This is a genomic window from Dialister histaminiformans (assembly GCF_900103425.1).
Taxonomy (GTDB): Bacteria; Bacillota; Negativicutes; order Veillonellales; family Dialisteraceae; genus Allisonella; species Allisonella histaminiformans.
Genome location: NZ_FMXA01000015.1, coordinates 1 through 47682, shown reverse-complemented (window position 1 = coordinate 47682; position 47682 = coordinate 1). Strand labels below are relative to the sequence as shown.

General features: G+C 45.9%; 41 protein-coding genes, 1 pseudogene and 1 riboswitch. Of the genes and pseudogenes, 36 read left to right on the top strand and 6 right to left on the bottom strand.

Features of this window, described 5'->3' with window-relative positions:
• The 3 genes from BLQ79_RS08490 to BLQ79_RS06150 all read left to right on the top strand — a co-directional run.
• Positions 1-165, top strand: a 165-nt coding sequence (locus tag BLQ79_RS08490; protein WP_143270093.1) for a DUF559 domain-containing protein, incomplete at its 5' end; no start/stop codon positions are given.
• 1165 nt (positions 166-1330) lie between these two features.
• A complete protein-coding gene (locus BLQ79_RS06155) occupies positions 1331-2749 on the top strand; it encodes an alanine/glycine:cation symporter family protein (protein ID WP_234944943.1) in 1419 nt (472 codons plus the stop codon).
• A gap of 287 nt (positions 2750-3036) precedes the next feature.
• Entirely contained in the window at positions 3037-3405 is a 369-nt protein-coding gene (locus tag BLQ79_RS06150; protein ID WP_200779845.1) for a four helix bundle protein, read from the top strand.
• Here the strand turns inward: BLQ79_RS06150 and BLQ79_RS08450 are convergent.
• Positions 3402-3530, bottom strand: coding sequence for a hypothetical protein (locus BLQ79_RS08450; RefSeq protein WP_268761824.1), 129 nt, complete (start codon positions 3528-3530; stop codon positions 3402-3404). The genes BLQ79_RS06150 and BLQ79_RS08450 overlap by 4 nt on opposite strands.
• Before the next feature lie 196 nt (positions 3531-3726).
• Here BLQ79_RS08450 and BLQ79_RS06145 point away from each other — a divergent pair, with 196 nt between their 5' ends.
• The 10 genes from BLQ79_RS06145 to BLQ79_RS06100 all read left to right on the top strand — a co-directional run bounded on the left by BLQ79_RS06145 (position 3727) and on the right by BLQ79_RS06100 (position 13922).
• Positions 3727-5115: a peptidoglycan-binding protein gene (locus tag BLQ79_RS06145; RefSeq protein ID WP_091364883.1), complete on the top strand. Its 1389-nt coding sequence runs from the start codon at positions 3727-3729 to the stop codon at positions 5113-5115.
• A 1177-nt stretch (positions 5116-6292) separates the two neighbouring features.
• Positions 6293-7600 carry a GTPase ObgE gene (obgE, locus tag BLQ79_RS06140; protein ID WP_091364880.1) on the top strand — a complete coding sequence of 436 codons (1308 nt, stop codon included), beginning with the start codon at positions 6293-6295 and terminating at the stop codon, positions 7598-7600.
• A gap of 1 nt (position 7601) precedes the next feature.
• On the top strand, positions 7602-7895 hold the full coding sequence (gene yhbY / locus BLQ79_RS06135; RefSeq protein WP_091364878.1) for a ribosome assembly RNA-binding protein YhbY: 294 nt from the start codon (positions 7602-7604) through the stop codon (positions 7893-7895).
• Positions 7879-9024: a glutamate 5-kinase gene (proB, locus tag BLQ79_RS06130; RefSeq protein WP_091364876.1), complete on the top strand. Its 1146-nt coding sequence runs from the start codon at positions 7879-7881 to the stop codon at positions 9022-9024. Before yhbY ends, proB begins: the two co-directional genes overlap by 17 nt.
• 13 nt (positions 9025-9037) lie before the next feature.
• Positions 9038-10294, top strand: a complete 1257-nt coding sequence (locus tag BLQ79_RS06125) for a glutamate-5-semialdehyde dehydrogenase (protein ID WP_091364874.1) — start codon at positions 9038-9040, stop codon at positions 10292-10294.
• Between the two features lie 157 nt (positions 10295-10451).
• Entirely contained in the window at positions 10452-11057 is a 606-nt protein-coding gene (gene nadD / locus BLQ79_RS06120) for a nicotinate-nucleotide adenylyltransferase (RefSeq protein ID WP_091364872.1), read from the top strand.
• A gap of 2 nt (positions 11058-11059) precedes the next feature.
• A complete protein-coding gene (gene yqeK, locus BLQ79_RS06115; protein WP_091364870.1) occupies positions 11060-11638 on the top strand; it encodes a bis(5'-nucleosyl)-tetraphosphatase (symmetrical) YqeK in 579 nt (192 codons plus the stop codon).
• The gene (locus BLQ79_RS06110) at positions 11639-12523 is read left to right on the top strand and encodes an LCP family protein (protein ID WP_091364868.1); all 885 of its coding nucleotides are present in this window, start codon (positions 11639-11641) and stop codon (positions 12521-12523) included.
• A gap of 19 nt (positions 12524-12542) precedes the next feature.
• Positions 12543-12929: a ribosome silencing factor gene (gene rsfS / locus BLQ79_RS06105; protein ID WP_091364866.1), complete on the top strand. Its 387-nt coding sequence runs from the start codon at positions 12543-12545 to the stop codon at positions 12927-12929.
• A gap of 141 nt (positions 12930-13070) precedes the next feature.
• On the top strand, positions 13071-13922 hold the full coding sequence (locus tag BLQ79_RS06100; protein WP_200779846.1) for a CvfB family protein: 852 nt from the start codon (positions 13071-13073) through the stop codon (positions 13920-13922).
• A gap of 1233 nt (positions 13923-15155) precedes the next feature.
• Here BLQ79_RS06100 and BLQ79_RS06090 read toward each other — a convergent pair.
• Together BLQ79_RS06090 and BLQ79_RS06080 are read right to left on the bottom strand one after the other, a co-directional pair.
• A complete protein-coding gene (locus BLQ79_RS06090; protein ID WP_091364862.1) occupies positions 15156-17885 on the bottom strand; it encodes a heavy metal translocating P-type ATPase in 2730 nt (909 codons plus the stop codon).
• 312 nt (positions 17886-18197) lie between these two features.
• On the bottom strand, positions 18198-19919 hold the full coding sequence (locus BLQ79_RS06080; RefSeq protein ID WP_091364858.1) for an Rqc2 family fibronectin-binding protein: 1722 nt from the start codon (positions 19917-19919) through the stop codon (positions 18198-18200).
• A gap of 248 nt (positions 19920-20167) precedes the next feature.
• Here BLQ79_RS06080 and dapF point away from each other — a divergent pair, with 248 nt between their 5' ends.
• From dapF to pdxT, 23 genes are all read left to right on the top strand, one after another.
• Positions 20168-21010, top strand: a complete 843-nt coding sequence (dapF, locus tag BLQ79_RS06075) for a diaminopimelate epimerase (protein ID WP_200779844.1) — start codon at positions 20168-20170, stop codon at positions 21008-21010.
• Positions 21011-21025: 15 nt separating this feature from the next.
• Positions 21026-21916 carry a YicC/YloC family endoribonuclease gene (locus BLQ79_RS06070; RefSeq protein WP_091364856.1) on the top strand — a complete coding sequence of 297 codons (891 nt, stop codon included), beginning with the start codon at positions 21026-21028 and terminating at the stop codon, positions 21914-21916.
• An 11-nt stretch (positions 21917-21927) separates the two neighbouring features.
• Entirely contained in the window at positions 21928-22209 is a 282-nt protein-coding gene (gene remA / locus BLQ79_RS06065) for an extracellular matrix/biofilm regulator RemA (RefSeq protein ID WP_091364854.1), read from the top strand.
• Entirely contained in the window at positions 22209-22856 is a 648-nt protein-coding gene (gene gmk / locus BLQ79_RS06060) for a guanylate kinase (protein ID WP_091364852.1), read from the top strand. The genes remA and gmk overlap by 1 nt, the downstream gene beginning before the upstream one ends.
• Complete coding sequence (gene rpoZ, locus BLQ79_RS06055) at positions 22853-23068, top strand: DNA-directed RNA polymerase subunit omega (RefSeq protein ID WP_091364850.1); 216 nt, start codon at positions 22853-22855, stop codon at positions 23066-23068. Before gmk ends, rpoZ begins: the two co-directional genes overlap by 4 nt.
• A gap of 12 nt (positions 23069-23080) precedes the next feature.
• On the top strand, positions 23081-24280 hold the full coding sequence (coaBC, locus tag BLQ79_RS06050; protein ID WP_091364848.1) for a bifunctional phosphopantothenoylcysteine decarboxylase/phosphopantothenate--cysteine ligase CoaBC: 1200 nt from the start codon (positions 23081-23083) through the stop codon (positions 24278-24280).
• A gap of 260 nt (positions 24281-24540) precedes the next feature.
• A riboswitch (SAM riboswitch) is annotated at positions 24541-24641 on the top strand.
• A gap of 99 nt (positions 24642-24740) precedes the next feature.
• On the top strand, positions 24741-25943 hold the full coding sequence (gene metK, locus BLQ79_RS06045) for a methionine adenosyltransferase (protein ID WP_091364846.1): 1203 nt from the start codon (positions 24741-24743) through the stop codon (positions 25941-25943).
• 192 nt (positions 25944-26135) lie between these two features.
• Positions 26136-28505, top strand: a complete 2370-nt coding sequence (gene priA, locus BLQ79_RS06040; protein WP_091364844.1) for a replication restart helicase PriA — start codon at positions 26136-26138, stop codon at positions 28503-28505.
• Positions 28506-28536: 31 nt separating this feature from the next.
• The gene (gene def, locus BLQ79_RS06035; RefSeq protein ID WP_091364842.1) at positions 28537-28995 is read left to right on the top strand and encodes a peptide deformylase; all 459 of its coding nucleotides are present in this window, start codon (positions 28537-28539) and stop codon (positions 28993-28995) included.
• Positions 28992-29942, top strand: coding sequence for a methionyl-tRNA formyltransferase (gene fmt, locus BLQ79_RS06030; protein ID WP_200779843.1), 951 nt, complete (start codon positions 28992-28994; stop codon positions 29940-29942). The genes def and fmt overlap by 4 nt, the downstream gene beginning before the upstream one ends.
• The gene (gene rsmB / locus BLQ79_RS06025; RefSeq protein ID WP_091364840.1) at positions 29923-31314 is read left to right on the top strand and encodes a 16S rRNA (cytosine(967)-C(5))-methyltransferase RsmB; all 1392 of its coding nucleotides are present in this window, start codon (positions 29923-29925) and stop codon (positions 31312-31314) included. The genes fmt and rsmB overlap by 20 nt, the downstream gene beginning before the upstream one ends.
• Positions 31307-32353, top strand: a complete 1047-nt coding sequence (gene rlmN, locus BLQ79_RS06020) for a 23S rRNA (adenine(2503)-C(2))-methyltransferase RlmN (RefSeq protein WP_091364838.1) — start codon at positions 31307-31309, stop codon at positions 32351-32353. Before rsmB ends, rlmN begins: the two co-directional genes overlap by 8 nt.
• Positions 32354-32416: 63 nt before the next feature.
• Positions 32417-33175, top strand: a complete 759-nt coding sequence (locus BLQ79_RS06015; RefSeq protein WP_091364837.1) for a Stp1/IreP family PP2C-type Ser/Thr phosphatase — start codon at positions 32417-32419, stop codon at positions 33173-33175.
• Positions 33168-35030 (top strand): Stk1 family PASTA domain-containing Ser/Thr kinase, encoded by a 1863-nt coding sequence (gene pknB, locus BLQ79_RS06010; RefSeq protein WP_091364835.1) that lies wholly within the window; start codon positions 33168-33170, stop codon positions 35028-35030. Before BLQ79_RS06015 ends, pknB begins: the two co-directional genes overlap by 8 nt.
• A 1-nt stretch (position 35031) precedes the next feature.
• Positions 35032-35904, top strand: coding sequence for a ribosome small subunit-dependent GTPase A (gene rsgA / locus BLQ79_RS06005; RefSeq protein WP_091364833.1), 873 nt, complete (start codon positions 35032-35034; stop codon positions 35902-35904).
• A gap of 239 nt (positions 35905-36143) precedes the next feature.
• Positions 36144-36785, top strand: a complete 642-nt coding sequence (rpe, locus tag BLQ79_RS06000; protein WP_091364832.1) for a ribulose-phosphate 3-epimerase — start codon at positions 36144-36146, stop codon at positions 36783-36785.
• A 102-nt stretch (positions 36786-36887) separates the two neighbouring features.
• A complete protein-coding gene (locus BLQ79_RS05995; protein WP_091364830.1) occupies positions 36888-37736 on the top strand; it encodes an Hsp33 family molecular chaperone HslO in 849 nt (282 codons plus the stop codon).
• The gene (mtnP, locus tag BLQ79_RS05990) at positions 37733-38527 is read left to right on the top strand and encodes an S-methyl-5'-thioadenosine phosphorylase (protein WP_091364828.1); all 795 of its coding nucleotides are present in this window, start codon (positions 37733-37735) and stop codon (positions 38525-38527) included. Before BLQ79_RS05995 ends, mtnP begins: the two co-directional genes overlap by 4 nt.
• Positions 38524-39585: an S-methyl-5-thioribose-1-phosphate isomerase gene (gene mtnA / locus BLQ79_RS05985; protein ID WP_091364827.1), complete on the top strand. Its 1062-nt coding sequence runs from the start codon at positions 38524-38526 to the stop codon at positions 39583-39585. The genes mtnP and mtnA overlap by 4 nt, the downstream gene beginning before the upstream one ends.
• On the top strand, positions 39578-40825 hold the full coding sequence (locus tag BLQ79_RS05980) for an adenosylhomocysteinase (protein WP_091364825.1): 1248 nt from the start codon (positions 39578-39580) through the stop codon (positions 40823-40825). Before mtnA ends, BLQ79_RS05980 begins: the two co-directional genes overlap by 8 nt.
• Before the next feature lie 19 nt (positions 40826-40844).
• Positions 40845-42131: an amidohydrolase gene (locus BLQ79_RS05975; protein ID WP_091364823.1), complete on the top strand. Its 1287-nt coding sequence runs from the start codon at positions 40845-40847 to the stop codon at positions 42129-42131.
• A 433-nt stretch (positions 42132-42564) separates the two neighbouring features.
• On the top strand, positions 42565-43458 hold the full coding sequence (pdxS, locus tag BLQ79_RS05970; RefSeq protein WP_091364821.1) for a pyridoxal 5'-phosphate synthase lyase subunit PdxS: 894 nt from the start codon (positions 42565-42567) through the stop codon (positions 43456-43458).
• 1 nt (position 43459) lies between these two features.
• Positions 43460-44026, top strand: coding sequence for a pyridoxal 5'-phosphate synthase glutaminase subunit PdxT (gene pdxT, locus BLQ79_RS05965; RefSeq protein ID WP_091364820.1), 567 nt, complete (start codon positions 43460-43462; stop codon positions 44024-44026).
• A gap of 1924 nt (positions 44027-45950) precedes the next feature.
• On the opposite strand, the gene BLQ79_RS05960 is transcribed toward pdxT, so the two are convergent.
• From BLQ79_RS05960 to BLQ79_RS05950, 3 genes and pseudogenes are all read right to left on the bottom strand, one after another.
• Positions 45951-46817, bottom strand: a complete 867-nt coding sequence (locus BLQ79_RS05960; protein ID WP_091364818.1) for a hypothetical protein — start codon at positions 46815-46817, stop codon at positions 45951-45953.
• Positions 46818-46948: 131 nt separating this feature from the next.
• Entirely contained in the window at positions 46949-47239 is a 291-nt protein-coding gene (locus tag BLQ79_RS08170) for a hypothetical protein (protein ID WP_143270089.1), read from the bottom strand.
• 195 nt (positions 47240-47434) lie between these two features.
• Positions 47435-47682 (bottom strand): annotated as a pseudogene (locus BLQ79_RS05950) (IS256 family transposase); the annotation flags it as partial.

The following is a 47682-nucleotide window of genomic DNA, read 5'->3' as shown; positions in this document are numbered from 1 at the left end:
TACCGAAGAACGGTTTTTATGAAACAATTTGGTATTCTTGTATTACGATTTATGAATAAAGAGATATTAACGAACCTGTCAGGGGTATGTGAGTACATTGATTATGTGGTTAAGCAGAGGTTGAAAGAACTTAGGAGCAGACAGAGCCAGGAGCTTTACCTATAATTCCTTACGATGCACATACAGGAATCAACTCTCCGCCATCTACGATGGCCCTCCTCTCTCTCCAGAGAGGAAAACGTGCTGCATGCTTTCCTTTGCTACATAGACAGGTTGGAGGTATGTGGTTGGAGAGTGGATAAGGAACGTTTTTATAAAAAAGGCCATATGTAACATCCTTTTGCTTTCCCTTATCCCAACATAGAGGAATCTACTTTCCACCATCTTCGATGGTCTCCCTCTCTCTCCAGAGAGGAAAACGTTTTGCATGCTTCCATTAATCAGCTTTTGCATTCTTGCCCTTTGCAAGAAGAAAACCTTCCGCTTCACACCGTCCCAAATCCCATAGGAATTTGCCGACAGCAGACAAAGTTTGCGACCTTTACCCTCTCTCTCCAGAGAGGGAAATATCTTAGAAGCTTTCCTTCGGTATAGCTTCTACCTGTTAACGATTAGTCGAGGTATAGCACAAAATAGTAGATATACATTTTTTGACGAAGATATAAGTATCGAGGAAAAAACGCAATCTCAAAGAATGAATTTGAATTGATAGGGGCAGGGGCTCGAAGGTTTCCCGTTCTGGAGAGAAAGGGGGACCGCCAGCCAACGGCTGGTGGTGGAAAGTAGAATGCTGTATGTGAATCAATGGGGATAACGGTAATATGTTGCACTTCTTCCGCTTTATGAAAAAGCAAGAATGCAAAAGCTTCACAAAGGGAAACTTGCGAAACATTGCTCCTTTCTGGAGAGAAAGGGTGGACCATCCGCTGGGCGGATGGGGGATAGTTGATACCACGTTGTTTGGGTACAGGAAAGCATGCAAATGTTCTGAGTTCTTTTAGTCTGAAAGAAAGCCCACCAGGCTTTCGGTCTGAAGTCTGAAGAAAACCTTTCAGGTTTTCGTGTCTGATAGACTGCATTCTGCAGGCGGTCTGCCTTTATACAAAGAGGCAATACGCAGTATCCATCTGCAGATGCGCGAAGCAAATCTGCCAGCCTCTAACCTCTTATCTCTTATCTCAAACCTATCTTTATATTTCTCCCCATTGCTTTTTATACATATATAGTATAAAATTAAGAGAAAAGTTAATATCTTGTCAAAGAAGACTTACTGGCTTGTACTTTTATGGTACCTGTAAGTCTTTTTTTATGACACGGGAGGAAAGAAAGTATGATGGATTTTTTGAACAACATTGTATCTGACGTGAATGGGTTCCTCTGGACCTACGTCATCATTACATTGCTGGTAGTTGCGGGATTCTATTTCACATTCCGTCTCCGCTTTGTACAGATCAGACATTTTAAGGAAATGTTCCGGCTTATTGTCTCTTCTGCTGGTTCCAAGACAAAGGGGAATGAAATTTCTCCATTCCAGGCATTCTGTGTTAGCACCGCATCCCGCGTAGGGGTAGGTAATATTGCGGGTATTGCCATTGCAATTACCACCGGTGGTCCGGGAGCTATTTTCTGGATGTGGTTCATTGCCGTAGTTGGCGCAGCTACCGGATTTGTAGAATCCACCCTTGGCCAGATTTATAAGGTTCCGGTAACCGGCAAGAAGGGGGAAACTTCCTTCCGAGGCGGCCCGGCTTACTATCTGAAGTATGGTTTGGGATACAGTGCCTGGGCAGCTCTGTTTGCTGTACTCATTTCTGTTACTTACGGTATGATTTATAACTCTGTACAGGCTAACACCATCAGTCTGGCGCTCAATTCCGCGTTTGGTTTTGACAGGGCAGTTATGGGGATTATCCTGGCTATTGCCTCTGTAGCTATTATCTGTGGCGGTCTTGGTCGTATTGCACGTGTAACCGAATGGATGGTTCCACTGATGGCAGGCGTGTATATCCTGGTAGCTCTGGGAATCATGATTTATCACATCAACCTGCTTCCGCACGTTTTTGCAGAAATTCTGGAAGATGCATTCAGCTTCCAGGCAGCTGCTGGTGGCGGTATGGGTGCGGCTGTTCTTACAGGTTTCAAGAGAGGTCTGTTCTCCAACGAAGCCGGTGAAGGTTCTGTTCCGAATGCGGCAGCTACCGCTGATGCGGATCATCCGGTAGTACAGGGGCTGATTCAGTCTTTCGGTGTGTATGTAGATACTCTGTTTATTTGTTCTGCCAGTGCATTCATTATTCTCCTGTCTGGCGACTACACAACCACTAATCTGACGGGTATCGAATTGGTACAGTGGAATCTGTCTCAGTACTTTGGCTCTATTGCTCCATCTGCAGTAGCTATTCTGATTTTCCTGTTTGCGTTCAGCTCTATTGTAGGTAACTACTATTATGGTGAAATCAATATTTCCCACCTTACCAAGAAGAAGTGGCCACTTAATCTGTATCGTGGTCTGGTAGGCGTGATGGTATATTTTGGTTCTATTGCCGATCTGCCACTGGTATGGAACCTCGCCGACCTGTTCATGGCATTCCAGGTCCTGACCAACGTTACGGCCATCCTTATTCTCTTCCCGAGAGTTAAGGAAGCGCTGGATGATTACGAAACGCAGCAGGCAAATGGGGTAGCTTCTCCTAAGTTTGTAAAGAACGTTCTCAAGAACACCACCGGTGTGGTTTGGTGGCAGAACTGATAGGAGAGGTTAGAGGTAGGAGATTTGAGGTAGGAGGTCTGGCAGACTTGCTACGCTCATCTGCAGAATGATTCTGCGAATGGCATCTTCTTATATAACGTATCCAAAAGACTTCCAATTCAAATGGAAGTCTTTTTTGATGCCTTGAAGGAAATGAATATTAAAATACAAAATGTTAAAATTATGATATAATGATATTAATATAAGTACAGATTATAGAATTGGGGTTTATGAATTTGTATTTGTTTACTTAGGGTATTTTTTTGAGTAAGGGGGATTTGTGGATTATGGATCATAAGGATTTAATTGTCTGGCAGAAATCAATGGCGTTGGCGAGTTTTATCTATTCGTTAACTCGTGGATTTCCCAGGGAAGAGTTATTTGGGTTAACAAATCAGATAAGACGAGCAGTTATTTCCATTCCATCAAATATCGCAGAAGGGCTAAGCCGAGGTACTGATAAAGAGTTTGTCTTTTTTCTACGGGTTGCAAAAGGGTCAGCTGCCGAAGTGGAAACCCAGCTTCTAATTTCTAAAAATCTGGGTTATATAAACGACATGGAAATGAAACGAGCATTAGCATTGTACGATGAAATCATCCGAATGCTTGGCACTCTGATAATGAAGATAGGTAAAAGAATTGAGGCTGGAGGTTAGAGGTTTGGCAGATTAGCTTCGCGCATCTGCAAGTGGATTTTGCGAATGGTATTTCTTGTATAAGAGCCGAAAGAATCAAATGCAATACTGATTCTTTCGGCTTTTAATTTACCAAAGTTTTCCATATCCCCCTCTAACCTCCAACCTCAAAACTCAAACCTGTTTTTTAGCTATTCGCAGAATCCACGTGCAAATGAACGGAGTAAATTTGCTCCCTCCAGCCTCCTACCTCCAACCTCTTACCTCGCCATTTCCCAGGCGGGAAATGGCACAAAGTGGTAAATCATGATAAAATAAAAATGTTTTTACGGAGGTGGATACATGAAGGGAATAAGAAAAATTCTTCTGGCATCTCTTCTCACTCTGACGATGGCGGGCAGTGTTTCGGCTGCTTCTCTGTCCGGGGGAATGAAGGGACCTGAGGTTTCTCAGTTGCAACAGCAGCTGATAGACTGCGGTTATTTTGCCCGCCAGGTAGATGGGGATTATGGGTCCACTACGGTCAAAGCGGTTGAATTATTTCAGAAAGATCATGGACTTCGCGTAACCGGAATAGCGGATGACGCAACGCAGGCGGCCATTAAACGCGCCAAAGGGGGAACTCGTGCAGGTGGCGGAGTACTGATTGCGGAAGGAAATACCGGAGGTACATTAATTACTTACCAGCAGATTCTTCAGGCTAAAGGCTATCTGAAGGGCGGCGTAGACGGAAGATATGGCCCGGGAACGGTTAAGGCAGTTTCTGATTTTCAGAAAGCTTCAGGACTTCCGGTGTCCGGGGTGATTGATGAGTCCACCGCCAGTGCATTGCAGGCTGCTGACCCCAAATTGGGGCAGAAAGTCAATGCAGAAATGGCAAGACAGGCGCAGGTGCATAAGTCATCTTCGCAGAAGGTAACCTCTGCACCGGCTGTCAACGCGTTGCCACGAACAGCCCCTTCCCGTGTGGCACCATCCACTGGCGGAAGAACTTATCTGTTTGGAAAAGGGGATCAGGGGCCGGATGTAGCCTCTATTCAGACAAAACTGAAAAAGGCGGGTTTCCTTTCTGATAAGGCGGACGGTATATATGGAGATAATACCGTTAAGGCTGTCAGCACTTTCCAGAAAAAACTGGGACTTCCGGTAACCGGAAATGTGGATGCCAGGACCTTATCTGTTCTTAACAAGGTAATAGCCAAAAATAACCGGCAATCCGGCAGTCAGATGGAAGATGAGCTGGAACTGGGAGATTCAGGAGACCGGGTAGTAAAACTGCAAAATCTGCTTCTGCTTCACGGATATAATCCAGGGGGTGTGGATGGACAGTTCGGCAATGGTACGAAGCAGGCAGTAATGAAACTTCAGAAGAAAAATTCCATGCCGCTTACCGGTGTAGTGGATGAAGGAGTATGGAATCGTCTGAGTCGAGCACCATCTCTTACCGGAGATTATAAACAGGTGATGATTATGCAGTCTACCGCCTATGCGCCTAATGCCGGCGGAACCGGTTTTACATACAGTGGGAATTATGCTGGTAAAGGACATGCGGCTGTAGACCCGTCTGTAATTCCGATTGGAAGTGTCCTCTTTGTAGAGGGATACGGATATTGCATAGCCGATGATATAGGCGGAAGCGTTAAAGGAAACATCATCGATGTAGGTGTGGATACCATGGAACAGGCCTACAGCTGGGGAAACAAACAGGTGAAGGTGTACCTGGTGAGGTAAAGACAGGTTTGAGAATGGAGGGAACCGGTTATTAGGGGATGTGGCAGACAATGAAGCACTTCCCATTAGAATTCAGTTTCCTATTTTGACGAAGATATAAGTATCGAGAAAAACACGCAATCTCAAAGAATGAATTTGAATTGACAGGGGCAGGGGCTCGAAGGTTTCCCGTTCTGGAGAGAAAGGGCGGACCGCCAGCTTTAGCTGGTGGGGGAAAGTAGATTTCTGTATGTTAGAACAAAGGGTAGTATGGCTGATAAGTAGAAAATCAAAGATTGCATGAATGGTATGTCCATTTTGAGTAATTATTGGCAACATGTTTATGCTATTCCTACATTCCAACAAAGAGGATTCTACTTTCCACCGACATGCGTCGGTCCCCCTCTCTCTCCAGAGAGGGAAATATGTGATATCCTTCTACTTTCCTTTATTCAAACAAAGTGGAATCAACTATCCACCGACTTCGTCGGTCCCCCTTTCTTTCAAGAAAGGAGCATCGTTTTTCATGCTTTCCTTTAATCAGCTTTTGCATTCTTACCCTTTGCAAGAAGAGGATATTTGGTATCCAGGTCCGTATTAAAGCTTGATAAGGGTAAGAATGCGGATTGCCTGGTTACAATAATCCCAGAACAACAGCATGCTTTCCTACATTCCAACAAAGAGGATTCTACTTTCCACTGACTTAGTTTTATACTCTAACATAAGCCAGAATGTTGATGATTAGATAAAGGCAAGAATTCAAACGTTTCCCATTCTGGAGAACAACTATATCCAATGTTATACGTGAGACGTAATATGTTCGAGCAAGGGAAATTAGATTTCTTCTATGTCAGGAAGCAGGAAAGCCAGTTAGTGTATATAACATTTTGAACTGATGAAAATCCATGTGCAATATCCGCATTGTTATCCTTTATCCCCACAAAATAGAGAATCAAGATGAGTAGAATGCAAAGCCTGCACAAAAGTATCCAACTTTTGCAGTGAGCATGTTGTAAATATTTTCTCAAAATAAAACAAGGTCGTCAGAATGTATCTATATTCCTGACGACCTTTTCCATATCCATGCTCAAACCTCAAATCTCCATGCGGTCTTTATAACTTCCTGCATTTCCATCTGGGCCTGTATCTTGTATAATATAAGGTAAGACTTTATGCGTTTTTGACTGAGAGGTATATTATGTTTATTGATAGAGCGAGAATAATCGTTGAATCCGGAGCCGGTGGCGATGGAGCGGTGGCATTTCGCCGGGAAAAGTATGTTCCCCGCGGAGGCCCGGCTGGTGGTGATGGCGGTGAAGGTGGTTCTGTAATTGCTGTAGCTGATCAGGAAATCAACACACTGCAAGCATTCAGACGCCATCGCAAATGGGCCGCTAAAAAAGGGGAAAACGGGGGTGCCAAGGATTGTTTTGGCAAAGCAGCTGACGATGTACTGGTCCCGGTTCCGCTGGGTACACTGATTTATGATATTGACACAGGCAAATTAATTGCCGATATGACTCATCATGGTCAGCGGGTTGTACTGGCAAAAGGCGGACGGGGAGGCAGAGGCAATTCCCATTTCGCAACGCCTGCCGTAAGAGCACCAACTTATGCAGAAAAAGGGGAACCTGGGGAACGCAGAGAAATGCGTCTGGAACTGAAGGTGCTGGCTGATGTAGGTCTTCTTGGATATCCAAGTGTTGGTAAGTCAAGCCTTATCCGCAAAGTATCCGGTGCTAAGCCGCAGGTAGCTGCTTATCATTTCACTACATTGAATCCGATTCTTGGCATGGTTAACCTGGATGAATCCAGAAGCTTTGTTATGGCGGATATTCCAGGTCTTATTGAAGGGGCCAGTGAAGGGGTAGGTCTGGGGGATGAATTCCTGCGTCATATTGAACGCACCCGCGTACTGATTCATGTACTGGATGCTGCCGGCAGTGAAGGCAGAGATCCGATAGATGATTTCCATGTCATTAACCAGGAGCTGGCTAAGTACAGCGATAAACTGACGAAAAAGAAACAGCTGGTGGCCGCTAACAAGATTGACCTGATTACCGATATGTCAAAACTTGACAAGCTGAGAGAAGAAATCGAAGCGGAAGGGTATGAATTTTTCCCTATCTGCACTCTGGACGGCCGTGGATTGAAGCCGCTTATGGAAAGAGCATGGCAGATCATTGAAGCTACACCGAAGGTAGAATTGGAAACTCCGGATACTTCCATCATTTATGATGTGAAGCCTGATGATTTCAAGGTTAAGGTGGAAGATGGCGTTTATTATCTGACAGGTAAACGCGTACAGAAGCTTGTAAATATGACCAATTTTGATGATTATGTATCTCTTCGCCGTTTTGAAAAGGCATGGAAATACATGGATCTGGAAAAGCTTCTGAAGAAAGAAGGCATTAAAGAAGGCGATACCGTAAATCTGTACGGTGTGGAATTCACTTATACAGCAAGAAAACATGGAGAAGATACTCCACAGGAGGATGAAGAATAGTATGCTTACAGGAAAACAGAAACAGTATCTTAAAGCGCTGGCAAGTCATCTGCCGGCAACCGTTCAGATTGGCAAGGATGGTCTTACTTTTTCCGTTATTGACAGTGCAGAAAAAAATATCACAGCTAACGAACTGATTAAGGTAAAGATTAATCAGAATTCTGCGGAAGATATCCGTCATGTGGCAGAACTTCTGGCCGATAATCTCGGCTGTGAACTGGTACAGGTTATCGGACGCAACTGTGTACTGTTCCGTCAGAAAGATGATAAGTCACATTATGAACTCCCAAGATGAACTGAAAGCCAGACAGGCCATACCTGCTAAAAAGAGGGTGGTGGTTAAGATTGGAACCAGTTCTCTTACCTATCCGAACGGAAAACCAAACCTTCGTTTTTTTGACAGCATGGCCCGCCAGTTGATGGATTTGCAGAACCGCGGGTATGAAATGGTTCTCGTATCTTCTGGTGCCATTGCCATGGGTATGCCGAGTCTTGGCTATACGACCAAACCGAAGAATCTTCCGGAAAAGCAGGCCTGTGCAGCCGTTGGGCAGGGAACGCTCATGCATCTGTATGAAAAGTTCTTTCACGAATATGGCGGGATTGTTTCTCAGATTCTCCTTACAAAAGGGGATGCGCTGAATCCTAAACGATATCTCTATGCCCGTGGCTGTCTGGATGCGCTTCTTGCATTGGACGCTATCCCGATTGTTAATGAAAATGATGCGGTGACTGCCGATGAAATTAAGGTAGGAGATAATGATACCCTGTCGGCTGTAGTCGCAAGTATCTGTGAGGCAGATCTGCTGATTATCCTTTCTGATGTCAACGGGTTATATACAGATAATCCCTCTGCCAATCCTGATGCTCAGTTTATTTCCTATGTCGGCGAATTCTCCAGAAAATATATGGATATGGCTGGCGGAGCGGGAACTGCCCGTGGTACGGGTGGCATGCAGACTAAGATGAAAGCTGCGGAAATCTGTACCCGCTCGGGGATAGATATGGTAATTGCCAACAGCAGTATTCACGATGTTCTCTTTTCTATTATGGATGGTGAAGCCATTGGTACCCTGTTCCAGGCCGATAATGTGCATCCGCAGATGAAGAAGCGGCAGATTATTATTGGCTCTGCTATTAAAGGTAGAATCTATGTGGATAAAGGATGCCGGGATGCCATTGTGAATAATGGCTCCAGTCTCCTGCCGGTCGGTATTTTGCGGGCAGAAGGAAACTTCCATGTGGGAGATCCGGTATCCATCTGTTATGGAGATCAGGAAATAGCCCGTGGCATTACCCATTATGATGCAGAAGATGTGAACAGCATCCGCGGATGCCAGACGGACGACTTAAGCGAACGTCTTGGGTATGAAAAGACATATGACACGGTAGTACATCGGAATTATTTACTTGTAATCCGCTAAGGAGGAACATGATATGAACAGCAGTGAACTTAAAGCAGCGTGTCTGGAAGTTAAAAAAGCTTCCCAGGTGTTAGGCAGTCTTTCGGAATCAAAGAAGAATGAAGTACTCGGTGCTGTTCATGATGCTCTTCTGAAAGAGTCGGATTTCATCCTTGCGGAAAACGCAAAGGATATGGAACGCGCGGAATCAGTATTTCATCTGTCATCATCCATGAAGGAACGACTTAATCTGACTGAGAAGAGGATTGTCTCCATTGCGGAAGGGGTAAGACAGGTTATGACCCTCCCGGATCCATCGGGCAGGACTATCAGTGACCGTACATTGCCTAATGGCCTGGAAATCGTAAAGACATCCGTACATTTTGGTACGATCGCCATGATTTATGAATCCCGTCCGAATGTGACAGTGGATGCGGCAGTGCTTTGTCTCAAGAGTGGTAATGCCTGCATACTCCGTGGTGGCAAAGAGGCTCATTTTACCAATGCGGCACTGACACAGGTTATTCAGAAGGCTCTGGTATCCTGTAATGTACCAAAGCAGGCCGTATTCAGCATTCTGGATCCATCCCATGAGTTGGTAAACGAACTGCTTCATCTTCGTGGCATTATTGACCTGGTTATCCCCAGAGGCGGCCATCGCCTGATTCAGACGGTGGTAAGCAACAGCTCTGTTCCTGTGATTGAAACCGGAAGCGGGGTATGCCACACCTATGTGGATAAAGAAGCGGATTTGGACAAGGCAGTCAGAATCATAGTCAATGCCAAGGTTCAGCGTCCATCCGTATGCAATGCTATGGAAACCCTTCTTATCCATAAGGATGTAGCTGATGCTGCAGTGAAGAAGGTATTTCCTGAACTGGAAGCCTACGGAGTGGAAATCCGGGGTGATGAAAGAATATGTTCTCTGTGGCCTCATGCCATTCCTGCAGTGGAGGCAGACTGGAGTACAGAATATGGTGATCTCATACTTTCCGTCAGGGTAGTGGATTCTCTGGAAGAAGCCATAAATCATATTTCCCGTTATTCTACTCATCATTCGGAATGTATCGTCACTGAAAACAAGAAAAATGCACGCCTTTTTGTAAATGCTATTGATGCAGCCTGTGTCTATGTGAATGCGTCCACTCGTTTTACTGATGGTTTTGAATTTGGCTTTGGTGCTGAAATCGGCATCAGTACACAGAAACTCCATGTACGAGGCCCTATGGGACTGGAAGCACTGGTCACATGCAAATATAAGATATTCGGCGATGGACAGGTACGTGGATGAGCAATAAACAAAAGGATTTTTCCCTGGCGTATAAGCTCAGGTGGATATGGTATTATCTGACTAAGACGACAAAAGGCCGTTTTGAAGTGCGTCATTGTCTGGAAGTACTTGTTTTCATTATTATTTGTGTTTTATTCTTGGATGTAGCAATTTATTTATGTCACATAAAATAGGAATTTTCGGTGGTTCATTTAATCCCATACATATTGGACATCTGGTAATAGCGGAAGCTGCATGGCAGGAGTTTGGCCTGGAGAAGATTATCTTCATTCCCACTGCCGATACCCCGCAGAAGGATATGCATAATATAGATAAGTACCTTCGATATGAAATGGTCAGGCTGGCTATTGCAGGAAATGACCACTTTTCAATTTCTCCCATTGAGATTGAGAGGGAAGGCATTTCCTATACGGTGGATACCATAAGGGAACTGCGGGAACGCTGTGATGTGAACACCGATTTTTATTTTATTGCCGGTACAGATGCAGTAGCTGATCTGCCGGAATGGAAATACAATAAGGAGCTTCTCCATGCCTGCTACTTTATCAGCGCCAGCCGCCCGGAAAAGAAGGAAAAGCTTGCAAAAACCATTGCCTTTTTCGGTGAACTGGGAAAGGAGAAGATTCTTACACTGAAAACGCCTGAATTGGCCATTTCGTCAACCATTCTCAGGGATTGGCTTGCACGGGGAGTTTCCACGCGCTATCTTATGCCGGATTCCGTTATTCAGTTTATTAAAGAACATCATTTATACAGAAGGTAACCATGGATAAGAAGGAAATAAAAAAACGTTTGAAGGAATTGTTAAAAGATAAGAGATATATCCATTCGCTGGGAGTTGCTTCTGTTTCCCGCCACCTGGCTGAAAACTATGGGTATGCCGATCCTGACAAGGCAGAACTTGCCGGCCTCGTGCATGATTGTGCAAAAAATCTCCCTCTGGAGAAAATGCAACAGCTGGCAGATGAAGGCCGTATTCCCATGGATCTGGCACTATATAACAGTAAGGCGCTCCTCCATGGACCGGCCGGATCCGTTCTGGCGAGAAAACTGTTCAATATAACGGATGAGGAAATTCTGTCTGCTGTTTATTATCACACCACAGGACATCCGGATATGCAGCTTCTGGAAAAGATTGTTTTTCTGGCAGATTATATTGAACCATCCAGAGATTTTCCTGGCGTGGACAATCTTCGCCGGCTTTCAGAAATTTCACTGGATAAGGCGGTACTGGCAGCTTATGCATCTACCATTTCACATCTTTTGGATACCAATGCCTTCATTTATCCGCTAACCATGGAAGGGCGGAATGATCTGCTGAAAAAAATGGAAGAGGGGCTGTAAATGCGTAGAAGAAAATATCACATTCGTCTGGGAAAGCTGATGGCATTTATTCTGGTCATTATCGCTTTGTGTGGAGCCCTGGTTTATGCCGCCGCATCCATATACCGCTATGTGTCAATGAAATCTGATACGGGAACAGCAGAGACGGCTTCAGCACCTGATTATTATCTGCTGGTGGGGATAAATAATGACCCGGTGCCGTCTGCAGAGACGGTAATTGTCTGCTCTGTTGACCGCAAGACGAAACATCTGGAGCTGATTTCTGTGCCTGCCAGTACATCATCCGGACTTGGCATTGATGCAAAGAATCAGATTACGGTGGGGGAAGCTTATCGCAAGGGCGGAGTCATTGAAACCAAAAGCTGTATTGAAAATCTGATGCATATCCGTATTAACCATTTCATCATTTTCAATGAAAAAACATTTAATGAGGCTATGAACCATTTCGGAAATATAAATCTGTATGTGGAACAGGAAATGATGCATAATAAGGGAGATGGAACAGCCGATTTCCATCTGTACACGGGTTATCAGACTCTGGATGCTAATGGTGCGATGGCTTATGTACGCTACATGGATCCGGAACAGGATGAAATTGCCAGGATTCAGAGACAGCAGCGTTTTATGAAGACCTGTCTGCTTCAGATGCAGCAGCACTATGCGGTTACCAACTGGGAAATGGTGCGTCATTACTGGGCTCCTTATTATTCCAATGTTACCTATAAGGAAGCCGCATCTCTGGCTTATGATATTACTGGTTTCCCGGCTGAAAATATTCAGTTTGCCATTCTCCCAGGAGAGATGGAAAACAAAGATAAAAATACTAAGGTATGGGTAGTAAACCCGATTGAAATGCAGAAGACCATTGCTTCTACTATGAATTAAATAAAGGAGATTTTAATCAATGAATCAGGAAATTAAAGAAATTTGTCATGCTATTGCGGATAAGAAAGGTGTCCTTATCAAGGTTCTTAATGTGAGAGATCTGACATCTATTGCTGATTATTTCATTCTGGCTTCTACACGAAACAAGAAGCAGAGCCAGGCAGCTGCTGATGCGGTGGAAGACAAGATGGCAGAAAAGAAGGTTCACTGCCTCCGCAAGGAAGGCTATCGTGAAGGGGACTGGATCCTTCTGGATTTTGGTGACGTTATCGTTCATATCTTCACAGATGATGAAAGACGTCATTACGAACTGGACAGCCTCTGGAGTGAAGCACCGGCAGAAGAATATCATGAAGAAGATGATGAAGCCGATGGCTTTGAAGGCATGCTTAAGGTGAAAAGATAATTGATGGAAAAAGATATTACACAGAAAACAGTAAAAAAAGATTTTTCAAAAAGCCGTACCCAGAGATTCCACCCTGTTTACGATGAAGAAAAACAGCGAGAATACTCCGAACGGAACCGCAATTTTGTTCAGAAAAAAGAAATGACACTGAAGGAAAATTCTATTGCCACACTTCCAGTGGTCCGTGTGGCTGACTTTGGTGCATTCCTTTCCGCAGGTACCGGTGATTCCAATGATGATATTCTGCTTCATAATGCACAGCAGACGGAACCGGTAAAAGTTGGGGATCGGGTAAAGGTATTCCTGTATCATGACCCGCATCACCGTCTTACTGCCAGTATGCGATTGCCAAAGGTTAAGGACGGGGAAATTGCCTATACTGATGTCCTGCTTACTACTAAGTTTGGTGCATTTGTGGACGTGGGAACTGAACGAGGAATTTTTCTTCCTATTTCTGAAACCATAGGCCGTGTTCATCCTGGACAGAAAATCTGGATTAAGCTCTATACTGATAAGACAGGCCGTCTGGCTGTTACCATGCGTGGCGTGGCAGAAGATATGATAAAAATTGCAAAACCCGCTCATGGAATCAAGGTGGGTGGCAAGATTGAAGGTACTGTTTACAACATTACCCGATCTGGCGCGTTTATCATTACCCGCGAGAAGTGGATTGCTTTCCTCTATAAGGATGATATGCCGAGAAATCTGGAAGCTGGACAGGAAGTAACCGGTCGCGTCACCTTCGTACGTGAAGATGGCCGTCTGAACATTTCCCTGCGTCCTACTAAGGAAAAGGCAATGGATGCAGATATGGAAAAGCTGCTCGATTTTATGGAAAAACATAATGGTTTTATGCCATTTTCTGATAAGAGCAGTCCCGGCGACATCAAATACGCACTGGATATGAGCAAAGGCTCGTTCAAACGCGCACTGGGTCACCTCTACAAGATGGGCAGAGTCAAACTGGAAGAAGACGGAACAAGACTGGTGTAAAAAGACAGGTTTGAGACAGGAGAAAAGCAGAATCACTTCGCTTATCTGCAAATGATGGTCCACAGTTCCTTTATATAGAAAACCCGTAAGAATTTTCTATGATCGGTGGGCCGGTCGGCTTTAAAGCTTGAGATAAGTAGACAATCATGCAGGCTTTCAGACATGAAAACCAGAAAAGCTTTCTTCAGAAAAAACGGCAGGAATTTTTCCTGTCGTTTTTTGATGTGGTTGGGAATTGCAGTGGGAACAAGACTGATCTTAGAATTGAGTATGCGGGTGACGAGGAGGAAAGGCATATCATATACTCGTCATTCCCCCTCTCTCTCCAGAGAGAAAAATCGTAGAGTAAGAATTTCTTTAGCCAAAAAACGGAACCGCTTACTTTTATGGCAAAAGGATATATGTTCGTGACGGCCTTTATACACAGACATATGCCAGGAGGCTAAAGGTTAGATAACGGAATGTTCTCTTGTAAAAAGGAAAACAAGCAAAAGCCGATAGATGGAAAGCATGCAACACGTTTCCCGTTCTGGAGAGAAAGGGCGGACCGCCAGCCTTTGGCTGGTGGGGGAAAGTAGATTGCTGTATGTTAGAACAAAGGGGAATATTGCTGAAGCTTTGAGTTATAATTTGCTTATGTATAGAGGGGGACATATGGGGAAAAAGGGAATTTATTTGTCAAAGTATATTTATGGAAGGCCCAAGGCGGAAAATCATGCTCGACATCTTCGTAAGACAATGACACGGAAGGAAGTATGGTTGATGAGCTAAAAGCAAAAGACCGTAAGAATGCAGTAGCATCCAAATGGAAAGAACATAGCAAGTTTCCCGTTCTGGAGAGAAAGGGTGGAATGATGACAATAGCTTGTCGTCATTGGCTGTAAGTCCATAGAATTATGAAATCTTTGATTTCAATACTATTGACAGCCCGGTCTTTGTTGGCTGGTGGGGGAAGGTAGATTGCTCTATGTTTGAATAAGGGAAAGTATCTGTATGTTTGATAAGCTTTGTGCATCATCTCATCTTCGTATGTTGTAATACAGGAAACAACACTTTTGTACTGTATTCCTTGCCCTGTATCTCCAATAAAAAACGTCAGGAATAAATTGGTATTCCTGACGTTTTTTATTGGAATTGAATCGCTGTGCAAAGCAAAAAGATCGCACAGCCTTTAGTCTTTCTAAATTCCCGCGACTATCCTTTATATGCCAAAAGCCAGGATATTTCAGAATCTTACTGTTTCTGAGAATCTCTGAGCAGTGTCATGGAGAAGAGGATGCAGAGTAGAGTGACTCCTGTATCGGCGAATACGGCGAGCCACATGTTGGCGTAACCGGCAAATCCGAGCAGCATGACCAAGGCTTTAACTGTCAGTGCAAACAGGGTGTTAAATTGGGCAGTTCTCACGGTTTTCTTTGCCAGTCGGATAGATTCCGGAATGGAAGAAACCTGAGAGGTCATGTACACGGTATCCGCTACGGTGATAGCAGCATCGGAACCGCTGCCCATAGCGGCGCCTACATCGGCTCCGGCCAGCACCGGCGCGTCGTTAATCCCATCCCCGGTAAAGAGAACAGGGCCCCTTTCTATGCGGGTGTTCTGCATTTCCTTCAGCTTGTCTTCCGGAAGAAGACTGGCGTGTACTTCGTCTATATGCAGTTTGTCAGCTATCATCCGTGCGGATTTTTCTGTATCGCCTGTGAGCATGACTACATGCAGTCCCATGTCATGCAACTGGCGTACCGCATCGGCTGCGTCATCTTTTGGTGTATCGGCTATGCAGATTTTTCCGGCCAGATGATTATTGACAGCCACATAGATGGATGTGCCTTCCCAGGTATCCGCGGTATTTACAGGAATTCCTCTGGCAAGCATCCATTTCCTGTTTCCTACACATACATGATCATTTCCGGAGTTTCCTTCCAGCCCATGACCGGATATTTCCTGAACATCAGTAAATGGCTTGGCCTGACAGTCTCTGGCCCGGGCGGCATTGACAATGGAATGGGCTATAGGGTGAGTGGAATAGGTTTCCAGACCCGCTGCCAGGGACAAAAGTTCCATTTCTTCTATACCCGGTTCCCGTTCAATGCGGACAACGGAGAAACGGCCTTTAGTCAGGGTTCCTGTTTTGTCCAGAAGTACATTCCGGATTGTTGCCATCTTTTCTATAACCTGTCCGCTCTTAAACAGGATTCCCTTTTTAGAAGCGGCACCAATGCCTGCAAAGAAGGAAAGGGGCACAGAAATAACCAGGGCGCACGGGCAGGAGATAACCAGGAAGGTCATAGCTGTATAAATCCAGTGCTTCCAGCCACCCATCCACAGGGGTGGAAGGATTGCAGTAATTAAGGCAATGCCTACGACAACCGGTACATAGATACGGGAAAATCGGGTGATGAACCGGTCTAATTCCGGCTTGGTGGCCGCTGCGTTTTCTACCGCATCCAGAATACGGGTTACCATGGATTCCGAAAGTTCCTTGGTTACCTGCATAGTCAGTGTTCCTTCCAGATTGACGCATCCGGAGACAAGGCTGATTCCCGGATGTATCTCTCTGGGATCGGACTCTCCGGTGATAGGAGAGGTGTCCACATGGGAATTGCCGCTGAGGACGATGCCATCCAGAGGGATACGGTCTCCCGGGCGAATCATCAGTGTGTCGCCTACATGGATGGAGGATGCGTCCACAGTAGTTTCTGTGCCATCCTTTAGAAGGATGACCGTATCAGGCCGCATATCCACAGCTTTCGTAATCTCACGGCGGCTCTTTTCGGATGCTCTGTCTTCCAGCACTTCGCCTATACGGAAGAAGAACAGTACACCGGACGCTTCCGGATATTCACCTACTCCCAGAGCACCTGCGGTAGCGATGGTCATGAGCACATTTTCGTCAAACCATTCACCATGCCGGATATTGCGAATCAGATTTTTAAATACCGGCCAGCCGAGAAGAAGGTAGCTTGCCAGAAGCAGAACAATTCCCCAAAGGCGGGGTACCTGGGGCAGATAATACAGGATGAGCCCCAGAATGTAGCAGGCCAGTCCTGCTGGAAGGGTTCTGTCTTTTGATTCAGCGGATGGTTTTTCTTCCTGCGCTTCTGACGCGTCCACTATACGGGTTCCCGGTTCAATGGCATTGCAGGCTTCCCTGAGGGAAGGGAGAAGGGCATCCGGATTCAGTGCTGTCAGTCTCAGCTTTTTGCTCGCATAGGAGATTTCCGCGGAAATGACACCTTCCTGCTGGTTTATAATCTTTTCCAGCTTAAGGGTGCAGTTCGGACAGTCCAGAGTCGGCATATCGTAGGTTTTAGTGACTGCCTTTTCCGGGGATGTAAACGGCATAATCTGAATTTTCGGATCGATTCGAGCGGCTGTCTTTTTCAGGGAGGGAAGGACATGAGACATATCTTCCCTGGAGATGACATACAGCATCTTGGTCCGGAAACTCAGGGATGCAAAAAACACAGCCGGGAGACGGCGGAGGGCACTTTCCAGGCGGGCTGCACAAATGAGGCAGTCCAGATGAGCGAGAGAATAGATACTTTCGTGATATGTCTTACCCAGAAAATTACAGGTGCATTCTGACAGAGAACGTCCACACTGGTCGCAGAACTTTATCAGTTCTTCACACTGTGTGCAGTGACAGTCGGCTCTGTGTCCTTTCAGCGGATGCCGTATTTTCTGTTCATGGTAATGACCGAAAGCGATGCGTTCATCTTCCTTACGCGCATTTTCGTCTTTCATCACATCATCGGTATATTCTTTCAGTGCTTTCAGATCCGAATCTTGGCTGTGATCATGAATAGTTGTTAATTGAGGTTGCGAGGGGCCATCATCATCTGAGGATGGGCTTTCTCCTGAGGAGGAGCTTCCATTCCGGCTCTGATGATTCTGGCCGTGTGTTCCATGACATGCATGGCATGCACAGTTGTGTGCATGAGGTGTTTCGTGCTTATGCATAGTAAAGACTCCTTTATAAAAAATATCTGGTGCATGAATCAGCACCTGGCCTATTTTAACATAGGGGAAAGGGAAAATGCGATAGAAGGATGGGGATACATAGATGAGCGGATAAGCACTTTGCTCGGTCCGCAGGTCTTTGATAAGGAGTTGAATCAAATGACGACAAGATATTGCCCTCATTTCCTCGAAAACTTCGGTGAGAAGATTTCAAGGAAATGAGGGCAAATACGGACCTGTTAAGCCTGCATATTTAACACGAACAGGGACTCTCTGGTTAATAGTTCGAATGTGCGTATTAACACTATATCACTACGGTTCCGGTGTTACTACGAGGGTTTTCTGGTGGGAGTAATTAACCAGTCCTGGAGGTCCCTGTGGGATTTTCTTTACATATTTGATGAGAGTGTAGTCTACGCTGACTTTTCCTGAATCCCGGCCCTGACTGTGTTTAGCGGCGAGTCGGGCGGCGTGGAGGAGTACATTTTCAGGAATTTCTTCCCGCGCGTCTTGTCTGTGAATGACTACATGGGAGCCAGGAATTTTCTGGGCGTGGAACCATACATCCTGCTTGTCGGCCTTATGGAGGGTAAGATACTCGTTCTGAACGTTATTGCGCCCGATATAGATGGTGAATCCATCTACGGTTACTGTGGCTAGTTCCGGATTCCGGCTGTTCTTCTTATGGCCTGGTCTGCGGGTTTCCTGTTTGTGGATACCGGCGGCCTTCAGTTCTTCTTTCAGCGCATCCAGTGCCTTTCTGTCTTTTACATCAGCGGCAAAGAAGGCCAGGTTGTTCAGATATTCCTGCATCTGCTGGCATTCTTTAATCTTCTCCGCGCCAATTTCCTTGCGCTTTTTCAGCTTATTGTACTTTTTGAAGTAGAGCTGGCTGTTGGAGGAAAGGTTCAGTTCCGGATTCAGTGGAATAGTTATATCTACCGGCGGGTCGACAAATAGGTTAGATACGGTTATGGATTTCTCGTGGGGAACTTTCTGCCATGCGTTAATGGAAAGGAGATTACCCCAGAGTTTATATTCTTCCATTTTAGCGGTTTCATTCATTTCTTCCCGGATTTTCCGCTCTTTCCGGAGTTCCTTCTTCCATGCGGAATGAATCTGTTTTTCCAGATTCTTTACCGCAGCGGCAATAACCCCGCCTGAGCTGGATACTTCCTGATAAATCCAGTCATTGACTGACACATGGGTGTATGGAAGGGAATCAGAAAGGGGAATCGCCGACCGGGATACCCGGCCGCTGGCATCGGTATAAAGATAGAGACCGGTGGTATCCGCGATTTCCTGAGCCACGTTGTACAGGGCATGTGCCAGTTTATCTTTTCCTTCGCCAGTTAAAGTGGAATACAGATCATCATATCCGATATTTGCCACGGTACAGATCTTTTCCACTACCTGACGGTTGAGACCATTAAACAGACGGAAAAGGATGGATGGCGCGGTGTCATCATCTTCTGTAGACGGATAGTCCAGTACATTCCGGAGTTCTGCTTCTGAAAATTCCATAAAATTCATGCGCCCGGAATTCTTAGGCAGGGTATATTCCACCTGAGGGAGAACGGTCCGGTCTTCTTTCCGGCTGTGGATACATGCGTCCAGAATGGTTCCATCCTGGGTAAGGATGATATTCGGAGCCGATGGAAGGAGTTCACAGTAAAGATACCGGGAAACAATGGCACTTCCATCTTCAATGCGATTAAACTCAATACGGACAATGCGGTCCATGTTTATCTGGGTCACAGAGGCAATACGGCTTCCTTCCAGATGTTTCCGCATGGACATGCAGAATGTCTGGGAAGGAATAAAATTCGTATTTTTTCTCTTATGGCTCAATACGCAGAGATATGTAGGGGTATACGCGCAAAGAAGAAGATGCATGGGCTTCGCATCCGCACGGAATAATTCTATTTCAAACATACGGTCATCGGTCTGATGGATTTCACGAATCTGTGCGCCAATCAGCTGCTGATTCAATTCGTTTACCAGATGGCATATCATTAGGCTGTCAAGTTGCATAGTATGTCCTTTCTTCCGGTTAACACTATCCTGTTACACTGTATATAGGTTCGTCAGGCAAAAAGCGGAGAGTTTTTACCTGATTAGTGGTTTTAAATAGACAACAGACATTATTTCGTCTGTATGCTCGCCGTTTCTTAGTATATCATTTTACATTTACCCATGGTAATGCTAAAATGTATTAATATATTTTTGATGACTATGTGCCGTTTTCAGATAGGGAAACGACATCAGAAAGGGAGATTTCAATGCATTTTACTAAGTGGAATGGATGCGGCAATGACTTCGTATTTATTAATGCCATGCATATGGATGACCTGAAACCTGTACTCGACAAGTGTGAACGCATTTGTGACAGACATTTCGGCATCGGTGCGGATGGCATTATTTTTGTTTTGCCCTCCCAGAAGGCGGATCTCCGTATGCGTATTTTTAATGCGGATGGTTCTGAAGCTGAAATGTGCGGTAATGGAATCCGATGCTTTGCCAGATGGGCCTATGAACTGGGCCTGGTAAGTACTCGCCGGTTCTCTGTAGAAACAGGGGCTGGAATCCTCTATCCGGAAATCCTGGATGACCACAGAGTGCGCGTGGATATGGGGGCACCTCATCTGGAAGCCGCTGTGGTTCCTACTACCGGATTTTCAGGAAATCCCGTGGTTTCAGAAGAACTGGTCTCTTCCACAGGCAGTCACTATAAGGTCACCTGTGTTTCCATGGGCAATCCGCACTGTGTCATCTTTACGGATAATGTGCCGGATGATGAATTCCTGAAGAAGGAAGGATCCGCTATAGAAAAAGATGTGCATTTCCCAAGGAAGACCAATGTAGAGTTCGTCCATCCTCTGGGAAACAATCGTTTCCGTATGCGTGTATGGGAACGGGGAACAGGAATTACCATGGCCTGCGGCACCGGATGCTGCGCTACGGCAGTTGCGGCCATTCTCAATGGACTGGCCAAAGATGAAGCCTACATTGACGTGGATGGAGGCACACTGCATATTTCCTGGAAAGGCGGAGACAGTCATGTATTTATGACCGGTCCGGCAGCGATGGCCTTTGAAGGGGATTTTACCCCGGAATTAATCTGAAGGGGAGGTAATCTCATGCAGAGTATGACCGGATATGGAAGCGGAAGTGCTTCTCATGCGCTGGGGACGTTGGAAGTCAACATCCGTACCGTAAACAGCCGTTTCCTTGAAATATCCTTACATGATTCCAAAATACCGGCAGCGGTATCTCAGACGGTTTATCAGATGGTAAAGGATTCACTGGAACGGGGCAAGGTAACGGTAAAGATATCTTTCATCCCCGCTCAGGGAGGCAGCGGCCGTCAGGTACATGTGGATAAGGAACTCCTGTCTGCCTATGTGAAGGCGCTTCAGGAACTGAAGCATGTTAAAGGCATCAAAAAGAGCAAGGTGACCGTGCAGGATCTCCTGACCCTCCCAGAACCATGGCTTACTGTGGAAGAACAGCAGATTCCGGAAGAGGAAATGATTGACCTGGCCAGAGAAGCGGCTTCGGAAGCCATTCAGCAGCTCATTGCCATGCGTGTACGGGAAGGTAAAAATCTCACCGAAGATTTGCTTAAGCGCCTGGACTGGATTGAGAATAAGCGTCAGTTCCTTATGGACCATGCCAATGAAGCGGTATATGCCTATGAAAACCGGTTTAAGGCCCGCCTGATTGAACTGCTTGGCGGTCTGCACATCGCGGTAGATGAAGGCCGTATCCTTACGGAAATCGCCGCCTACGCGGAAAAGACCGATTTTACAGAAGAGGTTGTCCGTCTGGGAAGTCATCTGGATCAGTTTCGTAAGATTCTGCGTTCTGATGGCCCGGAAGGTAAGAAACTTAACTTCCTTCTTCAGGAAATCAACCGGGAAGTCAATACCACCGCCTCCAAGGCAGATAATCTTGACATAGTTAATTGTGTTATAATGATTAAAACTGAACTCGAAAAGATGCGAGAACAGGTTCAGAATTTGGAATAGAGGTATGACATATGGCTTTTTCACTGATTAACATCGGCTTTGGCAATATGGCAGCTGCCAATCGTATCATGGCAATTATCAGTCCTGAATCCGCTCCGGTAAAACGTATTGTACAGGAATCCCGTGACCGCGGGCAGCTCATTGATGCCACGTATGGCCGCAAGACGCGTGCAGTACTTATTATGGATACCGGGCAGATTATTCTGTCTGCTGTACAGCCTGAAACTATTTCTCATCGCCTGTTGACTAAGGATATTGTAAGTGCTGAATCTGAGGAGCTTGACGAAGAATAATGAACACAACTAAAAAAGACAAGGGAATACTTCTGGTAGTATCCGGCCCATCTGGGGCTGGTAAGGGAACAATCTGTGCGGCTATCCGCAAGATTTTCCCAAAACTGAATTATTCCATTTCCATGACTACACGAGCTCCACGTAAAGGGGAAGTAGAAGGGACAAGTTATTTCTTCCGCACGAATGAAGAATTCGAGAAACTGATTAAGGAAGATGCGTTCCTTGAATATGCCCGGGTGTATGATCATTATTACGGTACACCTAAGAAGTATGCTCTCGATAAAATTGAAAACGGAGAATCCGTACTTCTGGAAATTGATATCCAGGGAGCTATGCAGGTTAAGCAGAGATATCCACAGGGGGTATTTGTTTATGTAGTACCTCCGTCTCTGGATGTTCTTTCCGCCCGTATTCATGGCCGTGGGACAGACAGCGAGGAAGTAATTCAGAAGCGTCTGGCAAAGATTACCGATGAGCTGGCTATGGCGCATAAGTACGATTACATCATTGTCAATGATGTGCTGGAAGATGCTGTACACAAGGTCTGCTCCATTCTGGAAGCAGAATCCTGTAAGTTGTCCCGCAATGAAGGACAGGTAGAAGTTATATTTAATCAGTATATTAACAAGGAGGTTGGTTCCAAATGATGAGTTATCCGTCTATCGACAGCCTGGTAAAGAAAGTCGATAATAAGTATACTCTGGTTACCCTGGCCGCTATGCGTGCCCGTGAATTGAATGATGGTGCTGCACCACTGGTTGAAGGTGCAGAAGGCAAAAAGACCGTAAGTATTGCTCTGCAGGAAATTGATGATGGCAAGATTACCTATGCGGATGCAAGTCGTATTCGCAACCGTTAAAGCGGAGGCCTTATGAACTTTAAAGGCAAACATATTGTACTGGGAGTAACAGGCAGCATTGCTGCCTATAAGGCATGCGGACTGGTAAGCCACCTTCGTCAGATGGGTGCAGAAATCCGTGTCATTATGACGGAACATGCAACTGAATTGGTAGCATCCCGTCTGTTTGCTGAATTGTCTGGTAATCCGGTAGCTGTGAATATGTTTGGCAAGGTCACAAACTTTGATGTTCGTCACATTGCGCTTGCCGCTTGGGCGGACATTTTTGTTGTGGCTCCGGCTACAGCCAACATTATCGGTAAAGTAGCGTCAGGAATTGGGGATGATATGCTCAGCACATCACTGATTTCTGCTCATTCGCCAATCCTTTTCGTTCCCGCTATGAACACACACATGTTTGATAATCCGATTGTGCAGGATAACATGAGAAAACTTCACAACTTTGGATATCATTTTGTGGATCCGGACAGCGGCCATCTGGCATGCAATGCCAGCGGCAAAGGACGTTTCCCTGAAGAAAGCAAGATTTTTTCAGCCATGGACCAGATTCTGAATGGTCGTGGACTACTGAAAGGTAAAAAAGTCCTTATTACTGCAGGCGGCACACGGGAAGCTATTGATCCGGTGCGCTACATTGGCAATTATTCCAGCGGAAAGATGGGATATGCCATTGCCCGTGCCGCTTTAAGGGAAGGAGCCATGGTTCACCTTATCAGCACAAATCCGCCGCTTCCTCATCCGGAAGGGGCCGATATGGAATACGTATCTTCCGCCGTGGAAATGAAACAGGCGGTGGATAGGCAGTATGACACCAGTGATGTGGTGGTTATGGCGGCAGCCGTTGCGGATTACCGTCCGGCCGCTGTGGCTGATCAGAAGATTAAGAAGGAAACCATGACTTCTCCGGATCTCAAACTTACCCTGAATCCGGATATCCTTCTGGGGCTGGGAGAAAGAAAGCAGAATCAGGTACTGGTTGGCTTTGCCGCAGAAACCAATGATGTAATAGCTCATGGCAGGGAAAAACTGGTCAGAAAGAATCTGGATCTGTTGGTAGCCAATGATGTATCCTCTCCGGAATCCGGTTTCCATGTGGATGAAAATCAGGTTTCTCTTCTCACTCCGGATGGCCATGTTTCCAGCTATCCACGAATGGCTAAAGAGGATATTGGCACACTTATTATTGAAAAGATTGCCAGTATCATGAAATAAGGTAAAAGACTGGAGGGGCAGATGGGATCTGCGTCCAGACGGCAAAATCTGTCACCGGAAGATTTCCGGAAATGGATTTTGCGAACAGCCTTCTTATAAAAGCATAAAGGCGACTTCCATTTTTACGGAGGCCGCCTTTTGTATTCTTTATTATTTTCTGAAAAGGGCACCCGATGAGTTGGCTTTTCCGCCCTGGCGTTTCCTTTTTTATTCTCCTCTTGCATTCTTCAGTAATTTCGTATAGTATATGAAAGACAGTGGTCTCATCAAGAGCAGCTGAGGGATTGGCCCAAGGACGCTGCAGCAACCATCCGTTTTGGACAAGGTGCTAATTCCATCAGCTTTTGCTGGCAGATGAGGGAATGACTTTTCACCCCCTCAATTGATTTTGAGGGGGTTTTTCGTATGAGTAAGCACTGCAATATACATATAATTGCCAGTAAGACCATAGGAGGAATATATGGCAGATAAATTTCTTTTCACATCTGAATCCGTGACAGAAGGTCATCCGGATAAAATTGCAGATCAGATTTCTGATACCATTCTGGATGCCATTCTTGCCCAGGACCCACATGGCCGTGTAGCCTGCGAAACTATCGTAACTACCGGTCAGGTACATGTATTCGGTGAAATCCGTACAACCGCTCATGTAGATTATGGCGCATTAATCCGTAAGACCATTAATGATATCGGATATACCAATGCCGATTATGGGTTCGACGGCGATCACTGCGGGATTCTTATTTCCCTGGGCCGTCAGTCCACTGATATTGCCATGGGGGTAGATAAGTCCAAGGAAGCTAAGAATGGGAACAAGGATAAGCTGGGAACCACCGGCGCTGGCGATCAGGGTATGATGTTTGGCTATGCTTCCAATGAATCCGAACCTTATTTCAAAGACGCATATATGCCGCTGCCGATTACCCTGGCGCATCGTCTGTCCTATCGTCTGGCTCAGGTCAGAAAGAATGGAGAAGTACCTTACCTTCGCCCGGATGGAAAGACCCAGGTTACTGTGGAATATGAAAATGGAAAGCCGGTTCGTGTGGATACCATCGTTATTTCCACACAGCATAACCCGGACGTTTCCCATGAACAGATTGAAAAGGACATGAAGGAAAAGGTGGTTAATCAGGTAATTCCGGCAGAACTGCTGGATGACCAGACTATTTATCACATCAACCCGACAGGCCGCTTTGTCATCGGAGGTCCGCAGGGGGATGCTGGGCTTACCGGACGCAAGATTATCGTCGATACCTACGGTGGTATGGCCCGTCATGGCGGCGGAGCTTTCTCCGGTAAGGATCCGACAAAGGTTGACCGTTCCGCAGCCTATGCAGCCCGTTATGTAGCCAAGAACCTGGTAGCTGCCGGCATTGCTGACCGCTGTGAAATTCAGCTGGCCTATGCTATTGGCGTAGCGGAACCGGTATCTATCTTTGTTGATACTTTTGGCACCGGCCGTATTTCTGATGAAGAAATCACTAAGCTTATACGCAAGCACTTTGACCTTCGTCCGGACGGCATCATCTCCATGCTGAATCTGGCACGTCCAATTTACCGCAAGACGGCTGCCTATGGCCACTTTGGCCGTCAGGATGTGGAATTCCCATGGGAATCCACCGATAAGGCCGCCATTCTCCGTAAAGAAGCCGGTTTATAATCAGAAGGCTTCCGGATATGATAAAATAAAGGGTGTGAAAACACCTTCTGTGCCATACAGGAACTGACTCAGATGTTTCTGTCTGACACGATTATTCAAATCCTTATAGGGGCTTTGATGAAATGAGTTCTCATTTTTTCACAGCTCCTATTTTTATATGGTAAGACAGGAACAGGGAAAGGAGGCATATCCATGGATACCCTGGCAGAAGTCATTATCAACCGGCCATCCAAGCATCTGAACCGGACCTTTTCCTACCGTATTCCGGAAAAGCTCTCTTTTCTCTGCGAAGGATGGCGATGCATAGTTCCTTTCAGTGGACGGACAGAAGAGGCAATCATTCTTTCCACACGGGAGGAAGATATCTCCAGGCTAACCTATTCCGTTAAGGATATACAGGGAGCTGTAGATACATTCCGCTATTTTACTCCGGAAATGCTGAAGACTGCATGGTGGATATCTTCTTACTATCTCTGCACACTGATAGATGCCCTGCGCCTGTTCCTTATTGACAAGAAAGGGATAAAGACAAAGGTCTACTATTCCCTGTGCTGGGATAAGATTCCCAAGGACCATCCCCTCCGGGGACTGATTGATGAATCGGTGGAAATGCTTACAGAGGAAGACTGTCTCCTCCTGTTTACGGGCAGTGAGTTTGCTAAAGCTCTGTCCAATGGGTATATCGCCCGCCGGGAATCAGTAAAGGCCTCCCATAGAGAACCGCTGGAACGATGGATAGCGCCAACGCTTCCCATTCCGGAAGAAGAAACGGCCCGGAAAAAGAAACAGGTTTTCCTGTATGCCTTTCTTACTGAACATGGCTCGGTACCGGTAAAGGAAGGAAAGAAACAGGGGTTTTCCATGGAAGTCATGCGTTCCCTTGTCCAGGGCGGACACGCTCGTTTTTTCTATAAGAAGAAGGATACCTATTCCCTCATTGGGGACAGCGGACAGTTGTCACATAAGGAACTGACGGAAGAGCAGAAAAAGGCATGTGAACAGATTATTCAGGCGGAAAAGGAAAAGAAGTTCCAGGGCATCCTCCTTAAAGGGGTGACAGGGAGCGGAAAGACGGAAGTCTATGTGAGAGCCGCCGATCAGGCGCTGGCCATGGGGGGTATGGCTCTCATCCTTGTTCCGGAAATCGCGCTCACGGTGCAGATGGTTTCTTATTTTGCTCATCATTTTGGAGATGATGTGGTATTTATTCATAGCCAGCTCAGCAAAGGGGAACGATATAACAACCGCATGAGGGTAGAGCGGGGAGAGAGTCATGTCATCATCGGCTCCCGTTCTGCGCTGTTTATGCCTTTCAGAAACCTTCGGCTCATCGTAGTGGATGAGGAATACGATTCCTCCTATAAACAGGATGAGACACCCAGATATAATGGATGTGATCTGGCCAAGGTTATGGCGGTGACCTATCAGTGTCCCATCGTACTGGGCGCAGCCACTCCCTCAGTGAATACCTATTACGCGGCAAAAACGAATCGTATTTCCCTTATTACGATGAATAAGCGGGTCTTTGAAACTCCGCTGCCTGAAGTAAGCATTGTAGATATGAAACAGCCTCAGGCTCTGGTGCAGTCGCCGCTTTTCTGTGACGCACTGCTCCATCTTCTGAAAAAGACAGTGAACGGAGGAAAAAAGGCCATTGTCTTCCTGAACCGTCGCGGCTACGCCACTACACTCATGTGCACTCACTGCGGATATGTGTTTAAGTGTCCGCACTGTGAAGTGTCCCTTGTATATCACAAGGACCGGCAGCGCCTTCAGTGCCACTACTGTGAATCCAGTTATCCGCTTCCTCAGGAATGTCCGAAATGTCATTCACAGAAAATCCTGTACAGTGGAAGCGGAACGCAGAAGCTGGTAGAAAATCTGTGCACTCTGGTCCCTCAGGCATGCATTGCCAGACTTGACCTGGACAGCACCAGGAATAAGAACAGTGCCAGGGATATTCTGGATGATTTCCGAAACGGGAAATACAATATTCTGGTAGGCACACAGATGGTGGCCAAAGGGCATGATATTCCAGGTGTACAAGCGGTAGGTGTTGTAGGTATCGATATGATTCTGAACCTTCCTACCTATCTGGCTTCGGAACATGCTTTCATGCTGATTACCCAGTGTGCCGGCCGTTCCGGAAGAGACCGGGAACAGGGGCATGTAATACTGCAGACCTATACTCCGGAGAACTTTGTCATACAGGCCGCTGCCAGGCAGGATTATGAAGCCTTCTATACTCAGGAAATTCAGTTCCGTAAGCTTCTGGGATATCCGCCGTTTATGAAACTGCTTAAGATTTCCTGCTTTGGAAAGGAATACCGGGCCGTGAGCGAAAAGGCCGCCCGTGTATACGCATGGCTTAGGCAGGAAACGAGGCAGGCAGATTCCTTCCAGATTACTCCGCCGTATGATGAAGCGATTAAAAAGAAAAGGGATACCTATTACATTTCCATCCTTATCAAAGGGGAGAATCTGGCGCCTCTTAAGCAGAAAATACGCCAGTCCTTTATACTTCAGGAAAATGGTATAATTATAGATGTAGATCCGTTATAAAGACATTGACATATAAAAAGGAGAATTTACAATGAGCAAAATTATTACTGCCGGAAACCCGGACCTCAAGAGAAAGGCTCTTCCGGTTACTGCATTTGACAAGAAGCTGAAATTTATCATCAGTGATATGAAGAAGACGCTGTATGAAGCCAACGGTGTCGGCCTGGCCGCTCCGCAGATTGACCTCAATATGCGTGTGTTTGTAGCCGATGATGGCGAAAGTGGTTTTGAAGCCTATGTAAACCCGGTATGGGAACCGGTAGGGAATGAAACCAATGTGGACACGGAAGGATGCCTGTCCGTTCCAGGATATGTTGGTTTGGTAGAACGGTATACCACTGTACGCATCAAGTATCAGGACGTGCGCGGCAAGAAAAAACAGAAGGTGGCTACCGGCCTTCTGGCACGCTGCATTCAGCATGAAACCGACCATCTGAACGGAATTCTGTTTATTGAAAAGGCTACCGCATTAAGGAGACTGGAAGAATGAGCGAACATTCACTGCGCATCATATTTATGGGGACTCCCGATTTTGCGGTACCGTCCCTGAAAAAACTCTGTGATAATGGATATACCCCGATTGCTGTATACACACAACCCGACCGTATCAATGGCCGGGGGAAGAAGATTACCCCTCCGCCGGTAAAGGCTCTGGCTATGGAAAAGAATATCCCTGTATATCAGCCGGAAACACTTAAGACTGAGGAAGAGATAGAAAGAATCCGTGAGATGAAGCCGGATCTTCTGGTAGTCATCGCCTATGGACGTATCCTTCCGAAAGCGCTTCTGGACATTCCTGCATACGGGGCCATTAACGTACACGGGTCCCTCCTTCCGAAATATCGTGGAGCCGCTCCGATTCAGCGGGCTATCATTGATGGGAAGAAGGAAACCGGTACGACCATTATGAAGCTGGATGCCGGTATGGATACCGGAGATATGCTGGTTCAGAAAAAGATGCCGATAGGTCCGCATATGACAGCAGGTGAACTTTTTGATGCCCTGAGCCTCGATGGGGCGGATCTGCTCCTTCAGGTGCTGGATAATCTTCCGGAATATATGGCCGGCGCCGTTCCGCAGGACGCTTCCAAAGCTACCTATGCGGAAAAGATTACCAAGCCTATGGGACGCATCGACTGGACAAAGGATGCCGTAACGCTGGACGCTCTGATCCGCGGTATGTATCCTAACCCGGGAACATTTACATTTTTCCGTGACAAACGTCTGAAGATTCACAGAGCCTGTGTCTCTGAGGCAGCGGACACTTCCAGTGAACCGGGAACCATTGTTTCTGTTTCTGGCGGAGCCATGGGGGTACAGACCGGTCGCGGCATTCTGACCCTTACGGAAGTACAACCGGAAAACCATAAGAAAATGCTTGTTTCTGATTTTATTAATGGTCATCAGGTAAAGATAAATGATAAACTGGAATACTAAACCGATTGCACCACCGTCGGCCCGACGCCTTGCCTACGATGTGCTTTATGATGTGTTTGTTAAGGAAGCGTATGCGAATCTGACTCTGCAGAAGGTCATGAAGAAATATTCTGGAAAAAAATATGAACCGCTTTCCAAACCGGAAAAGGGCCTTCTGACTGAATTGGTATATGGCGTCTGCCGCCGGTATAACCATCTCACATGGATTATGGGCCGGTTATCCACCCGTCCGGTGCGCAAGATGGATTCCAAAGTACGGATTCTTCTGGCCATCGGTCTGTATCAGCTGGTGTTCCTGGACAGGATTCCGGAGTCGGCAGCGGTGAATGAAACCGTGGAAATCGCCAAGAAGGTAACCCATCTTGGAAATGTAAAGTTCATCAATGCTATTCTCCGCAGTTATCTGCGTAAGAAAATTCAGCTTCACTTCCCACAGAGAAAAGGACATGAACTTCAGTATCTGTCCCTTACTCTCAATGAACCGGAATGGCTTATCCGTCGCATGAGTGCTCAGATTGGAAAGGCACGCACCGAAGCGGTCCTCGAAGAATTCAATAAGGCGCCGGCGCTGGATATTCATGCCAATCCTATTAAGCTTCCGGCTTCCAAGCTTTTTGAAAAGCTGAAGTTCCATCACGCGGAACCTGAGCTCATTCCGTTCATTCCGGACGGCAATGGCATCCGGGTAGGCAATGGCGATGCCTTTTTCCGGTCCCCGCTCCTTAAGAATGGGGAAGCTTACGTGCAGAGTGCCGCATCCATGATTCCTGCGGTAGTAATGAATCCATCCAGAGGAGACAAAGTACTGGATATGTGCGCGGCTCCAGGAAGCAAGTCCATTAATATTGCTCAGCTTACAGGAAACTGGGCGTCCATTGATGCCTGGGATTTATATGAACATAAGGTCAATCTGATTGACCACAATGCCCGCACGCTGGGAATCCGCTGTATTCACGCGGAACAGCATGATTCTACTGTGATTGATGAATCCAGAAAAGGGCAGTATGACAAGGTCCTTCTGGATGCGCCCTGTTCCGGGCTGGGCGTACTTGGCCACAAGCCGGAAATCCGCTGGAGACGTACGGAAGACAATCTTAAGGAATTTCCTCCGCTTCAGCAGAAACTACTGGATGCCGCATCCGTTTATGTCAAACCGGGTGGTGTTCTGGTGTACAGCACCTGTACGCTGAACCGGGAAGAGAATGAAGACATGATAGCCTGGTTCCTGGAAAAGCATAAGGATTTCCGCAGGGATACCTTTGATTTTGCAGGACGCCATCTGGTAGAAGGTATGATTACCATCTGGCCGGATGAATTCCATACAGACGGATTCTTTGTAGCTCGTCTTGTGAGGAGAAACAACGATGATTAATATATGGGCGAAAACACTGCCGGAACTGGAAGATATACTCGTTCGGGGCGGTTTTCAGAAATTCCGCGCTAAACAGCTCAGGGATTATCTCTATAAACGGTTTGTCTTTGATTTCAGTGAAATGAAACAGCTTCCGGCCAACCTCAGAGAATGGCTTTCCGCCAATGCGGTTATTGATAAGCCGGAAATAGTGAAAGAACAGAAGTCTGACGATAAGGATACGACAAAGCTTCTGCTCCGTCTGGATGACGGCAGTTTCATTGAAACGGTATGCATGCACCATGTGTACGGAAATTCCATCTGTGTTTCCACACAGGTCGGATGCGCCATGGGCTGCGTCTTCTGTGCCTCTACGCAGAAGGGGCTGGAAAGAAATCTTACCGCCGGTGAAATGCTGGCCCAGATGTTTGCTTTCCGTGAAGTTTTTGACGCGCCGATTCATTCCCTGGTCCTTATGGGCTCAGGAGAACCACTGCAGAATTATGAGGAAGTTCTTCGCTTTATGAGGCTCTGTCATGATCCGGAGCTGCTCAATATCAGCTATCGCAATATGACTCTGTCCACCTGCGGCATCGTTCCCCGTATCTACCGTTTGGCTGATGAAGGGCTTCCAGTAACGCTGGCAATTTCCCTTCATGCGCCGAATGATGAAATACGCAACCGTATCCTTCCTTCCAGCCGCGCCTTCCCGATAGAGGATGTTATAAAGGCAGCTCGGTATTATTTTAAGAAAACAGGACGCCGGGTGACCTTTGAATACATTCTCATCAAAGATGTCAACTCCAGTCTGGAAAACGCGGAAGAACTGCATCGTCTGTTGGGAGACCTCAACTGCCACATCAATCTGATACCTATCAACGGCACAGAACACATTAAGCTGTTCCCACCGTCGACCAATCAGATTTTCCGCTTTCAGCGGGTACTTACGTCCCATGGACGCAATGCTACGGTAAGAAGACAGATGGGGGATGAGATTCAGGCCGCCTGCGGGCAGCTGAAGCGTCGTTTTATCCAGGATGTGAAGAATTCGTCAAAATAAACATTCAATGGTAAAATAGTAGATAATTGCAGTTTCTTTTCGTTTGATTTCACAGGATTTATTATGATTACCAAGTGTGGAAAGACCAATACCGGCTTAGTCCGGAAGAATAATGAAGATTGCATCTACGTGGGAGAACAGCCTTGTTTCATCCTGGCGGATGGCATGGGCGGTTATGCCGGCGGTGAAACAGCCAGCCGGCTGGCCGTTTCTTCTGTGCGCAATTCATTAGAACAGGAATCCCTGTCATCCATAACCGAAGAAACACTGGCGGAAAGCTTTCAGGAGGCCAATCAGGCCATTCTGGCAAAGAAAGCGGAATCTCCGGACCTTTCTTCCATGGGAACGACTCTGCTGACAGCGGTAGTTCATGATAACTGCCTGTACTGGGCCCATGTGGGGGACAGCCGGCTGTACCTGCTGGAAAATGGTACATTCCGCCAGCTTACAGAAGACCATTCTTTTGTGATGCAGCTGGTGAAGCAGGGAGAAATCACGCGGGAAGAAATGCGAACCCATCCGCGCCGCAATGAAATTACCCGGGCGGTGGGTATTACCAGTGAATTAAAAGTAGATACAGGACACTTACCATTTAACAACGGAGCCGTCATGCTCCTTTGTTCGGATGGCCTGACCAATATGCTTACCGATGAAGAAATAAAGGCCTCCCTCCAGGCACACATGACTGATACGTTGGATGTATGCGCCTGTGTGGATGACCTTATGGAAAAGACATATGCGGCAGGAGCGGAAGATAATGTGTCCGTAATCATAGCGTATAATGAATCATTGCAAAATGGAGTAAATGACAATCATGATTAATAAAGTACTCGATGACCGTTATCAGCTGGTCAGGAAAATTGGCACAGGGGGCATGGCGGATGTATATCTGGCCAAAGACCTTCTGCTTGACCGGAAAGTGGCAGTAAAAATCCTGCACAGTAATTTTGCTGAAGATAACGAATTTATTTCCCGTTTTCGGCGGGAAGCGCAGTCTGCGGGTAAATTGAGCCATCCTAACATTGTTGGGATTTATGATGTGGGATGCAGTGAAGGGTATCACTACATCGTCATGGAATATGTGGAAGGGCAGACACTGAAACAGTACATCAATACGCATCCGCATATACCTATCGATACCGCTGTCCGCATCGCCATAGATATCGGTAATGCGCTGGCGGAAGCTCATTCCCACGGAATCATTCATTGTGATATTAAACCGCAGAACATTTTGCTTACTGCCAATCATAAGGTAAAGGTCACTGACTTTGGTATCGCCAGAGCAGTCAATTCTTCCACCATTATGACCAGGGAATCCATCCTTGGCTCAGTACACTATCTCTCACCTGAACAGGCGGCAGGGGATAAGCTTACCGCCAAGACTGATATTTACTCTCTGGGTATCGTCCTGTATGAAATGCTGACTCATCATCTGCCATTTGATGGCGATACGGCTGTCAGCATTGCGCTCAAGCATATGCAGGATGACGTGCCGAGACCTACCCGGTACAATCCGGCCATTTCTCCTATGCTGGAAGAATGCCTCCTTACTGCATTGCAGCGGGATCCGAACCGTCGGTATGATACTGTACAGGATTTTGTTTCCGAACTTAAGATTGCTCAGGGTTTCACCGCGTCTCCGTTCAAACCGGCAGAGCGGGAATTTGCCACTATGACCCGTCCAATCTCACAGAAGACACGGCGTATCGAGCGCTGTGATTCCGAAGGGAAGGTTTCCAGTTTCATATCCAATCTGCCACAGAAATATATCTGGGGCGGTCTGCTGGTTATCTTTGCCGCTGCTTTTGCCTGGGCCTTTTTCAGCTTTGGCAACTTCTGGAGCAACAAGGTGGTTACCGTTCCGGATGTAGAAGGAAAGCCTGTGGAAGTAGCCCAGCAGATGCTGGAAGATGAAAATCTGAAGGTCTCTGTGGATGAAGTGGCAAGTAATGAGGTGCCGGTTGGGGAAGTTATCGCCCAGACACCTACCGCAGGAACTGAAGTTAAGGAACAGCGTATTATCCATCTCACCGTCAGCAAGGGCGGAACCGTTATTCTGGCTCCGGATCTCAAGGGCCTTACCCTGGATCAGGCAAGGGAAAGACTGAGTAAGCTCAACCTGGTACTGGGTACTGTCAGAAACGGCAGCAACCCGAACATGCCGGCTGATGTTATCATTTCCCAGACCCCGGCCTCTGCGTCCCAGGTAGACAGCGGTACACAGATTAACGTCGTCATCAATGTACGGCAATCCAAGGTACCAAACGTAGTCGGGATGACCCTGGCAGACGCTAAGAACGCGCTTCGCGCCAGCGATCTGTCTGTGGGACAGGTAACTTCCAACGATGGAACCAGTCCTTCTGACGTAACCTCCATCGTAGTCAGCCAGAGTCCTAATGCCGGGGCTAATGCCACCGGTGTGGTCAACCTGGTCATCAGCAGCAATAACAAGCCGGCTCAGCCGGTAACCAAGAGTGGTACCGTGAATATTACCCTCCCGGGAAGCGGGGACAGCAAGAAAGTGGAAATATTCGTAACGGACAGCAATGGCCGCCGGGAAGTATACAGCCAGACGGCGGCACCGGGAAGCAACATTGTTAAGGATGTTTCCGGAACGGGTACTGTCCGTGTTCAGGTTGTAGTCGACGGGTCGGTTATTCAGGATAGAGAACTGTGATATGAAAGGTCTTATTATCAAGAATCAGAATGGATATTTTACGATTGCAGGACCGGAAGGCGCTACAGCACTGGCCCGTTCCCGCGGCCGTACGAAAAGGAAAGGTTCCATTCTGGTAGGAGACTGGGTGGAATACGAACAGACAAAGGATTCCGCTCCCAGCATTGTCTCCGTATATCCGCGCATCAATGAACTCCACCGTCCGCCTATTGCCAATATCAATCAGCTGGTGCTTACGGTGGCCGCTGAAAATCCGGACCCCAGCCTGTTCATGATTGACAAGATGCTGGTGCTGGCGGAATATTCCCGCATTCCCGGTATTCTTCTCTGCATCAATAAGGCAGACCTCAATCCGGAATACGCGGAAAAGCTGCAGACCCTTTATGAAAAGGCAGGATACCCATGTATAGCGGTTTCGGCCATTCAGGAGAAGGGAATCTCTCAGCTGAAGGAAGCATTATCCGGTCCGGTTATCTCATTTTCCGGTCCTTCCGGGGTGGGGAAATCCACATTGCTCAATCATATTCTGGGCAGAGAACAGTTTGCCCATCAGGCTGTGAGTCAGCATACCGGCCGCGGACGCAATACAACTCGCCATTCTGAGCTGGTGCGGCTGATGGATTCCCTGTATGTGATGGATACACCGGGGTATACCTCTCTGGATCTGGACAGCCAGGTGGAAGACGGACTGGACTATCTGTTCCGGGATTTCCGTCCATATCTGGGCCAGTGCCGCTTTAACAACTGCAGGCATCTGAAAGAACCTGGATGCGCCGTTTCCAGGGCCGTGGACGAGGGATGTATCGCACAGTCCAGATACGCATCCTATGTCTCCATTTTGAATGAAATAAAAAACCGCATTATCCGCTATTGATAAGGAAAGCAGGCACCGGGAAAACCGGTCCTGCTTTTTCTGATGAGGAAATCGTTCCCAGGCGCAACCACAATGTACATTAATTGCGGCAGAAAATGACCATGATTCCCACGGATTCCCATCCATAGAAACCGGATAAGAGAAATTCACAATAAAATGAATACGGATGCTGTATAATAATAGAAGACAAAACGTATATTACCTGGTCTACCCAGACAAGTTTATCAGGAGGATTCAACATGGTAAAAATTGCACCATCCTTATTATCTGCTGATTTTGCCAGTCTGGCAGAAGAACTGAAGGATATTGAACGTGGCGGTGCCGATCTGGTCCATCTGGATATCATGGATGGCCATTTCGTCCCTAATCTGACATTTGGGGCTCCGATTATCAAAGCCCTGCGTCCGCATACCAACCTGACCTTTGATGCCCACCTTATGGTGTATCATCCGGAAAATTATGTTAAGCCGCTGGCGGATGCCGGTGTCAATATGGTGTCCTTCCATGTAGAAGCCGCACCGCACGCTGACCGTATAGTACATATGATTAAAGACGCTGGCATGAAGGCCGGAATCGTCCTTAATCCAGCCACTTCACTCTCAACGGTGGACTACCTGCTTGAGATTGTGGATTATGTTCTTCTTATGTCCGTCAATCCTGGATTCGGCGGTCAGAAATTTATTTCTTACACCATGGATAAGGTCCGTTCTCTTCGTTCCATGATTTCCGAACGTCATCTGAATTGTCAGATTGAAATCGATGGCGGTGTAAAGGCTGAGAATGCCGGTAAGCTGGCAGAAGCCGGCGCGGATATCCTGGTAGCCGGTTCCGCAGTTTTTGGAAAGGAAGACCGGAAGGCTGCCATTGCCGCTCTGCGCTGATTCTCATAAAGGCTGTGAAAAGACCTGCATGCTTTTTCACGGCTTTTTCTTATCACACCGGATAATTATTGTTACAGGCTTTGCTTTTATAAAGGAGTCATTATGATTGAAAAAAACACAATCTGTCATTATTTGAATCTGGATGGTATCCGTCTGACACTGGCAGACATTACGGATGCGGCACTGGAAGCCGCGAAAAGACATAATATGTCTGATCAGGCTGCGGCCATGCTGGGAGAAATTATGGCCGGTACAGCCATTCTGGCTACCGATTTCAAGAATCATGAAGGGGTATCTCTCCGCTGGGAAACCAATGGACCGATAGGAAACATTCATACCGATGCCTATGAAGGGAAATATCTGCGCGGCTATATGGACCATCCGGAAGCCGCAGGTGCCGATGAAAGCATTCTTAATGAACACGGCATGCTCTATGTAACCAGATATTCCCTTCTCCGTATGCCTTATACAAGCTCTGTGGAACTTAAGGGACATGATGTTTCCTCCTGCCTCACCGATTATATGAAGGAATCCGATCAGACGCTATCTCATATTCAGACGGCCGTCATCCGGGATGAACAGGGCAGAATACAGCGCGTATTTGCCTTCATGGCTCAGCTGATGCCTCAGGGAAATAAGGATAAATTCAAAGAATATTTCTCCGTAAACTACCATTTCGCAGGGGAAAGCCATGCCGCGGAATCGGTGGAAGATTTGCTGAAGAAGGGCAAATTCAGCCTTCTGGGAAAGATGGAGGTATCTTTCCGCTGCACCTGTTCCGCAGACCGTATCAAATCAGCGCTGCTGTCATTAAACGCACACGATCGGGCAGAAATTCTGAAAGATGACAAAGTGGAAGCTACCTGTGAATATTGCGGCAGCCATTACTCTATCCCAAGAGAACTCATAGCTCTGTGGTTTGAAGAAGAGAAGGGAAGTAATGTACAATGAGTAAACTCGCGTTTATAGGAGGTACCGGGGTATATGATCCGGAGATACTTACTGATCTGCATGAGGAAATCATCCATACTCCCTATGGAGATGCCCGTATAGAATCCGGAAAATTTGGCGCAAAGGCAATCATATTTCTTGCCCGTCATGGGGTGAAACATACCATTCCACCGCATAAGATTAATTACCGGGCTAACATTTATGCCCTGAAGATGCTCGATGTAGCCGCTGTAGTCTCCACTACAGCCGTAGGCTCAATGAATCCGTCGTACAAGCCGGGCGAACTGGTACTGGTAGACCAGTTTATTGATATGACTAAGAACCGGATTGGCACGTTTTTTGATGGAGACCGGTATGGGGTGGCTCACTATGACATGTCCCACCCATACTGCGAAACACTCCGTCAGGCCGTACAGCAGGCTGCCCGTGCGGAAAATATACTTCTCCATCCGCACGGAACCTATATCTGTACAGAAGGCCCGCGTTTTGAAACTGCCGCTGAAATCAAAGCTTATCGCATGTGGGGCGCCGATGTGGTGGGCATGACCAACGTTCCAGAATGTCAGCTGGCCAGAGAAGCGGAAATCTGTTACTGCACCATTTCCATGGTCACCAATTTCTCCACCGGTATGACCGATCAGCCGCTTACTCACGCTGAAGTTGTGGCCTGCATGAAAGAAAATCAGTCGTCTTTCCGTAAAATCATTACCCTTCTGGCAACCACCTATGATCCGGATACAGATTGTTCCTGCCACCACGCGGGACAGGCCTTCGGAGGATTCCATTTATGACCGATAGGCTTAAGTCTCTGGAATGGAAGAATAATGTACTGTATCTGCTGGACCAGAGAAAACTGCCACAGAAACAGGAATATCTGGCATGCACAGACTATAAGGAAGCAGCCCAAGCCATCCGGACCCTGGCTGTACGGGGGGCCCCGGCCATAGGTATTACCGCTGCGTATGCCATGGTTCTGGCGGTACTTGCGTTTACTGCCCGCGGACTATCCGGAGAATCCCTCCGCCATGCCTTCTACGCGGCAGGTGAGGTACTGGAGCAGGCCAGACCCACGGCAGTCAATCTGTCCTGGGCTGTCCGGGAGATGGAAAAGACATTTGATTCCGCAGAGGACGATAAACGCTGTGAAACCCTGACCCGCCGTGCCATGGCGATGGAAGAAGAGGATAAGCAGCTCTGTCATTCCATGGCCGTACATGGTGCAGATTTATTTTCCGGGAAAAAGAATCTGACCATCCTTACCCATTGCAATACCGGCACACTGGCTACTGCTGGGACAGGTACTGCTTTAGGAGTAATACGTGAATTGTTCAGAAGAGGCCAGCTCTCTGCTGTGTATGCCGATGAAACACGTCCGGTCCTTCAGGGAGCCAGACTTACCGCATCAGAGCTCCGGAAGGAAGGGATTCCCTCTATTCTAATCTGCGATGATATGGCGGCTCTGGTTATGAAAACGAAGAAAATAGATGCCATTATTGTAGGAGCTGACCGGATTGCAGCAAACGGAGATACAGCTAACAAAATAGGCACTTACGGACTGGCCATCCTTGCAGCCTATCACCACATACCGCTGTATGTAGCAGCACCATTTTCCACTTTTGATTTTTCCATACCTTCCGGAAATCATATTGTCATCGAGGAACGAAACCCTGATGAGATCCGATATGTGGGAAACACACAGATTGCCCCGGCAGATATGCCGGTTTTTAATCCGGCCTTTGATATAACACCGCACACTCTGATTTCCGGAATCATTACCGAACGAGGAGTTATTTCTCATCCCGATAAGGATTCGGTTGCTAATTATGAAAGGAGCATATCCCATGGTTAAACCTTCTGTTATTCGTGATATTCATCTTGCCGATGAAGGCATGCAGCGTATCCGCTGGGTAGAGAAATTCATGCCTGCATTGAATACGTTAAGCAAAACCTGTTTTAATCCGGATACCTTTAAAGGCAAAACCATTGTAATGTCCATACATCTGGAAGCTAAGACCGCTTATCTTGCGCTTACCCTCAAAAAAGCCGGGGCTAACGTCATTGCCACCGGGAGCAACCCTCTGTCTACCCAGGATCCCATCGCGGCGGCCCTGGTCAGTCAGGGAATCACTGTATATGCCACCCACGGATGTACGGATAAGGAGTATATGGACTATCTCAATATGGCGCTGGATCATAAGCCGCATCTCATCATTGATGACGGCGGGGACCTGGTACATCTTCTCCATACTACAAGGAAGGATGCCCTGGAAAATCTGATTGGCGGTTCAGAAGAAACCACTACCGGTGTATACCGCCTGCGTCAGCTGGCCAATGAAAATAAACTCCTTTTCCCTATGCTTGCGGTAAATAATTCCCAGTGTAAATTCCTGTTTGATAACCGATATGGCACAGGACAGTCTGTATGGGATGGCATTATCCGCAGTACAAATCTCACTGTAACCGGTAAGACCGTTGTCGTTGCCGGTTATGGCTGGTGCGGAAAAGGGGTAGCTATGCGTGCAAAGGGTCTGGGCGCACATGTTATCGTAACGGAAGTAGACCCTATCAAAGCCATCGAAGCCGTATTTGACGGTTTTGATGTAAAGCCCATGGTGGAAGCCGCTCCGTATGGAGATTATTTTGTCACTGTAACCGGAGATATTCATGTCATTAACAAGGATGCCTTCCTGGCTATGAAGGATGGGGCCATCTGTGCTAATGCCGGTCACTTTGACGTAGAAGTCAATAAGGAAGACCTCAAAGAAATATCCGTTTCCCACTTTGAAGCCAGAAAAAATATTGAAGGTTACGTTCTTCCTGATGGCCGGACCATTTATCTTATGGCAGAAGGCCGCCTCGTCAATCTGGCAGCAGGCGATGGACATCCGGCGGAAATTATGGATCTGTCTTTTGCTATGCAGGCGCTGGCAGCGGATTATATCTGCCGTCACGAAAAGGAACTTAAGCCAGGCCTCTATGTCCTGCCTCATGAACTGGATGTTAAGGTTGCGCAGATTAAACTGTCCTCTATGGGCTATTCCATCGATTCCCTAACGGAGGAGCAGAAAGCCTATCTGGGATTAAAATAAGTAAAAAGGAGATTCCTTTATGAAATTACTGATTAAAAATGTGTATATTCCCGGTAAAGATGGGAAAGCGGTTAAAGCGAAAAACATTGAGATTACAGGAAACCGAATCAGTGCATTCCCAAAACATCCCGATGTATCTCAGTATGACCAGATTATTGAGGGGAAGGGGAAACTGGCACTTCCAGGACTGGTAAATACTCATACCCATGTAGCCATGACTCTTTTCAGAAGTTATGCTGATGACATGGAACTTATGGACTGGCTCCAGAATAAGATCTGGCCAGCGGAAAACCGGCTCAATGATGATATCGTTTATTGGGGAAGTACACTGGCCTTTGCGGAGATGATTCGTGGCGGTACAACATCCTTCTGCGATATGTACATGTTTATGAATTCATGTGCGAAGGCAGCGGCTCAGGCTGGAATCCGTGGAAATATTGCCCGCGGTCTTGCCGGAGTTTCTCCCAATGCCCAGTCAGCGTTACAGGAAAATATAGATTTATTTGAACAGTGGGATGGCGCCTGCGATGGCCGTATCCGCGTCATGCTGGGACCTCATGCACCTTATACTTGCCCACCGGATTACTTAAAACAGGTAAGGGATGCTGCCATTACCCACCATATTCCGATTCATATCCACCTGGCAGAAACCAGAACGGAAGTAGAAAACTGTGAGAAAGAATACGGAATGACACCTATTGCCCTGATGGATCATGTAGGTCTGTTTGATGTCCCAGTATTGGCAGCTCACTGTGTTCATGTAAATGACAAGGATATTGCGATTATGGCTGAAAAAGGCGTTCGCGTAGCTCATAATCCGGGAAGCAACCTCAAGCTGGCTTCCGGAATAGCTCCTGTTCTTGCCATGCGCAAAGCCGGAATCACAGTCGGCCTTGGTACTGATGGAGCCTCCAGCAACAACAAACTGGATATGTTTGCGGAAATGCGCCTCGCCGCATTAATTCATAAGGCGGTTTCCTATAATCCGAAAGCCATTGAAGCCGGTGAAGCACTGGACATGGCTACCAGGGAAGGGGCTAAATGCCTTGGCTACGATGACCTGGGAGAACTTCGTGAAGGCTGGCTGGCGGATATTATCCTGATTGACCGCTCGGGATTTAACTGGAAACCTGATTTTAATGATGTGTCCATTACCGTTTATGCGGCTAACTCCAGAGATGTGGATACCGTAATCATCAATGGTAAACCGGTTATGATAAATAAAGAGCTGCTCACTATTGATACCGAACGCCTGGATTTTGAAGTTAACCGGGTAGTCAAAGAACTCTATGGCGGTTTGGAATAACACACAACCATTTCTGTTTATTGCAGAAATGGTTTTCTTTTTGGAAGTAATGGAACGTATGTTCTTTTGTGCAGTTCCTCCCTTATAAGAACATGTGTTCTATGTACACTGTATCTGTTTTTCCCGAAAAATAAACCTTTTAAAGTCTGGAAACAGGAAAAGCAACCGACATATAAACGACAGATAATAGAAACAGAACTTTCTTTAAATGGAATACGGCTCACTCTTCTGGATATATGCAAATACGAGTTTAATGTACTTACAAAATAATTCATTCGCTGTTAAAAAGTGTAAACACCACATATTTCACCAATAATTAAATCAATCTGGTTATACTATATTTATTATTTCTGATTATTTTAATATATTCAGTCTTGATATAGAATCTATTTAGATTCATTTAGATTCTATTTATTAACAGGAGAGGTATGTTATGAGCAACACAACAAGATCACAGAACGAACGGTATGAATTAAACTGCCAGCTGGCACAGATGCTTAAGGGCGGTGTTATTATGGATGTTACTACTCCGGAACAGGCAAAGATTGCGGAAGCGGCAGGTGCCTGTGCCGTCATGGCTCTGGAACGTATTCCAGCGGATATCCGTGCGGCTGGCGGCGTATCCCGTATGAGTGATCCGGCCATGATTAAAGGGATTCAGGAAGCGGTTTCTATTCCGGTTATGGCGAAGTGCCGTATTGGCCATTTTGCGGAAGCCCAGATTCTGGAAGCCATTGAAATTGATTATATTGATGAAAGTGAAGTTCTGTCTCCGGCTGATGATGTATACCATATTGATAAACATCAGTTCAAGGTTCCATTTGTCTGCGGTGCCAGAGACCTGGGAGAAGCTTTACGACGCATTGCCGAAGGAGCTTCCATGATCAGAACTAAAGGCGAACCAGGCACAGGGGATGTAGTACAGGCGGTAAGTCATATGCGCCTCATCCAGTCTCAGATTGCCAAAGTAGCAGCTGCCCGGGATGACGAATTATTCGAAATTGCGAAAAAACTCAGTGTACCGTATTCCCTGGTTGCCTATGTGCATGAACACAGGAAACTCCCGGTCGTGAATTTTGCAGCCGGAGGCATTGCCACACCGGCGGATGCTTCTCTTATGATGCAGCTGGGGGCTGAAGGGGTATTTGTTGGCTCTGGAATTTTTAAATCCGGAAATCCGGCTAAGCGCGCCGCAGCCATTGTTAAAGCCGTAACCAATTACAAGGACGCCCATTTACTCGCTTCCGTTTCTGAAAATCTTGGCGAGGCCATGGTAGGTATCAATAAAGATGAAATAGATTTGCTCATGGCAGAAAGAGGCCGTTAATATGATAGTTGGAGTACTGGCTCTTCAAGGTGCCTTTATCGAACATGAACAGATGCTCCGGAAACTGGGCGTAAGCACTGTAGAACTCCGGCAGAAAGCCGATTTACAGAATAAACCGGATGCATTAATCCTGCCGGGAGGGGAAAGCACCACACAGGGAAAACTTTTAAAAGATCTGGGGATGTTCGAGACTATAAGACAATGGATAATGGAAGGATTGCCAGTTATGGGGACCTGTGCGGGAATGATACTTCTGGCAAAAAAGTTGAGCAATGATAACAAGCAATGGCTGCAGACATTTCCTGCCACTGTACGCCGAAATGCCTACGGCCGACAGCTGGGAAGTTTCATAACCAGAGCTCCCTTCAAAGGAATTGGCGAAGTGACCATGAATTTTATACGGGCTCCTTATATTGAGTCCATTTCCCCCGGAGTAGAAGTTCTGGCAGAAGTAAACCACCACATAGTCGCTGCCAGGTACAAAAAGCAAATGATTTTATCCTTTCACCCGGAGATAGGGGAAGATACACGGATACATAAGCAATTTCTCCAGATGGTTACAAAATAAATTTAATCCATATTGTTTTAACATACATACATATAAACAGGAAAAACAGAGAGTGAATTTATTATTGCTCTCTGTTTTTCTTTTTTCAAACATACGTTCTTTTGAGATTTTTTCTTTAACAAGAATATGTGTTCTATGGTGGTATCTTAAAACTATCCCTCTTCTGAATAATATAGAGTTCTATATTTACATTGTTTACCAGAATGATATACATACTTTCAAGTAATTTTATTATTATAAAGAGAACAGGCTTTTATATTGCATCAATCCCAGAATACAAAGATTGTCATGGCGTTCCGTTTCAAACTAGTAAAAGCTGTTCCAAACCGCTTCTGTCAGGTTAAAACAGGTTGAAACAATTTCAATCCGATTTTACCTGTTGCAAACATTTTCGTCAGGTTCAGGCAGTTTATAACAACGCAAACCAGTGTGATATTGCATCTGTTAAAATCTGTCCGCATTTTTTCTCAGAAGTGGATAAAGGTAAAACGAAACAGATAGGCGCTCTTAATTACCGGAAGAAGGTTCATCCACCTGTTACCGCCATATTTGGCCACAACCCGTTAAAGAAATTCAATCTCACACAGGCAAAAACAGTTTGCACCAGTTTCAGTCAGCTTCTAATTGATCCAAACAATTTCAACCTGTTTTAATCAGGTTCAAACAGGTTTTAACTTTGTAAACCTGTCACAATCCAGTAAATATCTTCTATAGATTGCTTGACGAAGGATTATACAAACATCACAGGAAAAAACGAAACCTGATGTTAAAAGAGCAAGAAGATATATAGAATCCAGGGAGACTCTGATGAAGTCTTTCTACAGTATAATCTGATAAAAAAATTCACCTTTTCAGTGGTAAAGACAATCGGACGAAAAAAGATGAACTCCATTGATTATCACTGCAGAGCCTACTGAAGAATATCAGAACGTGATCTGCAGGCTACCAGGTATCCTCAGAACAACAAAATATCCGAAGCAAAGAGCTATTGACAGGTATAAAGGTATATTTTTCTGAGATTCAGAACTTCAATCTCTGGAAGTTACCGGTAACCATCCAAATTTTTACAAAACTTCACAAAACAGCTAAAATCCACCGGCCAAAGACGCATTTTCAATATATTCCATGAGTAGTTTTTCATTAAATTCATTTTCACGCGTTAAAAGTGCCTTTAAACGCAAATTCTCATTTAAAATTGACTTTTATCATTTATGATTGATAACTCAGAGGTCTCCAGGGGATTATAATAGAAAAACAAGAAGAAGTAATTCAATTTTCCGGATCATGCCCCTGAACACACTACCTGATCATCATCTTATTGCCTATAAAGATAAAAAGCAGTAAGCAGATACAATCCTGAAAACTTTCTGCTCAGAGATGATAATGCATGCGGAATCTGATATGTTCTGATAAATAGAAAAGTTCAGAATAAGCTGACTTAAACAGAGGAAGTAAAATACCAGAGTATCCAATATTAGTAATAATTAAAAACAGGAAACAGATCTCAGGAAAAGCCCAAGGAAGGCATCAGTCTAACTTATGATAGTCAGACACATGTTTATAATGTATGAATTTCTGTCACTGACCAACAGATCTGTACACAGCACAACCATACGATGTTGAACTCAGTGTCAGAATAGTCTTCAAATCCAAAAGACCAATCATTCCAGGCAACAGAAAGGACAAACAGAAACTGCAAATGAAACAAAATCCGATAAATTCGATTAAAGCAGGGTATAGAGTAGAGCTAAGGGCTAAAAACCATATAAAAATTACTTCCGATAATTTAATGTTATCGGAAGTAAACATATTTCGCCCTATTAACGTTTCTCACAATATCCTAGAATGCCTGATTCTATCGAGTATTATACCACATTTTGCCTAAATAAAATGCAGTAACGATTCGTAGCGTTTTTTGTAGTTTTTAACGTATTAGGACGGCAAAATGGACGGCAAAATTATCACCGGATTTTGCTGTATTTATCGATGATTTCTGAGCGTCCTGAATTGCAAATAAGTTAAGTAAGCTGGCCACTGACAATGCAAACCCAAAAGCATAAGCATCCCGTTGACGGCGCATGACTACCTGTTTATGTTCCATTGCTTGGATTTGCACTTTCAACGTCTCTAATGATGCTTTCGATTTTTCCAGCTCGTTCCTGCATTCGGTCAGCGAGATGCTGGCATTCGTCAAGTTCTTCTGCGTCGCGTTTAGTTCGTTCTGTAAGTTTTCCAGTAGCTTCATTTGCTCGCTTGACGTGGACCTCAGCATTTTTAATTTCTGTCTGAGCTGTTCCAACTCCATGTTCTGCTCTGTCAATGCCTTCTTCAACGTGTTCCACTGAGTTAACTGCATCGTGATAGTCATTGGCTGTCCTGCTGTCTGTGTAGAGCAACCACCATCCGATGATGCAGCCGATGAATATGACAGCGGATACACACATAACATAATGGTAAACTGGTCGGCGACTGCAAAGAGATGAATGGCATTAGATTCTGGGGAATAACCACCTTTGTATTGTCCTCCCTTCTGGAAGTAGTTGCTTTCATTATTATCATGCTCATTCCCAGCTTTTGATGATTTGATGTTTTTCTTTACAACCAACGTTCTATCTTTATTGACAAATGGTTGATGGTTAGAATCCTTGACGTTTTTAAGCATTTCTGCTATTGTAACTTGAAAGGGTTCATCATTCGCTCCTAAACGGCCTTGCGCCGTTTTTAGGAATGGTGAACTCTTTTTTTGTATGATTAAATCATACAATTTATGGGTTATATCCCTTGGAGTCATACCATTCTTCGCCTACAATACGTGCTATATAAAATTTGTCTTGTACTTTAATTGGCAGATAAAAATTATGATATTTAAAAACACCTTCCCCTGTATATTCTTCCACTTTCTGAAAGTACTTTTCTTTTCCTTTATTCAGGAGATAATAATTTAAATGCCCATCCACAACATAGGGAATCCCTGACAGGTCCTTGACATTCCCCCAGAATTTCCAGTAAAGTGTGGTTAATAGGTGATTTTTCACCTAAACCGCTCCATTTCAGGTCCGCTTGATCTGGTCGGGCGGTTTTAATTTTGCGATCAAATATTTCATACAGCGTAGCAGGAGTTCTATTAAATAAAATGTCACTTTCAAACACTTCTGCAGTTATCAGTGCCGTATATGGATTATGTTTGTAAATTACCGAAACAATGAAGCGCATTAGTCCAAATTCTTATTTCACGTTCTCCAGAAAATCTGTGTTGAGCAGCACTCTTCTGATAATATTCAATGATTTATCATTCAGAATAGTTGCTGCCGAAAGAGCCTCCGTTGATGGAGGTTCTTTTTGTATCAGTTGTTTTAATTCTTCTGCCGTACATTCTATTTTCAGGGTTATAGGACAAAAAGTGTGTTTTTAGTCCCAGTAAAAACTAATATCAAAATCAGTTTTATGAAGTTCTCCCCAAACAACAGCGTCTCCCCAAGTGGGAATTGATCCTTCTAATTTACCTCGTTCATTCATGGTATTATAAATATCGGAAATACTTTCATTGGTCGGCATAACCTTTAGTATTTCTGTGGATGAAAGCGGTTTCGGTGAGTGCATGTAGCACCACCAGAAAACCGCTTTTATTCTTTTTTCAATGGATAGTCCTCTGTGAT

Excerpts from the sequence above, each read along its gene's own strand:
- BLQ79_RS06155 (WP_234944943.1), top strand. The coding sequence starts at position 1,331 with ATGATGGATTTTTTGAACAACATTGTATCTGACGTGAATGGGTTCCTC.
- BLQ79_RS06150 (WP_200779845.1), top strand. The coding sequence starts at position 3,037 with ATGGATCATAAGGATTTAATTGTCTGGCAGAAATCAATGGCGTTGGCG.
- BLQ79_RS08450 (WP_268761824.1), bottom strand. The coding sequence starts at position 3,530 with ATGGAAAACTTTGGTAAATTAAAAGCCGAAAGAATCAGTATTGCATTT.
- BLQ79_RS06145 (WP_091364883.1), top strand. The coding sequence starts at position 3,727 with ATGAAGGGAATAAGAAAAATTCTTCTGGCATCTCTTCTCACTCTGACG.
- obgE (WP_091364880.1), top strand. The coding sequence starts at position 6,293 with ATGTTTATTGATAGAGCGAGAATAATCGTTGAATCCGGAGCCGGTGGC.
- yhbY (WP_091364878.1), top strand. The coding sequence starts at position 7,602 with ATGCTTACAGGAAAACAGAAACAGTATCTTAAAGCGCTGGCAAGTCAT.
- proB (WP_091364876.1), top strand. The coding sequence starts at position 7,879 with ATGAACTCCCAAGATGAACTGAAAGCCAGACAGGCCATACCTGCTAAA.
- BLQ79_RS06125 (WP_091364874.1), top strand. The coding sequence starts at position 9,038 with ATGAACAGCAGTGAACTTAAAGCAGCGTGTCTGGAAGTTAAAAAAGCT.
- nadD (WP_091364872.1), top strand. The coding sequence starts at position 10,452 with ATGTCACATAAAATAGGAATTTTCGGTGGTTCATTTAATCCCATACAT.
- yqeK (WP_091364870.1), top strand. The coding sequence starts at position 11,060 with ATGGATAAGAAGGAAATAAAAAAACGTTTGAAGGAATTGTTAAAAGAT.
- BLQ79_RS06110 (WP_091364868.1), top strand. The coding sequence starts at position 11,639 with ATGCGTAGAAGAAAATATCACATTCGTCTGGGAAAGCTGATGGCATTT.
- rsfS (WP_091364866.1), top strand. The coding sequence starts at position 12,543 with ATGAATCAGGAAATTAAAGAAATTTGTCATGCTATTGCGGATAAGAAA.
- BLQ79_RS06100 (WP_200779846.1), top strand. The coding sequence starts at position 13,071 with ATGACACTGAAGGAAAATTCTATTGCCACACTTCCAGTGGTCCGTGTG.
- BLQ79_RS06090 (WP_091364862.1), bottom strand. The coding sequence starts at position 17,885 with ATGCATAAGCACGAAACACCTCATGCACACAACTGTGCATGCCATGCA.
- BLQ79_RS06080 (WP_091364858.1), bottom strand. The coding sequence starts at position 19,919 with ATGCAACTTGACAGCCTAATGATATGCCATCTGGTAAACGAATTGAAT.
- dapF (WP_200779844.1), top strand. The coding sequence starts at position 20,168 with ATGCATTTTACTAAGTGGAATGGATGCGGCAATGACTTCGTATTTATT.
- BLQ79_RS06070 (WP_091364856.1), top strand. The coding sequence starts at position 21,026 with ATGCAGAGTATGACCGGATATGGAAGCGGAAGTGCTTCTCATGCGCTG.
- remA (WP_091364854.1), top strand. The coding sequence starts at position 21,928 with ATGGCTTTTTCACTGATTAACATCGGCTTTGGCAATATGGCAGCTGCC.
- gmk (WP_091364852.1), top strand. The coding sequence starts at position 22,209 with ATGAACACAACTAAAAAAGACAAGGGAATACTTCTGGTAGTATCCGGC.
- rpoZ (WP_091364850.1), top strand. The coding sequence starts at position 22,853 with ATGATGAGTTATCCGTCTATCGACAGCCTGGTAAAGAAAGTCGATAAT.
- coaBC (WP_091364848.1), top strand. The coding sequence starts at position 23,081 with ATGAACTTTAAAGGCAAACATATTGTACTGGGAGTAACAGGCAGCATT.
- metK (WP_091364846.1), top strand. The coding sequence starts at position 24,741 with ATGGCAGATAAATTTCTTTTCACATCTGAATCCGTGACAGAAGGTCAT.
- priA (WP_091364844.1), top strand. The coding sequence starts at position 26,136 with ATGGATACCCTGGCAGAAGTCATTATCAACCGGCCATCCAAGCATCTG.
- def (WP_091364842.1), top strand. The coding sequence starts at position 28,537 with ATGAGCAAAATTATTACTGCCGGAAACCCGGACCTCAAGAGAAAGGCT.
- fmt (WP_200779843.1), top strand. The coding sequence starts at position 28,992 with ATGAGCGAACATTCACTGCGCATCATATTTATGGGGACTCCCGATTTT.
- rsmB (WP_091364840.1), top strand. The coding sequence starts at position 29,923 with ATGATAAACTGGAATACTAAACCGATTGCACCACCGTCGGCCCGACGC.
- rlmN (WP_091364838.1), top strand. The coding sequence starts at position 31,307 with ATGATTAATATATGGGCGAAAACACTGCCGGAACTGGAAGATATACTC.
- BLQ79_RS06015 (WP_091364837.1), top strand. The coding sequence starts at position 32,417 with ATGATTACCAAGTGTGGAAAGACCAATACCGGCTTAGTCCGGAAGAAT.
- pknB (WP_091364835.1), top strand. The coding sequence starts at position 33,168 with ATGATTAATAAAGTACTCGATGACCGTTATCAGCTGGTCAGGAAAATT.
- rsgA (WP_091364833.1), top strand. The coding sequence starts at position 35,032 with ATGAAAGGTCTTATTATCAAGAATCAGAATGGATATTTTACGATTGCA.
- rpe (WP_091364832.1), top strand. The coding sequence starts at position 36,144 with ATGGTAAAAATTGCACCATCCTTATTATCTGCTGATTTTGCCAGTCTG.
- BLQ79_RS05995 (WP_091364830.1), top strand. The coding sequence starts at position 36,888 with ATGATTGAAAAAAACACAATCTGTCATTATTTGAATCTGGATGGTATC.
- mtnP (WP_091364828.1), top strand. The coding sequence starts at position 37,733 with ATGAGTAAACTCGCGTTTATAGGAGGTACCGGGGTATATGATCCGGAG.
- mtnA (WP_091364827.1), top strand. The coding sequence starts at position 38,524 with ATGACCGATAGGCTTAAGTCTCTGGAATGGAAGAATAATGTACTGTAT.
- BLQ79_RS05980 (WP_091364825.1), top strand. The coding sequence starts at position 39,578 with ATGGTTAAACCTTCTGTTATTCGTGATATTCATCTTGCCGATGAAGGC.
- BLQ79_RS05975 (WP_091364823.1), top strand. The coding sequence starts at position 40,845 with ATGAAATTACTGATTAAAAATGTGTATATTCCCGGTAAAGATGGGAAA.
- pdxS (WP_091364821.1), top strand. The coding sequence starts at position 42,565 with ATGAGCAACACAACAAGATCACAGAACGAACGGTATGAATTAAACTGC.
- pdxT (WP_091364820.1), top strand. The coding sequence starts at position 43,460 with ATGATAGTTGGAGTACTGGCTCTTCAAGGTGCCTTTATCGAACATGAA.
- BLQ79_RS05960 (WP_091364818.1), bottom strand. The coding sequence starts at position 46,817 with ATGACTCCAAGGGATATAACCCATAAATTGTATGATTTAATCATACAA.
- BLQ79_RS08170 (WP_143270089.1), bottom strand. The coding sequence starts at position 47,239 with ATGCGCTTCATTGTTTCGGTAATTTACAAACATAATCCATATACGGCA.